Genomic DNA, 57,671 nt, shown 5'->3' with positions numbered 1-57,671 from the left:
ACTAAATAGTAAATTTTTATAATTTAATATTTAAGGCATTTCTTTTGGGGATGCCGTGTAAGAAATAAAGACATAGTTGTTGGTCTGGTTTTGTAGTTAATGCTATGAGGTCAGACCAATTTCTTTTAAGCAATACTTTATTTAGTAAAGCTTTTATAAAAAATTGCAAGGGGTGTATATTATTATGAACTTTAACAAAAAAACTATCGAAGATATCGATGTAAAAAGTAAAAGAGTTTTAGTAAGATGTGATTTTAACGTGCCATTAAAAGAAGGCGTTATAACTGACGTAAATAGATTAAATGGTGCATTACCTACTATTAAGTATTTAGTTAAAAATGGAGCGAAGGTTATCCTTTGTTCACATTTAGGAAAAGATGCTTCAAAATCATTAGCACCAGTTGCTACAAAATTAAGCGAACTTTTAGGTCAAACAGTAGTTTTCGCTAGAGATGAAGAAGTTGTTGGAGCAAATGCTAAAAAAGCAGTTGCAGAAATGAACGACGGAGATATCGTATTATTAGAAAACACTAGATGTAGAAAAGAAGAAACTAAAAATGATCCAGCATTCTCAAAAGAATTAGCATCACTTGCTGACGTATTTGTTAATGATGCATTTGGAACTGCTCATAGAGCTCATTGCTCTACAGTTGGAGTTACAGAATTCTTAGATACAGCTGTTTGTGGATACTTAATCCAAAAAGAATTAAAGTTCTTAGGAGAAGCAGTAAATGCGCCAGTTAGACCTTTTGTTGCTATATTAGGTGGAGCTAAGGTTTCAGATAAAATAGCAGTTATAAATAATTTATTAGATAAAGTTGATACATTAATAATTGGTGGAGGAATGGCTTATACATTCCTAAAAGCACAAGGATACGAAATCGGGACTTCATTAGTTGAAGCTGATAGAGTTGACTATGCAATGGAAATGATTGAAAAAGCTAAAGCTAAGGGTGTTAAATTCTTATTACCTGTAGACCATAGAGTTGCAGCAGGATTTAAAGATGTTGAAGCAATAGTTACAGCAGATCAAAACATACCAGAAGGACATATGGGATTAGACATCGGACCTAAAACAGATGCTATATATGCAGATGCTATTAAAGATGCTAAGACTGTTATCTGGAATGGACCTATGGGAGTATTCGAATTCGATAACTTCAATAAGGGTACAATTGCAGTTGCTAAAGCTATGGCTGATGCAGATGCTACAACAGTTATTGGTGGAGGAGACTCAGCTGCAGCTGTTAATATCTTAGGATTTGGAGACAAAATGACTCACATATCAACAGGTGGTGGAGCATCACTTGAATTCTTAGAAGGTAAGTTATTACCTGGAATAGAAGCTTTAAATAACTAATTAAGAGTTGCCATAAATAAATAATTAATCAGAGTTATAAAAATTACTGAAAAGTTATTTATTTTAGGTTACCTAATCAATATTAAAATAAATTGAAAAAATAAAATTAAGAGGTGAATATAATGAGAAAAGCAATAATAGCTGGAAATTGGAAAATGAATTACACACCTGCACAAGCAGTTACTGTTATAGAAGAATTAAAATCATTAGTTAAGGATGCTACTTGTGACATAGTTATATGTCCAACTTTTGTTTGTTTAGACGCTGCTTTAAAAGCTGCTGCTGGTTCAAACATTAAAATAGCAGCACAAAACATGCACTTTGCAGAAAATGGTGCTTTCACAGGAGAAGTAGCTCCAGGAATGCTTGAAGCTATGGGAGTTTCTTATGTTGTTATAGGACACAGTGAAAGAAGAGAATACTTCAATGAAACAGATGAAGCTTGTAACAAAAAAGTTAAAGCGGCTTACGCTCATAACTTAGTTCCAATTCTTTGTTGTGGAGAATCATTAGAAGATAGAGAAAATGGAACAACTAATAATGTTATCGAAGCTCAAATCAAAGTTGATATAGCTGGATTAACAAATGATCAAGCTAAAAACTTAGTAATAGCTTACGAACCAATTTGGGCTATTGGAACAGGTAAAACTGCTACTTCAGAACAAGCAAACGAAACTATAGCTGCTATAAGAGGAATGGTTGCAGAAATGTACTCAAAAGAAATTGCAGCTGCAGTAAGAATCCAATACGGTGGATCAGTTAAGCCAAACACAATAAGCGAACAAATGGGTATGTCAGATATCGATGGAGCTTTAGTTGGCGGAGCTAGCTTACTTGCTACAGATTTTGCAGGAATAGTTAATTTCAAATAAGAATTTTTTTTATAAGACCCTATAATTCATTTATTATGAATTATAGGGTCTTATTTTTGTTTTAATATTAGACATAAAATATTATGGTTCTTATGTTATGATTAGTATATAAATAAACTATAATTTAGTAAATACTTGTATAGAATTGTATATTAGTTCTTAAAAAACTAATATATAAATAGTAATTTGTAAGCATAATGGAATAATGACAAATCAGAAATTTATTTATCCATTTAACTAAATAATAAAAAGATACCCGACATCTGAACAGATGTTGGGTATACTTAATTTCTATACACTTGTTACTACAATTGTATAATCTGGATTTGAAATTGTCTTTGCATAAACTGCAGCGGTTCCAAAATATTTAGAACCTGAAAATTTTCCAATTCTTGTTCGCTCGATGCTGTCATTAGCGTCTGGAAATCCTTTGGAAATAGGTGTGTAGCCATAAGCCCTCATGACGAAGCGTACCATCCAGCCAATATTGCGGCGGTTGGGCGCATTTGCGTCTGCAGCGTCATGATTAAGAGGAAATTCTTCGCAATCTCCAAACAGGTCCTCTAGTTCCTTGACTACACCTGTAAGTGCAGGTAATCCAACTTTTGACATAGCAATCATCTGATTAACTGATTCTGGTTGTGTTAAGAATTCAATTACCCTTTCTGTGTCTGGATTCTTTGGAATCGAACTACTACCGAAAAAATCTTTCATTATCTGATTCATCTTTTTTACCTCCTTGGAACTATAGATCAATTTGATCTATAGATATATGATAAACTAATATTTTGTTTATGTCAACTTTAAAGCATTATGATGCATAGATTTTTATTTATGTAAAAATCCTTTATGCAAAAATGACAGAATTGCCTTGCAGAGTGATTGTAAAAAAAAATTAATAAATATTCAAATTCCAATTTATCTAACAGATTAGATAGAATTGTATAATATTATATTTTATAATAATTAGAGAAAAGTTTATAGGCTTGTCGTAAATATACAAGCCTATTTTATGATTAAGTGGAGCTTTGCAACATTTATCATATCCTACAATTACTAACACTCCAACTGAAGCTAAGAATCACTTTATATTGTTTAAAAGATACTAATTGGATATAATAAAGATATAGTAAGTGATTCATATATGAGAATGTAGAGAAGAGATATATTTAGGTTGCAGAATTGAATTAGTAATATAGTGTATTAGGCATCATAAAATAAATAATAGACCAGTATCTTTGATTTTTGGTCTATTATTTATTTTACAATGCCTTAAATATATGAAATAAGAAGGGTGTGGAGTGTTTGCAAAATGTGATATTTGAAAAACTAAATAGTGATAATTTAAAAAATTACTTTATTAAATTAGGATTAAGTACTGCTTTAGTTTTTGGAAGCGTCCTAACAGACGAATTTAATGAAGAGTCTGATGTAGATATTGCAATATTAAGTAGTAGCAAGTTAAATATTAAGGCAATATTAAATTTAGAATTATATTTAGAGGATTTATTAGATAGACCAATTGATGTTGTTGATTTGAATAGTGAAAAATTAGATGTTTTTATAAAAATAGAGATATTAAATAATAATAAGTTGATATACAGTCAAGATAACAGTGTATCATTAAATAAACTTATAGATAATACTGAATGGTATTATAGAGAAAATGAGCATTACTTTGAATGTAGAAAGAGGGATTTATTATGCTAAATGAAGGAAGATTACTTAAAATAATTGAGGATATGACTGAGGTTTTAGAAAATCTTAAAGAATGTAAAAGTGTTTTAGAGGAAACTCCAGAAGAAAAAAATATATTATATATTGAATTTGGATTAAAACAAATTTTTGTAGACTTTTTTATAACAGTTGAACATTTAATTTCTATGCTATTAAAAGAAAATAAGAAATTTAAAATAGGCATTGATATGAAGCAGTCCTTATTTATTTTAAATAAGGACAATGTAATTTATGAAGAGATATATTTATTTTTAAATGAAGCGAGACTACTTAGAAATAGAATATCACATAGATATAAAGAACCTTCAACAGCTGAATTAATTGAATTTATAAATAGTAATATTGATAAATTTGATAAAGTAGTAGATATAGCAAAAAAATACTTATAAATTATAATCCTTAATAAAAAACAAACAAAATAATCCATTAGCAATAATATTGGCTAATGGATTATTTTTTAGCCTTATTTGAGAAGTTATAACTAAGGAAACTGAAAAAATAACAAGTCAATTTACGAATATAGTACAAAATGAATTTTATTACAGATTAGAATAGTAAAAATACATATAAACTTCAGTTAGAATTCTTATGAAATGAAGAGACCTTCTATAGTATCAGAGGTGAAAGAAATAAGGAGGGATTAATTATATGGATTTTATTTTAAGAGGATTATTAAGCTTAAAGAAGAGAAAGAGTAAGGGAATAATATTACTTGCTATAATGTTAATTGTATGTCTTGTAATTTTATCAGGATTTGGAATACAATCAGCAACAAAGGCAGCGGCTGTTTTAGCAAGGCAAAAGCTTGGGGCAGAGGTTACCTTAATGCAGGATATGCAAAAAACTATGGAAAAAATGAGAGCGCAACAAGATCCAGCGGCTGAACCTACTAGAGGAAAAGGAATTACAAGAGCGTCAGTACCAATAGAGTATTTAGATCAATTAAAAGGTTTAGAAAATATCGAAGGATATTCATTAGAAAATAGTACAGGAGCAAATTTAGGAGATGGAGTTATAGCAGTAGCATCAGAAACAACGGAGAGTACAACTGCTGCTAAGGTAGGTGGTGGTCAAGATGGAAAGATGAAGGCGCCAGTTAGTAAAGGCGATATTACCTTAATGGGTATTAATGATTTCTCTTTGGCATCAGAAATTAATAATGGTGGTGGGGAAGTAGTAAGTGGTAGTGCAATAACTGAGAATGATTTAGAAAAAAATGTTGTAATGTTAGAAGAAGTATTTGCAGAGGATAATAAATTAGCGGTTGGAGGTACTATTAAACTAAAAAATCCAGAAACAAGTGTAGAATTTGAGGCAAGTATAATTGGAATTTACAAAACAAATTCAACAGTGGATGATACAGCTTTTAGAAATACAGCAATGATGCCATATAATAAAATATATGCACCATATACATTTGTTAATACTATTAAAGGTAGTGATTACACAGGAAAGGTAGATAGTATTAAATTCTTCTTAGATGATCCTGTTAACGTAGATAAGTTTATTGAAGAGGGAAAAAAGACAAATATAGATTTTGAGACATTTGTATTAGATGGTGGAACAAGAGAGTATGATCAAATGATGTCACCTATAGAAAATGTAGCATCTTTCTCAAAAATAACATTAGTTGTAGTTACTGTTTTTGGAGCAGGGATTTTAGGATTAATAATTATGTTATCTATAAAAGAGAGAATAAATGAAATTGGAATATTAATGTCTTTAGGAGAAAAAAGAATAAGGATAATAGGACAGTTTTTAGTAGAGGTACTTGTAATTTTAGTGATTGCATTAAGTGTTGCAGCATTTACTGGTAGCAGTATTAGTAAAGTAGCGACAGATAAATTATTAGCTAATGAATTACAAACTGAATCACAACAACAATCCCAAGGAATGGGAGGCCAAATGCCTCAAAATATAGGAAGACAAGGTAATGGTGGTGGCTTTAGTAAAACTAAAGTAGAAAAGATAGAAGAATTAAATGTAAAAATAACAGCAACAGAATTTTTCCAAATGGCATTACTTGCAATGCTAGTAGTTATTGTTGCAACAATAATACCATCTTTAATGATAATGAGTGTTAACCCGAAAGAAATATTAAGCAAAAATAGTTAGGCATCATAAACTAAATAATTAGTCAAAGTTAATAATAGTGACTAGTTATTTAGCTAAAGATCACATAGGAGGAGTTTTTATGGAAGCAGTATTAAAAAACAAAGAAGAAATAGTTTTAAAAATAGAAAATTTATCATTTGCATATGAAGAAGGTAAAAATATACTAGATAAAATAGATGTTGAGTTTAAAAAGGGAAGGTTTTATGCAATAGTAGGAACTTCAGGATCAGGAAAAACAACATTTTTATCATTAATTTCAGGTTTAGAGGCTCCTACTGAAGGAAGTCTATTATTGAAAAATAAATCTGTAAAGGAAATTGGATTAGAGAATTATAGAAATAAATATGTATCAATAGTTTTTCAGGGATATAACTTAATAAATTATATGACAGCTGTGCAAAATGTAACATCGGCTATGAGTATAAAAGGGGTTAAGAAAGAGGATAATAAGATTTTCGCTATGGAAATGTTACAAAAAGTTGGGTTAACAGAAGAACAAGCTCATCAAGATGTCTTAACATTAAGTGGTGGACAACAACAAAGAGTTGCAATAGCTAGGGCATTAAGCTGTGAAAATGATATAATTATAGCAGATGAGCCCACTGGAAATTTAGATGAGGAAACTTCAAAAGAAATAGTAGCACTCTTTCGTGATATAGTATATAAATATGGAAAAACAGTAATTATGGTAACTCATGATAAGGATTTATCTAAAAATGCGGATGAGATATATGTTATGGGTAATAAAAAATTAATTAAACAATAGTAAGGAGGGTTTTTTATGGCAAAAAGAATTTTAGTGGTAGAGGATGATGTGCAAATACAAGAAATTATAGTTGAGTTTTTATCATCACAACACTATGAGGTCCATTGTGCTAATGATGGGCTTGGAGGCTATGAAAAATTTAGAGAGACTAATTTTGATTTAGTTATTTTAGATATAATGATGCCAAATTTAGATGGTTATGCTTTATGCAAAATGATAAGAAATAAAGATAAAAACATAGGAATTATATTTCTAACAGCTCTTGGTAGTGAAGATGATGAGGTAAAGGGATTTGATTTAGATGTTGATGATTATATTAGAAAGCCTTTTTCCTTTAATGTATTAATAAAAAGAGTTGAGGCGGTTTTAAGGCGTAGAGGAGAAGAAGAAGAGGGAAAGAATGAGTTAACTTATGGTAATGTTACATTAGAAGTAAGCTCTTACAAAGCTTACTTGAATAATGAAGAGGTTGAAATGACATTAAAGGAGTTTAATATACTAAAATTACTTATTCAAAGTAGCCCTATGATAGTTTCTAGGGATATTTTAATAGAAAAAGTGTGGGGCTATGAATATTATGGTGATACTAGAGTTATTGATGCTCATATTAAAAATATTAGAAAGAAAATTGGTGGTGAGTACATTAAAACAGTAAAGGGGATAGGCTATGGACTTAAAAAGTAAGTGGAATAATCTTGGGATAAAAAAGAAAACATTTTTATTCTCATCTATAGTAATAGTTATAGCTTTTTCAGTATTGTATTTAAGTATGTCAATTTTCCTACCAAGGCTTTATTATAATTATAAGGTTGACCTATTAAATAAAAATATTAGTGAATTTATAAATAAATTAGAGAATAATACTGTTGATGATATAAATACAGTTGTAGATGAATTTAGTTTTCAAAATAACTTAATGATAAATATAATGACAGCAGATGATGAATGGGTTTATTCAACTTTCAAAACTGATATGAATAAAAAGATAATAAGAGTGTTAGATAATAAAGTGCCAAGTGAAAAAAGATTGCCAAATAGTTTTTATGAAAAAAGAGGTGGCACTCCTATAGAAAATTTAACATTAGAAAATAAATTTTATTTTAAACAAATAGATAAAGAATGTATTATATTAACTCATGCACCTATTAAAGCTATTAATGAGGCAGAGATAATTGTGAAATTATTTTTCCCTTTTGCATTTTTAACAATTGTAGTAGTTGCAGTAACAATATCAATGTTTTATTCTAAAAGAATTAGTGATCCTTTAATAAAAATAAAGGAAGCTGCGGAAGAGATGGCTGCTTTAGATTTTACAAAGAAGTTACCTTTAATGGGGAAAGATGAAATTGGAGAGCTTGCAAATAGTTTAAATGTTATGAATAGAAAACTTGATAAAACCTTTAATGAACTTGATATGGTAAATAGAAAATTGAAAATAGAGATTGAAAAGGAAAGAGAAATAGAAAAGGAAAGAAGAGAATTTATTGCAACTATTTCTCATGAATTAAAATCTCCTATAACAATAATAAGTGGTCAAATAGAAGGTATGAGTTATAATATAGGAAAGTACAAGGATAGAGATAAATATCTAAAGGAAAGCTATGCAGTAGTTGAAAAAATGAGGGCTTTAGTAAATGAACTTTTAGATATTTCAAAAAGAGATAAAGATGATTTTAAATTAAATATAGAAAAAATTAATATTTCAAAGTTACTAAAAGAGATATTACGAGAAAACTATTTCTTTATTGAAAGAAAAAATTTAAAGTTACAAGAAGAAATTACAGAAGAAATATGGATAGATGGAGATAGATTATTATTAAAAAAAGTTATAGGAAATGTAATAAAAAATGCTATTTCACATTCGCCTTCAAAGGAAAATATTTTTGTAGAGTTAAGTAATTCAAAATTAGTGGTAAAAAATACAGGGGTAGAAATAGAAGAAGTAGATAAGGGAGAAATTTTCAAAGCTTTCTATAGAGCAGATAAGTCGAGAAATAGAAAAGATGGCAATACAGGGCTTGGTTTATATATAGTGAAAACAATATTAGATAAACATGAAAATATAAATTATAGCATTGAATCAAATAAAAATCAGGTTTCATTTATTATAAATTTTTAATAAGGAACTTAAAAAAGTAATAGATCAAGTCGCAAAATAGACTAGCGAATTGGTCTATTATTTTTTTGGAAGATACTTAAGAATCTGTTAGATAATATTTTGAAAGTAGTAGAACATAACTCTTTACAAGGGTAGTTAAAAAATGTAGTATAGGTATATAATAAAATTTTGGGGGTTTTAAAATGAGTGAAAAATTTGAATTGCTATACGGAAATACTAATAAGGTATTAAAAATTAAGGCAGAGACAGGTGAAAGATATATTGTAGAAGCTGGAGCAATGGTTTCAATGAGTGATGTTTTTGAAATGAAGGCTAAAACTGGTGGGCTTGGAAAAACTCTTGGAAGAATGTTTTCTGGTGAATCAATGTTTATTCAAGAATTCAAAGCAAAAGGAAATGGAGAATTATTGTTAGCACCTCAATTTTTAGGAGATATAGAAAAGGTTGAGATGGATGGAAGTAAAAAATATAGATTAGGCAAATCAAGTTTTTTAGCTTCAACTTCAGGAATAGATGTAAATACTAAATCAGGTGGAGTTAGTGGGATGTTTTCAGGAGAAGGATTAATACAAATGGAGGCCTCAGGAAAAGGCGAATTATTTATAAGTTCTTATGGAGCAATTCATAAAAAAGAAATTGAGCCTTTGGAAGTTTACATAGTAGATTCAAACCACTTAGTTTTATGGGATAGTAATATGAAATATAGTGTAGAATTAGCATCAGGACTTTTTGGCTCAATAGTTGGTGGTGAAGGTTTTATTTGTAAATTTTCTGGTCCAGGAACAGTTTGGATACAAACAAGAAATCCTGCTAATATGACAAATAAGGCAAAATAAAAAGCGCCCTTAGTTGTTTAAGAAGTATAATTATAGTATAATAAAATCAGAATTAATAAAAAAAATACTATAGATTATTAAGAATAAAATATAGATGACTTGGAGGAAAATTATGGCGAAGAAACCTGTAATGTTAATGATACTAGATGGATTTGGAATAGCTCCAAAATCAGAAGGAAATGCTGTTGAAACAGCAAATAAACCAAATTTTGATAAATTAATGGCAAAATATCCACATACACAATTAAGAGCAAGTGGGCTTGAAGTTGGATTACCAGAAGGTCAAATGGGTAATTCAGAAGTAGGTCACTTAAATATAGGTGCAGGAAGAGTTATATATCAAGAGTTAACAAGAATCACAAAGGAAATAAAAGATGGTGGATTCTTCACAAATGAATCATTGAACTTAGCTGTAGACAGTGCTAAGAAAAATAATTCAGCTCTTCACTTAATGGGTTTATTATCAGATGGTGGAGTTCACTCACATATAGATCACTTAAAAGGTCTATTAAAATTAGCTAAAGATGCTGGTCTAAGCAAGGTATTTGTACATTGCTTTATGGATGGTAGAGATGTAGCTCCAGGATCTGGTAAAGATTTTATAGCGAGTTTAGAATCTTATATGCAAGAAATTGGTGTAGGTAAAATTGCTACTATTAACGGTAGATACTATGCTATGGATAGAGATAACAGATGGGAAAGAGTTGAACTTGCTTACAATGCAATGGTACTTGGAACTGGTGAAACAGCTAACAATGCTATTGAATGTATGGAAAAATCATATCACGATAATAAAAGTGATGAATTTATCTTACCATGTGTTATAGAAGAAGATGGAAGACCAGTTGCAACAATAAAGACTGGAGATTCAGTAATATTCTTTAACTTTAGACCAGACAGAGCAAGAGAAATAACTAGAGCTATAAATGATAGTACATTTGAAGGCTTCAAGAGAGAAAAATTAAACCTTACATTTGTAACAATGACTCAATATGATAGCACATTAAAAGGTGTTACAGTTGCTTATACACCAAATAGCTTCGAAAACACTTTAGGACAATATGTTGCAAGTAAGGGATTAAATCAATTAAGAATAGCAGAAACTGAAAAATATGCTCATGTTACTTTCTTCTTTAACGGTGGAGTTGAAGCGCCAAATAAGGGTGAAGATAGAGCGTTAATTGCATCACCTAAGGTTGCAACTTATGACCTTAAGCCAGAAATGAGTGCTTTTGAAGTAACTGATGAATTAATAAATAGATTAGATTCTGATAAGTACGATATGATTATATTAAACTTTGCTAACCCAGATATGGTAGGTCATACAGGTGTTATAGAAGCTGCTGTTAAAGCAATAGAAACTGTTGACACATGTCTTGGAAAAGTTGTAGCTAAAGTATTAGAAAAAGATGGATCAGTATTTATAACTGCTGATCATGGAAATGCTGAAATGATGATAGATTTCTCAACAGGAAAGCCATTTACAGCACATACTACAGAGCCAGTACCATTTGTATGGGTTTCAAACCACACAGAAGGTAAAACATTGCAAACCGGAAAACTTGCTGATATTGCTCCAACAATGTTAGTAGAAATGGGACTTGAAGTTCCAAAAGAAATGACAGGAACAAGCTTAGTAGTAAATAAATAATTAATAGGACGCCTTATAATATTATAAGGCGTCTTTTCTAGTTTATAGTAAAATATTAAGGCATCGTAAAAGAAATAACAAACAAGAATACTTGGCTGTTATTTCTTTTACGATGCCTAAGAGAGATTAGAGCATTAAATACGTTTATATAGATGAAAGTACTTTCAAAGAGAAGGGGAGAGAGGACATGGTTAATAAGGATAACTTTATTATAAGGCTTAGGAAAAAGGACTTGATAGCCTTAGATTATTTAGTGGATAATTATTCACAACTTGTATTAAAGGTAAGTTACAGTGTATTAAATAATTTAGATCTTAGTGAAGAATGTACAAATGATGTAATGTTAAGAGCTTGGGATAATATTAAATCATTTAAAGGAGATATAAATATGTTTCCTAAATGGCTTGTAGTTATTACAAAAAGGCATGCAATAGATATAATTCGGAAAGAAAAAAAGCATAGTAAAAATGTGTGTTTAGATGATGAAATTAGCATTAATATTAGAGATGTAGCTGATGAGGTAGAAGACATCATAGCTATGGATGTAATTCATTCAGAAATAAATAATTTAGATAATAAAAGTAAAGACGTAATTGTTAGAAGAATATTTAAAAATCAAAAGGTAAATGAAATAAGCAAAGAACTAGGAATAAGTGAAACAGCAGTTAGTAATAGGTTAAGCCGGGGAAAGAAAAAATTAATATGCGCATTAGAAAGGAGAGGATAGTATGAGTAAAGAGTTTGAAAATATAAATTTAGATGATTATAAAAATATTGAAGTAGAAATGAATGATATAAAGAAAGCTAAAATGAAGAAAACATTAAGAGTAGAAATAATAAGAAGAAAGAGAAAAAAACGAAAAACTTTGGCTATAGCAGCATCATTAACATTTATAATGACATTAGGGATTATTTCACAACCAGCAGTTGCACAAAATATACCTATAATAAATTCTATGTATCAAAAAATGGGGTTTAGTGAAAAGTATTTGCCAGTGACAAAATATGTTGGTGAGTCAGTTGAGGAAAATGGTATTAAAGTCACAGTAGATAATATTGCAGCATCAGAGCGAGTTATAAGGATTAGTGTTAAAGTAGAATCTGAAAATGAAATTTTCAAAAATCCTTCAAGTCTTATTCATATGATTGGATCAGTAAATGGTATTAGTGTAGGATCAGGTGGAAGTGCTTATAACATAGATAAAAAAAAATATGTTGAAGTTATAGAATTGAGTTCAATTGAAGGATTTCCATCTGCTGGAACAGTGAAATTAAATATGTTTAGTGAAACTTATAAAATCAATCAATCAATAGAACTAAATGTAGATTTTACTGATTCTTATAAAAATAATATTAAAAAAGAAGTAACTATGGAATCAAATAATGGAGAATATAAAGTAGTTGAACTAGAAGGTACTAGTTTAGGTACATTCCTAAAGGTTGAGAACTGTAAAATTGAAGGGGGTGACGGTAGTAAAGGTATTTTATTAAAGATAGATGATAAAATTTATAGAAATGGTTCATTTTCGAGTGATGGAGAGATAGCATATCTTAGTTGTCCAGATGTAGTATATGATGATATTAAAAATGCAAAAAATATCTCAGCTATTGAATATAAAAATGAAGATGGAGCTGTAGTATTCGGTGGGGGAGTTAAAAGTACTTTAGTTAATAGTGAATGGGTATCAGTTCCAACTATGACAGAAGAAGAAACAGAAGTTAAAAACAAACTTTTTGTAGAGCATATGGAAAAAGAAAGGATAGCAAAAGAATCATCGCCTAAAAAAATAAAAGATAATGTTGAATATATTAGTGAGTTAATATCTCAAGATGGAAATAAAGTAAATATAACAAATGTAGAAAGAAAAGATGGAAAAATAAAAATATATATAGATGGTGATGAAAGGAACGATATTTTAAGAGTAGCAAATGATACATTTATTTGTGATGACAATAATAAAAATTATCAATTTCCAGAGTTAATAAGAGAAAATAGGGAAGGATATATTATTGAATTTGAGGATAGTATTGAGGGTAAAGTAAAGGTAGATATGAAAGATATGTTGATTAATAAACATGGTTTGAGATTTGAAGAAGAAGAAAAATTAATACTTAAATAAAAGATATAAATCCACTGAAATTAAAATAATTTCAGTGGATTTTCTTTATTTATAAATAAAAAAATAACAAGATAATATGCTTTGAATATACATTTTATTCAAAAAAATGATATAATTACTGAGAAAGTATAACTAAAATTTAATACTTTCTTAAAAAGTGGAGGGTTCTATGAGAGCTAACGATACTAAAAATAAAAGTTGTAAAAATGATTTTATAATCTTGCTGGCTTTATTACCAGTTAATATAATAAATTTAATGCGTGTATTTGAGGACTATGATAATAGACTTAATTTAAAAACTATTATAATAGTGGCATCTGCTTTACTTTATATATTGGCATGTATTTATACTTATGTGAAATGGAAAAAACAAAAAAATAGATAAGTTGGTGAATAAATATGGATAATAATATTTTAGTGGTAGAAGATGATTCAGATATTAATGGATTGCTATGCAACATTTTAAAAAAAGAAGGACATGCCGTTAGAAGTGCATACTCTGGTACTGAGGCGAAAATGTGCATAGAACAATATGATTATGATCTTATAATATTAGATTTAATGTTGCCAGGTGTTACAGGGGAAGAACTTATAGAAGAAATAAGAAAAATAAAAGTTATGCCTATAATAGTTATATCAGCAAAGACTGGGCAAGAGGATAAAATAAATGTGCTAAAACTTGGTGCAGATGATTTTATAAATAAGCCTTTTGACATTAAAGAGGTAATAGCTAGAGTAGAGGCTCAATTAAGAAGATATAAAGAATTTTCACAAAGTAAAAGTAAAGATAATAAATTGAAGTATAAAAATATAATATTAGATTCAGAATCAAGAAGAGTATTTATAAATAAAGAAGAAATAGCTTTAACTGTAAGGGAGTTTTCAATTTTACAATTGTTAATAAGCAACCCTAATAAGGTATTTACAAGAGAAAATCTATTTGAGACTGTGTGGGAAAATGAATTTTTAGGTGATGATAATACAGTTAATGTACATATTAGTAACTTAAGATCAAAGCTAAGCAAAGCAGATAGAGGGTCTTACTATATTAAGACAGTTTGGGGAATAGGATTTAAACTTAAAGAGTAGAAATAAGACATATTCAAAAAAATATCAGACTAAGGCACTTGAAAAAATAATTAATCAAGGTACTTAAGATGATGTTCTTTTTAATATGCCTAAATTGATAGGTTTGAACTCAGGCATTATAAAATAAATAATAGACTAGTATCATTGAGATATTATTTATTTTATAGTGCCTTAATACTTTCTTAATGTTTTCTTTAAGGTATCTTATACTTAAGTTTATATAATAAGAGCATAAGGTAATGGGGAGGAAATAATAATGAATGAAATAATTTTAAAAACTAATAAAATAACTAAAAAATATGGCACTCAAGCGGCTGTAGATTCTATAAATATAACAATAAAAAAAGGTGATATATATGGATTCATAGGACAAAATGGTGCAGGGAAAACTACATTAATGCGTATGATAACAGGGTTAATACACAAAACAAGTGGAGATATAGAACTACTGGGAGGAAGTACTGAATCTGAGTTAAATAATGCTAGAACAATGGTTGGTAGTTTAATAGAAACACCATGTTTTTATGGTGGCATGACTGCAAGAGAGAATCTTGAAGTTTCAAGGCTTGTTAGAAATATTGCAGGAAAAGAATGTATAGAAGAAGTTTTAAAGTTAGTTGGATTAACTGATGTGAATATAAAAAAGAAAAAAGTTAAGAACTTTTCACTTGGAATGAGACAACGGTTAGGAATAGCGAATGCGCTACTTGGAAATCCAAGATTGCTTATTTTAGATGAACCTATAAATGGATTAGACCCTATGGGAATTATCGAAGTAAGAGAACTTCTAAAAAAAGTGAATAAAGAAAAAGATGTAACAATATTAATATCAAGTCATATACTTGGAGAACTTTCAGAACTTGCTACATGTTACGGTATAATAAGTCATGGTAAGTTAATTGAAGAAATATCTTCAGAAAAATTAAATGAAAAATGTAGGCAATATATAGAACTAGAAATTGATGATGCACCAAGAGCAGTAACATTAATGGAGGAAAAACTAAATATAACAGCGTATGAAGTTTTAGATAAGAATAAAGTGAAAATATATAGTGACCTAGATAATGTTGGTAAAATAAATACGCTTCTTTCTAAAAATGGAGTAATTGTAGACCGAATTGGGCTAAAAGGAGAAAATTTAGAAGAGTACTTTATGGATATTGTTGGAGGTGGAAAAAATGTATAGATTAATAAAAGCAGAGTTATTTAAATTATTTAAAAATAAAACTTTTAAGGTATTATGTATTGTAGCTATAATATTATCAATAATAGTAATAGCAATGACATCAATAATAACAGAAGACTTCTTGCTTAAGGCATTAGGAGATATACCACAAGAACAAAAAATGATACAGTTAGAACAAATTAGGGGCGCAAGTAGTGAAGCAAGTTTCACTCCAGGTCAACTAGGATTCCACGTAAGTGGAGCTAAAGATATGTTTAATATTACTACTATAGAATTGTTCCATACAGCATTTGGAGTAGGGGCTATAGAAATTTTAATTGGTGTTTTAGTAGCAGCTTTCCTTGCAAAGGAATATTCAGAGGGAACAATAAAAAACATATTGGCATATGGGAAAAAAAGATCGCATTATTATATTTCAAAGTGGATAGCAATTACAGTAGGAACAACTATAATAATGGCTATAACAGTAGGACTTGCAACTATTATTAATATAATTATTAATGGTTGGGGGGAACCTTTTGAAATTATTCAATTAATGGGTATGTTAAAAACATTTGGTGCAGCAGTAATAGTTAATTCAGCGGTTGTTGCAATTATAATGTTGATTGCAACACTAGTAAAGAGTAATGGAGCAACTATAGGAATAAGTGTAGCAATATTTGTAGGTATTCCACTATTCACATCGTTTTTATATGGAAAAATTGATTGGTTTGATAATCTTTATGAATTAACTTTATTATATAATGTGGCAATTGTAACAGCTATTAGCGCAAATAGTGCAGATGTTATAAAAGCGATAATGATATCTTTAGTTACGTTAGTAGCAGCTTTAGGTTGTGGAATAGCAGTATTTAATAAACAAGATATTAAGTAAATAAGGCATTGAAAAATAAATAACAAGACAAAATAATGACTTGTTATTTATTTGGAGATGATTAATATTAATAAAAAATAGAGAGGTATTGGAGGTGGAGCAATGATATTTTTAATAATAATGTTAGTAGTAGCAGTTATTATTCTTTTTATGTATATTATTAATTTAAAGAAAGAGATAAAAGCTGTTTCAAGCGAGATAAAAAAGAATCATAGTGAATATAGAAATATTAGAATTAAAACAACAGATAGACATATAGAGCAACTAGTAGTAAATATAAATAAATTATATGATGAAAATCAAAAAGTAAATGTTAAGAAAAAGGAAGTTGAACTTGAACTAAAACAAAGTATTGAAAATATGGCTCACGATTTGAGAACTCCATTAACTTCTATTATGGGATATATTCAACTTATTAAAGATGAAGAGGTAACTGAAGAAGAGAAGAGTAAGTATATAGATATAGTTGAAAAAAGAACCAATGTATTACAAACATTAATAACAAGTTTTTATGATTTATCTAGGATTGAAGGTAATGAATATAATTTTAACCTTAGTAAAATTAATTTAGCTAATGTTTTATGTGAAAATATAGCCTTGTTTTATAATGAATTTGCAGAAAAATTTATGGAACCAATTATAGAAATACAAGAAAATACATCCTATATAATATCGGATAAAAATGCAATAAACCGTGTGTTTTCTAATTTAATAAGTAATATTTTAAAGTATGGAGATAAATATACAAAAATAACATTAAAAGAAGAGGATGAATTTATAATAACTGAGTTTATAAATTATGCTCCTAATTTAGTACAGGAAGATATAAATAAAATGTTTGAAAGATTTTTCACAGCAAATAAATCTAGAAGTGATAAAAATACAGGCCTTGGGTTATCGATAACAAAAGCCTTTGTTGAAAATCTGGGTAATAATATAGAAGCAAAATTATTAAATGAAAATTTAGTAATAAGTATAAGCTGGAGAAAATAAGTTATAAATTTAAAAAAACATTAATATAATATACAAACAATTAAAATAGGGTGGGACAAATGGTTAGGACTTATGCTTATTCAGCAGATTTTGATAAAGAAACAGAAAAGTTATTTAGAAAAGCAGTATTTTTAGGGGAAGGACATAATGGGATAGTATATGAACTACCTGAAAATAAGGCTATAAAAATATTTCAAGAAGCTAAAGTATGTAGAGAAGAAGCAGAAATTTTAAAACAGGTAAGTAAATCTACATATTTTCCTCATGTGTATAATATTGGACAGTTGTATATGGTAAGAGAAAAAATAGGCGGAGAAAGGCTAGATGACTTTATTAAAAAAAATGGTATGAGCCGTGAACTAGCTAAAAACTTATATAAACTTATAAATGAATTCAAAAAATTGAAATTCACTAAGTTAGATATGAGATGTAGGGATATTTATGTTAAAGAAAGCTTAAGTATAAAAGTAATTGATCCAAAAGAGTGTTATAAAAGGAAGGTTACTTATCCAAGACATTTAATGAAAGGCTTAAAAAAATTAGATTGTCTAGATAGTTTTTTAGATTATATAAAAGATATAGATAAAAGAAGCTGGGAAGATTGGGAAAAGAAAATGAAACAATATTTATATGAATTAGAGTAAATTATTTTCAAAAAAACAAGCATTGTAATTAATGCTTGTTTTTTTAGTCTTAATAAGAATAATGAGACGGTAATATTTACTCGTTATCTTCGTAAATAAGTGCATTTTCATTCCCCACCCAAAATAGATCGTTTAAAGTTTTGTTTAATGCTCTGCAAATCGAAATACATAAATTTAAAGTTGGATTATAATTTCCTGATTCGATCATACTGATTGTTTGCCTTGTAACACCAACCTGTTCTGCTAGTTGTGCCTGAGATACATCGCACTCTATTCTCGAAATCTTCATTTTTTTGTTTTTCATTATATCACCCTTTCTATAATTAAATTGTATGTTATAACTTAATATATGTCAAATATAGTATATAATTAGCAAAAAATAATTTTCAAAAAAAGTGCATAATAGATATTTATAATATTCAGTTCTATAGTAAAATATTCAGTTTTATAGTAATATATTAGTATGATACATTAGTAAAACTTATATAATGTTTATTAAAGAAGAGGGGATGATATTATGAAAATAGGCGATATTGTAAAATTACAAAATAACACGGTTAAAGTAAACGATACCATAGATGAAGTTTTACAAGTAATGAACAATCTCAATATTAATGGTATTCCTGTAGTTGATGATTATAATAATTTAGTAGGTATGGTTGTTAAAGCTGATATATATAGATTTAGGATAACTCCTGGTCATTATGATAGTTGCCCTGTTGAATGGGTTATGTCAAAGTCTGTAGTACTTGCACAAGCTGATGAAGATGTTTTAACAGGGGCTAAACGTTTAAGAGAAAATGGTATTATTTCTATGCCTATAGTTGAAAATGAGAAAATTATGGGTGTTGTTAGTATTGAGGATTTATTAGACTACTTTCTTGATAAAGAGAAAAATATTTTTTTCACTACCATTAACAATAATTAAGGCTTGGGTAATAAGATTTGAAAATGAATATTTATTAAGTCAGAAAATATTTGAAGCATTTCCAATGGAATTAATTGAAGTTACAGATTCAGGGAAGGGAATTTAACAATATATTACTATACAATTTTTAATTTGTAAATTAGAGCAAATTAATCGATCTTATTATAAGATTGATTAATTTGCTTTTTTATTTAGTGAAATTAAATAATATTATTATTAATATATCTACGAGAGTATTTTTAGTAAAGATGGCTCAATTTTGAGTAATTTCAGGAGTCTAATAATAGTACTTTAAATAAAGTCTATCGAAATAATAGAAAATGGAAGTGGAATTGCAAAAAAATGTTGTAATATAATACAAACGAGTGTAAAGTTGAGGTAAAGGTCAAAAAATGTATAATATAAGTGAATATATGTAAAAAAAATAGTTGTTTATAGAAAATACAGTATATGATCATGACTATATTATCTATAAATACAATTAAAATCCATGGAAACTTTATTAGTTTATAAATTATTATAATGGAAAAAGAAAAGGAGAGTTAAAATGAAATTATTTTTAAATTTAAGTGTAAAGAAAAAACTTATATCAGTATTTTCAGTAGTTTGTATTTTTATGGTTGTAATAGGAGGTGAGGGTATATTAAGCTCATCAAAGATAAATGCAGGTTCTGAGTATATATATACCAGTAATGTAGCGTCCATTAGTGCTTTGAAGGAAATGAAAATAAATATAAATGAAATTAGTAATAATATGCTTAGAATTGTTTTTGAAAGAGATAAATCAAAATTAGATGAGCAAATAAAGGCTATAGATGAACTAACCAATAAAAATAAAAAATTGCAAGATGAATATGAAAGTATACCAGATGAATCAAATGCTGATATAGCAAAAGAAGAAACAGAAACCTATGAAACTTTTAAGAATGACTTAGCAAAATATAGAGAAACAAGAAATAATGTCATTGAACTGGTGAGCGGTAATAAATATGAGGAAGCAGTTAAGGGGTATTATTTAGAGGTAACGCCAATGAGAGTTACTGCTTTTGAGAAAATAGATAAATTAATTGATATAAATATAAAATTAGCGCAGCAAGGAAATTCAAATAACATAGCTGAATTTAGCCATGCTAGGAATACAATTATAATATATACAACTATAGGATTTTTAATTATAATTTTTATGGCTTATATATTAAGTAGAAATATAATAATTCCATTAAATAAAATAAAAGATTTAGCTAATAGTTTAGCTGTGTATGATTTTTCAACTCCAATTACTATTACAATAAAAGATGAATTTGGACAAACTGGGAATGCGTTAAATATTGCACAGGAGAATATTAAAGAGTTAGTAAAAGAAATACTAAGCAATTCTTCTGATATGAGTGCATCTGCTGAAGAACTTTCAGCTACAGTTCAGGAGATAACATCTAAAATAGAAATTATAGATAATTCAACAGTTGAAATAAATAAATCTGCTCAAGATGCTAGTGCTACATCCGAAGAAATAACTGCATCTGTTGAGGAAGTTAACTCTAGTATGGAAGAACTATCTTCAAAGGCTATGGAGGGTAGCGAAAATGCTGGTAAAATTAAGGAAAAAGCTAAAGAAGTTCAAATAGCGGCGCAAAATGCATTGGAAAAAAGTAATAGTATTTATAAAGAAAAGGAAAAAAATATATTAAGAGCTATAGAAGATGGAAAAGTTGTAGATGAAATAAAAGTTATGGCTGATGCAATTTCAGCAATTTCATCACAAACTAATTTACTTGCGTTAAATGCAGCCATTGAAGCTGCTAGAGCTGGAGAACAAGGAAGAGGATTTGCAGTAGTTGCAGATGAAGTAAGAAGACTTGCAGAACAATCCTCAGAAACTGTAAATACAATTCAAAGTACAATAGTAAAAGTTCAATATGCATTCAAGAATTTATCGGAAAATAGCAATGACGTACTTAAATTCATTATAGAAAATATTGAACCTGTTTTGGAACAATATTCACAATCAGGAAAACAATATGGTGAAGATGGGGAATTTGTAAGCGCCATGTCAGAAGAAATTGCGGCTATGTCAGAAGAGGTAGAAGCAACAGTAGGTCAAGTTAGTGAGGCAGTTCAAATTCTTGCAGAAAATTCACAGCTTTCTGCAGAGCGTACAGGAGAGATTCAAATTAGTATTGATGAAACATCAAAAGCTATGGAGCAAGTAGCACAAACATCACAAATTCAAGCAGAACTTGCACAAAAGCTTGATGAATTGGTACAAAAATTTAAGATTTAAGGAAAAAAGCATACTTTTTTATTAAAAGTATGCTTTTTATAATATCTCAATAATAAAGTCAAAATTTTATTTATATGCTAATGTAAATAACTCTTCAACTGTAGTATTTAAGTATTTTGACAACTGCATAGCTAATACTAAGCTTGGATTATACTTATCATTTTCTATAGCTATGATTGTTTGGCGAGTAACACCTAAATTATTAGCTAACTGAGCCTGTGTTAATTTATATTGAAAAATATAGAAGTAGTCAGAATAGTTGCGAGTCTCTGTAAAATGAACTATAATAGTGTAACATATAATGATAGGAAATAGAGTCACAAGGTATGATACAAGAGATGTATAAAGGAGCGATAAAGATGGCAGATTTTAAATTTGATATTAAAAATAATTTAGGTACTATATCACAAAGTGCAAAAGGTTGGAATAGAGAAATTAATGTAATGACTTGGAACAATAAAAAGCCGAAAATAGATATTCGTGAATGGGATGAAAATCATGAGCAGATGGGAAAAGGAATAACATTAAATAAAGAAGAGTTAAAACAATTAAAAGAAATTTTAAATCAAGTTGATATTGATGAATTAGAAATAGATTAAATAACTATGTGAAATATAAGGCGTATAAAAGGACTCTATAGTCATTTTATACGCCTTATATTTATATTAAAGCAAAAATATAAAGTGGTTAAAAATATTAATTGATTATATATTGCAAAAGAGAATAATAATCACTATAATAGAATTAAGGAAGTTGAAGGAAAATAAATTAGAATCTGACTAGTTATTAAAAAAAATATCTAATTATTATAATAATAATAAATTATTTAGAAGATAATAAAGAAGTATCGTTTTTCATCAAATTATATAAGGCACTTTCAAAAAAGAGTATATGAATAGATGAAAATGTTATTTTGAAATATAACTAAAATCAAAATATTTAGGAGGAAAAGAAAATGAAAAATTATGTTGAAATTGTAGATGTAGTGGCAAGACAAATTATGGACTCAAGATGTTTCCCAACAATAGAAGTTGAGGTGTATCTTGATGATGGTACTATGGGAAGAGCAGCAGTTCCATCAGGAGCATCAACTGGTAAGTTTGAAGCAGTTGAACTTAGAGATGGAGACCAATCTAAATTCATGGGAAAAGGTGTTTTAAAAGCAATAAAAAATGTAAATGATACTATTGCAGAAGAATTAATAGGATGTAATGTATTTGATCAAACATATATAGATAAAATGCTTATTGAACTAGATGGAACACCTAATAAAGGTAAACTTGGAGCAAATGCAATTCTTGGAGTGTCACTTGCGGTTGCAAATGCAGCAGCTACTTCACTTGGAATGCCATTATACCAATATGTAGGTGGAGTAAACGCAAAAGTTTTACCAGTACCTATGATGAATATTATAAACGGAGGATCACATGCTGATAACTCAGTAGATTTACAAGAATTTATGGTTATGCCAGCAGGAGCTTCAAGTTTTAGTGAAGCGCTTCAAATGTGTGCAGAAGTTTATCATACATTAAAGAAAATATTAAATGATAAAGGATATTCAACTGGAATTGGTGATGAAGGTGGATTTGCTCCAAACTTAAAATCAAATGCAGAAGCAATTGATGTTATTATAGAAGCAATTACAAAAGCTGGATACAAACCAGGAGAAGATATGTTTATAGCTATTGATGCGGCTGCATCAGAATATTATAAGGATGGAAAATATGTTTTAGCTAATGAAGGAAAAAGTTTAACTTCAGAAGAAATGGTAGCATTCTTTGAAGAGTGGGTTAATAAATATCCAATTATATCAATAGAAGATGGTATGGATGAAGAAGATTGGGACGGTTGGAAGTTACTAACAGAAAAGCTTGGAAAGAAAATTCAATTAGTTGGTGATGATTTATTTGTTACTAACACTGAAAGACTAGAGAGAGGAATTGAAATGGGAGTTGCAAACTCAATCCTTATAAAGCTTAACCAAATTGGTACATTAACAGAAACTTTAAATGCAATAGAAATGGCTAACAGAGCTGGATACACAGCAGTTATCTCACATAGATCAGGAGAAACAGAAGATACTACTATTGCAGATTTAGTTGTAGCAGTTAATGCAGGACAAATTAAAACAGGTGCACCAGCAAGATCAGAAAGAGTTGCTAAGTATAATCAATTAATTAGAATAGAAGAAGAACTTGAGGAAGTAGCAGAATATAGAGGAAAGAAAGCATTCTTTAACATTAAAAAATAGGTTAATATAATTAAAATTTATATTTTCAATAGGATTTATTATAAAAAGTGGTGAAAGCCACTTTTTATTTTTTCTAGTATATAGATTATGAATAACTATATTTTAAAGGTAAATAGGTTAACTACTATAGAAATTAGTAGTTAAAAAAATCTATGCTACCTTAAATGGAGAAAAATGTAACTAAATACTTGTTTTTTAATATGTAGTATGATATTATAGGCTTATATAAAAATGTAAATCGGAAGAGACAGTGGGAGGTATAAGTATGAAAAATTTTCTGCTAGTATTAGAAATGATTTTAGGTTTAATAGTTGTAGTAACAATATTAATGCAACCAAGTAAGGCAGATGCCCTAAGTGGATTAATTCAAGGTGGAACAACTGAAACATTTTTCTCGAAAAACAAAACTAAAACTAAAGAAGTTATGCTTGCAAGAGCAACAGTAGTATCAATGTCGATGTTTGCAATAGTTACAGTGGCATTAAATTTAATATAGTATGATGAAAAGCTACTATCATTATGATAGTAGCTTTTATTTTAAGGTTATTTTAAAAGAATAATTTATAATATAAGTACATAATGGATATACTTTAAGTAAGTAATAAAAAATGGAGGAATGCAATATATGGGAATGAAAAAAACGCTTTTAAACTTTATGAGGGAAGAAGCTTACAGACCAATGGATATACAAGAACTAGTAACAGTATTTGATATATCACAAGAGGAATATAAGCCTTTTAAAAAGACTTTAAAAACAATGGAAAAAGAAGGTACAATAATAAGAACTAAAAAAGATAAATTCGGGATTCCAGAAAGAATGGGACTAGTAAGAGGTAAACTTCAAGCTCACCAAAAAGGTTTTGGGTTCTTAATACCAGAAACTGAAGGTGAAAGAGATGTATTTATCCCAAGTTCATTTATGAATGGAGCTATGAACGGAGATAAAATATTAGTTCAAGTAACAAAAGAAGATAAAAATGGAACTAAAAAAAGAGAAGGTGAAGTTGTTGATATCCTTGAGAGAGGAAACAGCAAAATTATCGGTATATATGAAGGTAATAAGAACTTCGGTTTTGTAGTTCCAGAAGATACAAGATTAAATCAAGATATTTTCGTATCTAAAAAAGATAAAAATGGAGCAGAAGATGGAGATGTAGTTGTTGTTGAAATAACTAGATGGCCAGATCAAAGAAGAAGCCCAGAAGGTGTAGTTGAACAAGTACTTGGTAAAAAAGGAGATAAGGGCCTTGACATATTAACTATAATTAAAAAATATGGTCTGCCTGAAGAGTTCTCTGAAAAAATATTAAGCTATGCAGAGGGTGTATCAGAAACAATTGAAGATAAAGAATATAGAAGAAGAAAAGATTTAAGAAATATGAAAATGGTAACAATAGATGGAGAAGATGCTAAGGATTTAGATGATGCGGTATCAATAGAAAAATTAGAAAATGGAACATTTAAATTAGGAGTTCATATTGCAGATGTAACTCATTATGTTAGAGAACAAAGTCCTCTAGATAAAGAAGCATTTGACAGAGCAACTTCTGTTTATTTACTAGATAGAGTTATACCAATGCTACCAAGAAAGCTTTCAAATGGTATTTGTTCATTAAACCCAAGTGTTGATAGATTAACATTAAGCTGCTTTATGACAATAGATCAATCAGGAAAAATTATAGATCATGAAATAGCTGAAACTATAATTAATACAACAGCAAGAATGACTTATACAGATGTTACTAAAATTTTAAAAGATAAAGACGCAGAACTTATAAAGAAATATGAAAATCTACATCAAGATTTCTTAGATATGGAAGAGCTTTGTGCAATTCTTCGTAATAAAAGAATGAGAAGAGGAGCTATAGATTTTGATTTCCCAGAATCTAAAATAATATTAAATGAACTTGGAAAACCAGTTGATATTAAGCCTTACGAAAGAGGAATAGCTAATAAAATAATAGAAGAATTTATGTTAGCAGCAAATGAAACAGTTGCAGAATATATGCATTGGGCACATATGCCATTTGTTTATAGAATTCATGAAGAACCAGATGAAGAAAAATTAACTAAGTTTAAAGAGTTTGTTTATAATTTAGGATATGGAATTAGATGGACACAAGATGTTCAACCTAAACTGCTGCAAGAAGTACTTGAAAAGGTAAAAGGAAAACCAGAAGAACCAGTAGTAAGTAAATTATTATTACGTTCAATGATGCAAGCTAAATATTCACCAGAATGTGTAGGTCACTTTGGTCTTGCAGCTAAATATTACTGTCACTTTACATCACCAATAAGAAGATATCCAGATCTTCAAATACACAGAATTATAAAAGAGCATTTAAATGCTAAAATAGATGAAAAAAGAGCAGAAAAATTAGCTGTAATAGTTGATCAAACTTCAAAACAATCATCAGAAAGAGAAAGAGTTGCAGAACAAGCAGAAAGAGAAGTTGATGATTTAAAGAAAGCTGAATACATGCAAAATAGAATAGGTGAAGAATTTGAAGGAATGATATCATCAGTAACTTCATTTGGTATATTTGTACAACTACCAAACACTATAGAAGGTTTAGTCCATATTACTGAATTAGATGATGATTATTATATATATGATGAAGCTCATTTATGTTTAATAGGTGAAAGAACTAAAAAAGTATATAGACTTGGAGCAGTAGTTAAAGTTAAATGTACAAAAGTAGATATAGATAATAGAGAAGTCTACTTTAATTTAACAGAAGAAGAGGAAGCACCAAAAACAGAAATTAAGGCAAATAAAAAACTAGTTGATGAATTACTAGAAGTTAAAGAAGAGATGAAAACAAACTACGTAGACGAAGAGTAGAATGTTTATTTAATAGAAACAAATTTAAGGAAACTTCAAAAGCACTAATCTTTTAAGGTTAGTGCTTTTTCTTTACTTTCAACTTATAAATTATAATAATAAATTTTATGCGAAATTATATTGTTTATTTTACAATGCCTAAATGATAAATTTAGAACTTATAAATTTACAATTTGAAATTATATTGATATACTATAATTAATAAATAATAGAAATTTTAATGATTCAAGATACTTTCTAATCTTGGATACATTAAAATTTATTAGTGGGTGAAAAAAATGGTAAGAAAAAAAAATAGTAATACATTAGCTGAAAATAGAAAAGCAAGACATGATTACTTTGTTGAAGAAACAATAGAAGCAGGAATATCTTTAGTAGGAACTGAAGTTAAATCTATAAGAATAGGTAAGTGTAATCTTAAAGAAAGCTATGCAGATATATATAACGGAGAAATGTTTATTAAAGGAATGCACATAAGTCACTATGCGCAAGGAAACATTACAAACGTAGATCCGATAAGAGAAAGAAAGCTTTTACTTCATAAAGAACAAATAAAAAGATTTGATTTATTAGTAACTAGAGAAGGATTTACACTAATACCATTAGCTTTATATTTAAAAAATGGAAAAGTGAAAGCAGCTATTGGTTTATGTAGAGGTAAGAAAAATTACGATAAAAGAGATTCAATGCTAGAAAAAGCACATAACAGAGATATAGAAAGACAAATGAAAGAAAGTAATAGATAATAATTTTATTTAAGATAAAAGGCTCCTCATTTTGAGGAGTCTTTTTGTGCGTAAAAATATTAGGTTGTGCAAAATAGATCAGAATCTAACTAGTTATTTTTTAAGATCCCTAATGGATGTGAAAATAAATAACAAGCTAATATGAAATTAAATAGAAAATATTTACTGGATAGTATTGACAATAAACTTAGTTAGTTATATAGTTAATTACAATAGTAACTAACCAAGGAGTTATGCATAGTATATAACATAGAGAATTAGGCATTTAAAAAAATAATAAACTAGCAAATTGATATATTATTTTTTTGAAAGTCACTTATATAAGGAGTGATAATATGATTTTAGAATTAACAAATGACACGCCAATATATGCGCAAATAGCTCAAGCTATTGAAGATAATATTTTAAAAGGGATTTTTAAAGAAGAGGGAGTAATACCATCAACTACAGAAATATCTGTTAAGTTTAAAATTAATCCTGCAACAGTGGCAAAAGGGTTTAATTTATTAGTAGATGAAGGAGTTATATATAAAAAGAGGGGTGTGGGAATGTTTGTTTCAACAGGTAGTAAAAATTTGTTAATGGAAAAGAGAAAAGATAGTTTTTATAAAAAATATATAGTTTCTTTAATTGAAGAAGCTAAAAGATTAGATATTTCAACTGTAGATATTATAAATATGATTAAGAAGGAGGATTAATTTATGAGTACAATAAAGATTTCTAACATTACAAAAAACTTTGGGGATGTTTGCGCATTAAATGATGTATCTTTAACATTAGAGGAAAATAAAATTTATGGTTTACTTGGAAGAAATGGAGAGGGAAAAACTACACTTCTAAATCTTATGACAAATAGGATTTTCCCAACCCGTGGAACAATAACTATTGATGGTGAAAATGTTATAGAAAATGATAATGCTTTAGAAAAAATATATTTAATGGTTGAGAAAGATTTATATCCAGAGAGTATGAAAATAAAAGATATTTTAAAATGGACAGCAGAGTTTTATAAAAACTTTAACATGGATTATGCATTAGAGCTTTCAAAGAAATTTGGAATTAATATAAATAAAAAGTTTAAAGAACTTTCAACAGGATACACATCAATATGTAAAATAATAATTACATTAGCATCAAACGCAGAAATATTATTATTTGATGAACCAATACTTGGGTTAGACGCAGGTCATAGAGATTTGTTTTATAAGGAACTAATGGCAAATTATATAGAAAAGCCAAAAACAATTATACTTTCAACTCATATAATTGAAGAAGTAGCTGATATTTTAGAAAATGTAATTATAATGAAGGATAATAAAATTATTAAAAATGTAGAAGTAGAAGAGCTTTTAAAAGATTCATATACAATTTCAGGTTTAGACAAAAATGTTGATGATTATATAAAAGGAAAAAACTGTGTAAATGTAGAAACTATGGCTTCATTTAAAGCAGCAACTATAATTGGAGAAGTTACAAATAAAGAAAAAGAAGAGCAAATTAAATTAGATCTTAAAGTTTCAAAGGTAGAACTTCAAAAATTATTTATATATTTAACAAGTGAAGGAGGAGAAAAATAATGAAATGTTATAGTGTTGCAAAATATAATTTGGCTAGTGTTAAAAAATCAATGATAATATATTATTCTATATTTATTTCAGTTTTGATAGTTATGTCATATCTTCAAAAACATTATAGAGATGGGAATATAGTTTCATCTGGGATTGAGATATCTACTGTTATATTTTTATTTGTTATAGGGTTAAACTTCTTTAAGGAAAATTTCTATTTTTCTCAAAGTAATAATATATCAAGGAAGACATACTTTAAAGGAACAATATTATCAATATTGACCATAGCAGCAATAGCATCATTATTGGATGTAATAATAAATAGAGTATATAATCTATTTACTAAATCTCCAACTGGTTATGATATGATTTTTACAAGTTTTAGAGATTTGGAAACTGCGGGTACAACGAGTATATGGATTCAAAATAATGATGTAGTAACATTGTTAAACACTTTTTTATTACAATTTTCAGTGTATATTATGATTTTTACATTAGGATTAACAATAGTATTAATATACTATAAGTGTAATAAATTAATGAAAACAATAATTTCAATAGGACCAATAATAATTGCAGGTACTTTCGAAAAATTATTTAGCGAAATAGGGATATTTATTCAAAATATATTAGGGTGGAATACAATGAATCCTTATGGAGCAATAGGAACATTTATAGTTGTATTTATTATTTTAATAGGATTTATATATTTGTTAGTTAAAAAAGCAATAATTAAAGAAAGATAAGGGTAAATTAAAAAACAATAAGAGTGACTGGCATTTTAGTGTCAGTCGCTTTTTATGTTCTAAAATATTTCAAAAAACAGAGCAGTATTTTAGACTTTTTGAGCCTTTTTGTTATTTTTTTCATAGGTCTTATACAAGTTGTTTAAAATATGGTAATTGGATATAATAAAGGTATATTTATTTGGATATGCTTTAGGCATCATAAAATAGCGGAGATGTAATAAGTAGCTGATTAAAAGTAGAAGACTTAATTTCACTTTTAAATATATGATTTTAGAAGGGGTATATGAGGTAGGGGCAGTTTAACAAAAGGGGAGAAATTTATGTTAGATAATAAATTATTAGTTAAGGAGTCACATAAAAGAAGTAAGGGGTATGGAGTACTAAAAGAATCTATATATTCTAAAAAAATATTAGAGAATGAAGAATTATTAAGAATTTTAAGTAATAATAGTGAGCTTATTGAAATTTCAAGGCCTTATATAGATATGATGTTTTCATCTGTTCATGATAATGATTTTATTATAGTTTTAACAGATAAGGAAGGATGTATATTAAATATAAAAGGTGCTGAGTGGATAGTAAATAAATTTGATAAATTGAATTTAAAAATTGGTGCTTATATGGATGAGCAAAATATAGGAACTAATGCAATGGGGACAGCAATAAAAGAAGATAAGTGTGTTCAAATTACAGCAAATGAACATTATATAGAAAGCTTTAGGAGTTTAACTTGCTCTGCAGCACCAATTCATAATATATATGGCAAGATAATAGGAACGTTAAACTTAACAGGGAAAAGCAATATGAAGCACCCTCATACTTTAGGGTTAGTTGCCTTTGGAGTTAAAGCAATAGAGAATAATTTGGATAAATGCAAAAATGATACAAAGGGAGCTTTTTGTGATTTTAATGATATTATAGGGAAAAGTGCAGCTATAACTAATGTTATAACAAATTGCAAAATAATAGCTAATAGCCCATCTACAGTTTTAATTCAAGGCGAAAGTGGGACAGGCAAAGAGGTATTAGCTCAAGCTATACATAACTATAGCTATAGAAGAAAAAATAAGTTTGTAGCAATAAATTGTGGAGCAATACCTGCAAACTTAATTGAAAGTGAACTATTTGGATATGAAGAGGGGACTTTTACTGGTGGAAAAAAAGGCGGTAAGATTGGGAAAGTTGAAATAGCAAATGGAGGAACTTTATTTTTAGATGAAATAGGAGAAATGCCTTTAGAGATGCAAGTTAATCTTTTAAGAGTACTTCAAGAAGGTGTTATAACTAGACTTGGAGGAAGTGAAGAAATTCCAGTAGATATTAGAGTTATTGCGGCTACTAATAAAAACCTTAAAAAGCAAATAGAAAAAAGGGAATTTAGAGAAGATCTTTATTATAGGCTTTGTGTTATTCCGATAAAAATACCGCCATTGAGGGAAAGAAATGGTGATATAGAGGAGCTAATAGAATATTTTTTAAGAAAGAAATCATTTAAATTAAATAAGGTAGTACCAGAGATAAATAATGAATTATATAAAGATCTAGTTAATTATAATTGGCCAGGAAACATAAGGCAACTAGAAAATTATATTGAGAATATAGTTAATTTAGGTGGAAAATTATCTTTTGATTTAAGTGAAGATAATGAGAGTAGTAAGGAAATATATAGTTGCATAGGAATAATTAGAGATGAAATAGAAAAGTCGAGAGTAGATATTAATATACTAGAAAAAGATTTGAATTTAGAAATTATAGAAGCTAGAACAATAGATACCGCAATGAAAGTTAATAATTATAATATCACTAAAGTTGCAATTGTCTTAGGTATAAGCAGAAATACTTTATATAATAAGATAAAGAAATATAATATAAAAAGCAAATAAAAAATACATTAATAGATATTAACTGGCTATTCAAAGGAATATAGTGTAATAAAAACTAACAGTGTATTAAAAGCTAACAGTATTATAAAAATATAATGTTAACTTTTAGGACATTGTTATTTAATAGTAAATATTTTATATTTGAATAAATTGCTATGATAAGGCTATTACAAGAAAGTATGATAAAAAAATAACAATTGGCACGGTAGTTGCTATAAATATATATAAGGGATTTTTTTAATAATTAATATCCTTAAGTTAATAAATTAGTAATATAAACTGATATAAAGAAATATAAATATAAAAGTATAACCTTTTAGAAAATTTTTAGTATGAAAATTTATTGATTATAATTTATTTAAAGTTAAAAAGGTATAAAAGAAATAGGGATTTAGGAGGAATTATTATGGCACGTTTTACATTACCAAGAGATATTTATCATGGCGTTGGGTCACTTGAAGTTCTTAAAACTTTAAAGGGTAAGAAGGCAATGGTAGTAGTTGGTGGAGGATCAATGAAAAGATTTGGTTTTCTGCAAAAAGTTGAAGACTATTTAAAGGAAGCTGGAATTGAAGTTGAACTATTTGAAGGTGTTGAACCAGATCCATCCGTTGAAACTGTTATGAAGGGTGCAGAAGCAATGAGAAGATTTAAGCCCGATTGGATAGTTGGAATGGGTGGCGGATCACCAATAGATGCAGCTAAAGCAATGTGGATATTTTATGAATACCCAGATTTTACTTTTGAACAAGCTGTAATTCCATTTGGATTACCTGAATTAAGACAAAAAGCTAAGTTTATAGCAATTCCATCAACTAGTGGAACAGCAACAGAAGTTACTGCTTTTTCAGTAATAACAGATTATAAAGCTAAAATAAAATATCCTTTAGCTGATTTTAACATAACTCCAGATATTGCTATAGTAGATCCATCATTAGCTCAAACTATGCCAGCGAAATTAGTTGCGCATACAGGAATGGATGCATTAACACATGCAATTGAAGCTTATACAGCAGGTTTAAGATCAAACTTCTCAGATCCTTTAGCAATGAAGGCTATAGAAATGGTTAAAGCTAATTTAATGCAATCTTTTGAAGGTGATGTAGAAGCTAGAAACTTGATGCATGAAGCTCAATGTTTAGCAGGAATGGCATTTTCAAATGCACTGCTTGGAATAGTTCATTCAATGGCTCATAAAGTAGGAGCAGTATTCCACATTCCTCATGGTTGTGCAAATGCGATATTCTTACCATTTGTTATGCAATATAACAGAGTAGAGTGTGAAGGTAGATATGCAGATATTGCTAGAATGTTGAAGTTAGATGGAAAAACAGATGTAGAGTTAACAGATTCATTAATAGAAATGATAAATGAATTAAATACAAAATTAAGTATTCCTCATACAATGAAGGAATATGGAATAACTGAACAAGACTTTAAAGATAATGTGAAGTTTATAGCACATAATGCAGTATTAGATGCTTGTACAGGATCAAACCCAAGAACAATAGATGATGAAACTATGGAAAAAGTACTAGAATGTACTTACTATGGTACAAAAGTAACGTTCTAATAAAAAATAAAAAAATTATCAGATGCCCTCTTTTTATAGGGGGCATTTTTAAAGTTATATTATTTCAGAAAAAGTTTCTTTTAAGAGTGCTGAAAATAGACTAGAATCTAAATAGTTAATTTTTGAAGTTCTCTAAATACATAAAATAATAGTAAAATAGTGATAAATTAGAATTGAAAATAAATTAATAATTTAAAATGCAGAATATTTTAATTATTATGTAAAAATAATATTGTTTATAAATTCAAATATGATAAAATGTAAACATTGTGTATAGAAAAAAGGGGGAGAAAAATATGTATAAAATAGTTAGTAAAAGGGAGCTTACAGATAACATATTCTTAATGGATATTGAAGCTCCAAGAGTAGCTAAATCTGCAAACCCAGGTCAATTTATAATTATAAAAAACGATGAAAAAGGTGAAAGAATACCTTTGACAATTGCAGATTATGATAAAGAGGCTGGAACTGTAGCTATAGTATTTCAAACAGTAGGGGGCGGAACAAAGCAATTAGCAAGCTTTGAAGTTGGAGATTATGTTTCAGATTTTGTTGGACCACTTGGACAACCAAGCGAATTTATAACAGAAGATTTAGAAGAATTGAAAAAGAAAAACATAATATTTATAGCTGGAGGCGTAGGGGCAGCCCCTGTATATCCACAAGTTAAGTGGATGCATGAGCAAGGTATAAAATGTGATGTTATAGTAGGTAGTAGAAATAAGGAATTATTAATTTTAGAAGATGAGATGAGAGCAGTAGCTGGAAATCTTTATATAGCAACTGATGATGGATCTTATGGATTTAATGGTAGGGTTACAGATTGTCTTAAAGAACTAGTGGAAGTTAAAGGTCAAAAATATGACCATGCAGTTGTAATTGGACCAATGATAATGATGAAATTTATGGCGATGCTTACAAAGGAATTAAATATAAAAACAACAGTAAGTTTAAATCCAATAATGGTAGATGGGACAGGCATGTGTGGTGCTTGCAGAGTTACAGTTGGAGGGAAAGTTAAATTTGCATGTGTAGATGGACCAGAATTTGATGGGCATTTAGTTGATTTTGATGAATCTATGAGACGACAAACTCTTTATAAAAAAGAAGAGGGACGAGCTCAGCTTAAAGTAGAAGAAGGAAATACTCATAAAAATGGTAGCTGTGGCTGTGGAGGTGACAAGTAATGAATATGGTAGATAGAATGAAAAGAACACCGGTAACAGAGCAAGCACCAGAAATTAGAGCAACTAATTTTAAAGAAGTATGTCTTGGATATAATGAAGAAGAAGCTATAAAAGAGGCAAATAGATGCTTAACTTGTAAAAATCCTAAATGTGTTGAAGGATGCCCTGTAGCTATAGATATTCCAGGATTTATTGATTTTGCAAAGAAAGGAAACTTTGAAAGTGCAGCAAAGGAAATAGCAAAGTATAGTTCATTACCAGCAGTTTGTGGAAGAGTGTGTCCACAAGAAAGCCAATGTGAAGGTAAATGTGTACTTGGAATAAAGGGAGAACCAGTTGCAATTGGTAAGCTAGAAAAATTTACAGCAGATTGGTCAAGAAGAAACAATGTGGATTTATCACAAACAGAAGCAAAAAATGGTAAGAAAGTAGCAGTTGTAGGAAGTGGCCCTGCTGGTTTAACTTGTGCAGGTGATTTAGCTAAAAAAGGATATGAAGTTACTATATTTGAAGCACTGCATGAAACTGGAGGAGTTTTAGTTTATGGTATTCCAGAATTTAGACTTCCAAAAGATGAAGTAGTTAAAGCTGAAATTGAAAATATAAAAAAATTAGGTGTAAAAATAGAAACTAATGTTGTTATAGGAAGAACTATAAAGATTGATGAGCTTATAAAAGAAGAAGATTTCAAGGCAGTATTTATAGGATCTGGAGCAGGTCTTCCAAAATTCATGGGAATTCCAGGAGAAAATGCTAACGGAGTGTTTGCAGCTAATGAATTCTTAACAAGAGTAAACTTAATGAAAGCATATAAAGAAGATTATGTAACACCAGTAAATATTGGTAAAAAAGTAGCGATTGTTGGTGGGGGAAATGTAGCTATGGATGCTGCAAGAACTGCATTAAGATTAGGTTCTGAAGCACATATAGTTTATAGAAGAAGTGCAGAAGAGCTTCCAGCAAGAGCAGAAGAAGTACATCATGCAAGAGAAGAAGGAATAATATTTGATATATTAACTAATCCAACTGAAATACTTGTTGATGAAAATGGATGGGTTAAGGGTATGAGTTGCATGAGAATGGAACTTGGAGAACCAGATGCATCAGGAAGAAGAAGTCCAAAAGTTGTAGAGGGTTCAGAATTTGTAATGGATGTTGACACTGTAATAATGTCGCTTGGAACATCACCAAATCCATTAATATCTTCAACAACAGAAGGTTTAGATATTAATAAATGGCAATGTATAATTGCAGATGAAAATGGCTTAACATCAAAAATAGGTGTTTATGCTGGTGGAGATGCAGTTACAGGAGCCGCTACAGTTATACTTGCAATGGGAGCTGGAAAAAAAGCAGCTGCTGCAATAGATGAATATTTAAGATAATAAATGAAAACTTGCCGCTGAGGTTAATCCATAGAAGGGACTAACTTCAGGGGCAAAAACTTTTTTTTTGTATTTTATTAGTAATGTATTTTATTTTTAACAGTTATGTATTAAAATGTAGTGAAGAGTATTTTCAACTTTATACATTAAAACAACAGGGGGATATATTATGATATCAGTAAAGAGAAAAGAAGATAAATTTTTTGACATGTTTGTTGATTTTTCAAAAAAGGTTCATAAATCTGCATTAATGATGAGGGATTTCATGAACGATACTAGTAATACTGAAGTAAAGTATCAAGAAATTAAAGACTTAGAAAAACAATGTGATGAAATGCTCCATTCAATTTATACAGAATTAGATAATAGTTTTATTACTCCAATAGATAGAGAAGATATACATGCAATCGGAAATGCCCTTGATGATATTATCGATTATATTGAAACTACTTCCAGTAGAATATTAATATTTGATATAAAGGAAACAAGAGGATACATAAATGAATTCTGTGATTTAATTGTTGAGGCAACTTCTGAAGTAATTAATTTAATGGTAGAATTTAAAATAATGAAAAAAAGTAAAATTTTACAGGAAAAAATTTGGTTAATTAATAAGCTTGAAGATGCCGGTGATAAACTATATAGAGATTCATTAAAACAATTATTTAAAGAAACAGATGCAATAGAAATAATTAAATGGAAAGAAATACTTGAACGCATGGAAAAGGCAATAGATTCTTGTGAAGATGTAGCTAATATGGTTAAAGGGGTTGTAATGAAGAATGCCTAGTTCCACAATTATAATAACAATAGTTATTGTTATATTAGCTTTAGGTTTTGATTTTATAAATGGATTTCATGATACAGCTAATGCAATTGCTACATCAGTAGCAACTAGAGTTCTGACACCTAGACAAGCTATAATAATGTCTGCTTCTCTTAATTTAGTAGGCGCATTAATTAGTGTAAAAGTTGCTACAACTGTAGGAGCAAATATTATAAAACCAGAATTTATGCCTCAAATTGCTGTAATTACAATGCTTATTAGCTCAATATGTTGGAATTTAATAACTTGGTATTATGGAATTCCAAGTAGTTCTTCTCACGCCCTAATAGGTTCATTACTTGGTGCGGGGATAACTTATAATGCTAGTTTTTCAATAGTTCAATGGGGTAATTTTATGTCAAAAATAGTATTGTGGCTTTTTTTATCTCCAATTATAGGGTTTTGTGTTGGGTTTGTATTTATGAAAATATTAAATGTAATACTTAGTCCATTTAAACCTAAATCTATATCTAAATTTTTCTGTAAAGCTCAAATTGCTTCAGCAGCTGCAATGGCATTTAACCATGGGTCAAATGATGCTCAAAAATCAATGGGTATTATAACTATGGCTTTAGTTAGTGGAGGATTAATAAGTGATTTCCATGTATATACTTGGGTTAAAGTTTGTTGTGCTATTTCTATGGCTTTAGGAACCTCTATTGGTGGATGGAGAATTATTAAGACTATGGGAGTTAGCATGGGTAAATTAACTCCAGTTAATGGATTTGCTGCGGAAACTAGTGCAGCGGCAATTATTTTTACTGCAACTATGCTTGACGCACCAGTTTCAACAACACAGATAATTTCAACTTCAATAATGGGAGTTGGTGCATCTAAAAGACTTTCATCTATAAGATGGGCTGTGGCAAAAAATATTGTATGGGCATGGGTTGTAACAATCCCAGTGTGCGCAATATTTGCAAGTTTACTAACACTTTTAATAAAGATGTTATAATATTTATAGGGATGTACATAATTAGTAAGGCTATGAAATTCTATAATTTCATAGCCTTACTGTTTTGAGAGAGAAGAATATTTATAAATATAAGGTGATTCCCAAAAAACAGACTAATTTGATAGTCTATTTTGAGCCATATATCCCTTAATAATTAAATTTTTTAGATTCTAAGAATATAAGAAAAAGTGTAAATTAAATAAACATATAACTAAAATTATTTAAAAAAATTTGTTTAGGGTGTATAATGATAATATAAAAAAGTGACATAATTAATTATTAAGGCATTTAAAGAATGACATGTAGTATGTAATTGTTATTTATATATACCTTAAGGAAAGAGAGGCATTTTATGTATTTATCAAAGTTTACAGATTATTCATTTAGATCATTAATATATTTAGCAGTAAATAGAGAAAAACTTTGTACAGTTGAAGAACTTGCAAATAATTTAGATATTTCAGAGCATCACTTAAAAAAAATTATACATAAGTTAGCTAAAACAGAGTATATTATTTCTATAAAAGGAAGATCAGGTGGGATAAAACTTGGACTTGACCCAAAAGAAATAAACTTAGGGGAAGTTTTAAAAGTAACTGAGGATAATTTAAACATAGCAGAATGTTTTAATAAAGAGAATACGTGTCCATTTATAAGCGGTGGATGTAAATTAAAAGGTATTATGAATGATTCATTAAAATTATTTATAAAAGAGTTTTCTCAATATACCTTAGCTGATGTTATTTAAGAGAAATGTAGAAAAACAAAAGTGACGTATTAATGTTCTATTAACAAATAGAAATATAAAATTAGAACAGGAAGCAGCCTTCAATTATAAAATTGAAGGCTGCTTTTTTAGTTTATTATAATAGTTTTTTATTTTATATAATTTACTTTAGACACATGAACACCATTGTTTTCAAAATCACTTGAATCTTTTAATGATATATCTGAATCGGTAATAAGATGGGAAATATCATTTATATCTCCACTACAGAAATTATGATGTTTACCGATTTTAGAATTATCAGCTAATATATATACCGGACCATTACAATGATTTATCATTTCTTTATTTATTAATGTTTCTTGAAGTACAGAAGTACTTATTCCTGAATCGGCAGCTATGCCACTTACCCCTAAAAAACATTTTGATGCTGTTATTTTTGATAGTATGTGTGTCGCAAAATCACCTACCATTGATTGTTTTCTACCATAAACTTGACCGCCAGTTAAAACTAAATCAACATTAGGGCCAATAATTGAATTAAGCGATTTACCGTTATTAGTAACAACAACAACTCTTTTATCGCCTAGATATTCAAGTATTAGAAGAGAGGTAGTAGCAGAGTTTATAAAAATTGTATCCCCATCTTCTATTAAGCTTGCTGCATATTTAGCAATAGCTTTTTTTTGTTTCTCATGCTTCATTGAAATATCAAGTTGATTAACATTAGAATCATCAAAACTATTAACTAGAACTGCGCCACCATAGTGCCTTTTAACAAAACCACTTTCTTCTAAAGCCTGAAGATCTCTTCTAATAGTAAGAGGAGAGGTTCGTAGTAGTTCAGCTAATTCTTCATTTTTTATTTCATTATTAGATTTTAAAATATCTAATATTTCATCTCTTCGTTTAGAAACTATACTTTGAGTTTTTTTCATAATAATATCCTCCTTAAAAACTAACATATCTAAATCTTACCTTAAATTAAATGTAAAATTAAGGTTTATCTAACTTATATACATTATAAAACAAATGTTCACAAAGTTCAAATAAAACATTCATAAAATAAAAAAAATAAAACATTCAAAAAAACCTTGAATATTTTGAATGTTTGATGTATTATAAAGTTACAAACAGACAAAGAGTTCTAAAAAATAAAAAACATAGTTCAAAACAATCATTAATAAAAAACTAAATAAACAAACTAAATCAATAAAATAGACAAACAAACTAAATAAGTGAACTAATTAAATTTAATAAATTAAATAAATTTTTAGGAGGAGATCAAAATGTCACAAATACAAAATATAACAAGAGAATCATGGGTTTTAAATACATTCCCAGAATGGGGAACTTGGTTAAATGAGGAAATAGAAGAAGAAGTAGTTAAACCAGAAACATTTTCAATGTGGTGGTTAGGGTGTACAGGCATTTGGGTTAAAAGTGAAGGTAGTACTAACTTATGTATAGATTTTTGGTGTGGAAGTGGTAAAAGAACAAGAAAGAATCCATATATAGATCCAGAACATCAAATGGCAAGAATGTGTGGCGGTAAGAAGCTTCAACCAAATTTAAGAGTAGCACCTTTTGTATTAGATCCATTTGGTATTAAGAAAGTAGATGCAATATTATCAACACATGATCATAATGATCACATCGATGTAAACGTTGCGGCTGCAGTAATGCAAAATTGTGGTTCATCAATACCATTTATTGGACCAAAAGCATGTGTAGATAAATGGATTGGATGGGGAGTTCCATCTGAAAGATGTATAGTTGTTAAACCAGGAGATACAGTGAAGGTTGGAGACATAGAAATAGTTGCATTAGAAGCATTTGATAGAACTGCTTTAATAACAGCACCTCCAAAGGGAGACCTAAGAGGTACAATGCCAATTGATATGGATATTAAAGCTGTTAATTACTTAATAAAAACTCCAGGAGGAAACCTTTATCATAGTGGAGATTCACATTACTCAAACTATTATGCAAAACATGGAAGAGATCATAAAATTGATGTTGCTTTAGGATCATATGGAGAAAATCCAAGAGGAATTACAGATAAGATGACATCAGTAGATATTTTAAGAATGGCTGAATCATTAAATACAAAGGTTGTTATTCCATTCCATCATGATATCTGGTCAAATTTCCAAGCTGATACAAACGAGATATTAGCATTGTATGATATGAAGAAAGATAGGTTACAATATAAATTTAATCCGTTTATATGGCAAGTAGGTGGGAAATTTACATTCCCAGTAGATAAAGATAATAGAGAATATCACTATCCAAGAGGATTTGATGATTGTTTTGAAACTGAAATAAATCTTCCATATACATCATTCCTATAAAATAAAATTAGAGGGTTAGGTTTAACCCTCTAATTAAAAAAAGGAGGACAGGTCATGTTAAAGGAATTAATTAGCAAGAAAAGATATTCGTTTCATGAGGGATTTGAAAATTGGGAGGAAGCAATAGAGGCTTCGTGTAAACCTTTAATTGATGAAGGTGTGATAGAAAATTCCTATGTGAACGCTATAATAGAAAATGTTAAAAAGTTTGGACCTTATATAGTAATCGCACCTAAGATATGCATACCCCATGCTCAAGAAGGCGTTGTAGGTGTAAATGATACGGCAATGTGCTTTATGAAAACCGAAAAACCAGTACACTTTAGTGATGACCCAGAGCAGGATGCAAATTTATTTTTTGTCTTAGCTTCAACAGATAGTGATTTACATATGAAAAATTTAATGGAAATGGTTACTCTTATAGAAGATGAGTCAGTGGTTGAAAAGTTAATGGCCACTAGGTCAGTAGAAGATTTGAAAAAGTTACTTTAGCCTTTTAGGAATTGATAAATATCAAAATGTTAAGGGGGATTAATTAAAATGAACATTGTTTTAAAAATATGGGAATTTTTCCAAATAAATATATTAACTAATCCGGCATTCTTCATGGGATTTATTGTATTATTCGGATACTTATTATTAAAAAGACCTCTACATGAAGCATTTGCAGGCTTCATAAAAGCAACTGTTGGGTACTTAATTCTTAATGTAGCAGCTTCAGGACTTGTAGGTAACTTTAGACCTATATTAGCGGGGTTGAAAGATCGGTTTAATTTAACCGCAGCAGTAATTGATCCATATTTTGGACAAACAGCAGCACAAACAGCAATTGAAAATGCAGGAAAATCATTCTCAATGATGATGATAGTTTTACTAGTTGCATTTATGTTCAATATAGGTTTGGTTTTATTTAGAAAGTTTACTAAGATTAGAACAGTATTTATTACAGGCCATGTAATGGTTCAACAATCAGCAACAGCTTTATGGTTAGTATTCTTCGCATTCCCAAATCTTCAAGATACTAAAGTAGTAGTTATGCTTGGGTTGTTATTAGGAACTTATTGGGCAGTAGCTTCTAACCTTACAGTTGAAGCTTGCCAAGAGTTAACTGAGGGTGGTGGATTCGCAATTGGACATCAACAAATGTTTGGTGTTTGGTTAACAGATAAAATTGCAGGAAAAATAGGAAATAAAGAAAAAACAATAGAAGATCTTAAGTTGCCAGGTTTCTTATCAATATTTAGTGATAACGTTGTAGCAACAGGTATATTGATGATGTTCTTCTTTGGAATAATAATGACAATATTAGGACCTGATTTATTACATGAAATAGATAAGGGCTTTAGTCCAAATAGAAACTTTGGGTTCTATATAGTTGAAAAATCATTAAACTTTGCAGTTTATTTAAGCATATTACAACTTGGAGTTAGAATGTTCGTTGCAGAACTTACAGAATCTTTCCAAGGTATTTCAAACAAAATATTACCAGGTTCAATGCCAGCAGTTGACTGTGCAGCAGTTTATGGATTTGGTCCTTCAAATGCAGTAACAATAGGATTCTTATTCGGAGCAATAGGTCAATTCGTAGCAATTTTAGGATTAATAGTATTTAAAAGTCCAGTACTAATAATATCAGGATTCGTACCATTATTCTTTGATAATGCAACATTTGCAGTATTTGCTAATAAAAAAGGTGGATTAAGAGCAGCAATGATTATACCAATTGCAGCTGGGGTTATTCAAGTATTAGGCGGAGCTTTTGCAGCACATTACTTCCAATTAGCACAATATGGTGGATGGCATGGAAACTTCGATTTCGCCACAATATGGCCAATAATTGGAGTGTTAATGAATAAACTACAATATGTAGGTGTAGGAATTGCAATTGTAGCATTACTACTTATACCACAATTACAATATAGAAAAAATAAAAAGGGTTATTTCAAGATAGCAGAAAACTATGACGAGTATATTAGCGAAGGTTTAGGAAATAAATAATAATATGGAAACATAAATATAATAATATTTTAAATATTAAAAATTAAGGGGGAAATACAAATGTTAAAAGTAATAGCAGCTTGTGGAAATGGGATGGGATCAAGTCAAATAATAAAAATGAAGATAGCAAAAATTTTCAAGAAACTTGAAATAGAGGTATCAATTCACCATACAAGTATTGGAGAAGCAAAAAGCCAAGCCTCAGGTTATGATGTAGTATTTTGTTCAGAAGCCTTAAAATCAAACTTTAAGAGAGCAGAAGATGGTGGAACAATTGTTATAGGGTTAAAAAATCTTTTATCAGAACAGGAAATAGAACAAAAAATTGTAGAACATATAGTAAATAAAAAATAGGTAGAGACATTCAAATAAATAGACTGGCATACTGACTTTCTATTTATTTGAATATCCTTTAACATATTGGAGGAAATAAATTATGAAATTTGAAAAGAAAGTTTTAACAAATTTACATAGATGTTATGCAACTAGTAGCACTATGGTAAATGGAGAAAGAAATATATTATTAGCAACAGAAGGTGAAGGTGCTTGTTATAGCTATACTGGAGAAGATTTTAAGCAAAGTACTGTATGGGATGGCCCTGGTGGAACAATGTCAATGGTATCTGTACCAGGAAAAAATGGAGATTTTTTAGCAGTACAAAACTTCTTTCCAACTTTCCAATCAGAAAATGCAACAATAGTATGGGCAAAACCAGTGGAGGGTGGAACTTGGGATGTAAAAACATTATTTAAGTTACCATATGTTCATAGATTTGACATATTACAAGCTAATGGTAAAAACTATTTCTTAGGTGCAACTCTTTGTACAACAAAGGAGTTTAAAGAAGATTGGTCAAACCCAGGTAAAATATATGTAGGTGAAATACCAGAGGATTTAAATGAACCAATTAAACTAGAAATCATAAAAGAAGGCTTAACTAAGAATCACGGATATTGTAGAGCAACTTGGAATAATGTAATGGCTGGATTAGTAACTTGTGAAGAAGGTGTATTTGTTGTAACTCCTCCACAAACATGCAAAGAAGAGTGGAAGATAGAACAAATAATGAATAAGCCAGTTAGTGACATTGCAGTTGTGGATATAGACGGAGATGGTGTGGATGAATTAGTAACAATAGAAGAATTCCATGGTGGAAACTTCTTAATAAATAAAAAAATTGATGGAGAATATAAAGTTGTGTACAAGTACCCTAAAGAAATGGATTTTGGACATGTAGTCTGGGGTGGTAAATTAAGAGGGATACCAAGCATAATTGGTGGATATAGAAGAAATGAAAAAGAATTATTTGTTATTCAATGCGATGACAAAGAAAAACTTACATTTAAAACAGAAGTTATAGAAGCGGGTATTGGGCCAAGCAATGTAGCAGTTATAAATGAAGAAGACAGAGATATTATAATATCAGCAAACAGAGAACTAGGAGAAGCGGCACTATATATAGTTAAGTAAGCCTCCAAATTTTACATTTGGCAAGGCGAACTTACTCATTCGAATGAACATGAGAAGGAGTTTCAGATATTGCCTCCAAATTTTATATTTGGCAAGGCGAACTTACTCATTCGAATGAATATGAGAAGGAGTTTTAGTTGAAAAATAAATATAATGAGTATGGGGAATTAAATAAAAACTCCATACTCCACTTTTTATCTAAAAATCAAATAGATGGAGGGATAGGTATGTTAGAAGAATTAAAAAAAGAAGTTTACGAGGCAAATATGTTGCTTCCAAAATATAATTTAGTAACTTTTACTTGGGGAAATGTATCCGGAATAAATAGGGAACTTGGGTTAGTAGTAATTAAACCATCTGGTGTAGATTATGAAGTTATGGGACCTGAGGATATGGTAGTAGTAGATCTTGAAGGTAATGTAGTAGAAGGAAAGTACAAACCATCATCAGATACACAAACACATGTGAAACTATATAAAGAATTTAGTGAAATTGGTGGGATTGTTCATACTCACTCAAGGTGGGCAACGATTTTCTCTCAGGCTGGAAGAAGCATTGTACCTTATGGAACAACTCAAGCAGATTATTTTTATAATGAAATCCCTTGTACAAGAGATATGACAAAGTCGGAAATAGAGGAAAACTATGAGTATAATACTGGTGGAGTTATAGTTGATACATTTAAAAATTTAAATCCATCACAGGTACCAGCTGTTTTAGTTAAAAACCATGGTCCATTTTCATGGGGGAAAGATCCTCTAGAGGCGGTTCATAATGCAGTTGTTTTAGAAGAAGTTGCAATGATGGCGTGGAATACAGAAATTTTATCAAGACAAACAATAGAAGCAATGCCAGAAGAATTAATGAATAAGCACTTTATGAGAAAGCATGGTCCAAACGCTTATTATGGACAATAGTGTTATAAGGGAGATAGATTATGAAGAATTATACATTAGGATTATATGAAAAATCTATGCCAAATACATTAAATTGGAGTGAAAAACTTACTTGTGCAAAAGAATGTGGATTTGATTTTGTAGAGGTTAGCATAGATGAAACTGATGAAAAATTAGCTAGGCTAGACATGACTAAAGAAGAAAGAAAAGCACTTGTAGATATTATGTTTACAGTAGGAGTTCCAATAAGAACAATGTGTTTAAGTGGACATAGAAAATATCCATTAGGTAGTTTAGATGAAGCCACTAGAAATAGAGGCATAGAAATAATGGAAAAGGCAATAGAGTTAGCTTGGGATTTAGGAATTAGAATAATTCAAATTGCTGGATATGATGTTTATTATGAAGAAGGTAACGAACAAACAAGAAAGTATTTTGAAGAAAACTTAAAAAGATCAGTAGAAATGGCAGCTAAAAAAGGTGTAATTCTTGCTTTTGAAACTATGGAAACAGAGTTTATGAATACTGTTGAAAAAGCTATGAAATATGTTAACTTAGTTAACTCTCCATACTTGCAGGTTTACCCAGATTGCGGAAATGTAATGAATGCAACATTAAGTTATGGAACATCAGCAGTTGATGATTTTAAAACAGGAAAAGGACACCTTTCTGCTGTTCATTTAAAAGAAACTGTACCTGGAAAGTTTAGAGAAATTCCATTTGGAACAGGTCATGTTAATTTTGAAGAAATAATAAGAACATCTTGGGATCTTGGAGTAAGAAAATTTACAGCAGAGTTTTGGTATGTTGGAAATGAAAACTGGAAAGATATTATTAAGGATACAAGAAAATTCATGGATGAAAAATTTACTGTAATAGAACAATAATATAATGAAAAAATATTTGATTGGTTGGTGAATAGAATGAATAAGGAACATTTAATATCTGTATCAAAAGATGTTAAGAAAAATATTATAGAAATGATTTATGAAGCAAAATCAGGACATCCAGGTGGATCATTATCTTGCTCAGATATAATTACTTATTTATATTATGAAAAAATGAATATTGATGTAAATAATCCTAAATATAATGAAAGAGATAGATTTGTTTTAAGTAAAGGGCATGCAGCTCCAGCACTATATTCAGTATTAGCAGAAAAGGGATTCTTCGAAAAATCAGAGCTTAAGAACTTAAGAAAAATAGGAGCTTTGTTGCAAGGACATCCTGATTCTAAAAATATTCCAGGGGTTGATGTTTCAACAGGATCTTTAGGTCAAGGAATATCAAATGCTGTTGGAATGGCTTTAGGGCTTAGATATCAAAAAAATCCAGCAAAGATATATACAATTTTAGGAGATGGAGAGTTACAAGAAGGGCTAGTTTGGGAAGCATCAATGGCAGCAGCTCACTATAAACTAGATAACTTAGTTGCAATTATAGATTATAATGGACTTCAAATTGACGGAAATAATGAAGAAGTAATGGGAATAAGTCCAATAGATAAGAAATTTGAAAGCTTTGGATGGAATGTAGTTACTTGTGATGGACATGACTACGAAAAACTTCATGAAGCATTTAATAAAATATCAGAAGTTAAAGGAAAGCCAAGTGTAATAATTGCAAAAACTGTAAAAGGTAAAGGCGTTAGCTTTATGGAAAATCAAGCAGGATGGCACGGACAAGCACCTACCTTAGAACAAAAAGAAAAAGCATTAATGGAAATTGCTAACTAGGAGGTATTAATAATGGGTAAGGCAACAAGAGAATCATATGGAATGGCATTAGTTGAACTTGGATTAGAAAATGAAAAAGTTGTAGTTCTAGATGCTGATCTTTCTAAATCAACAAAGACAAATGATTTCAAAAATCAATTTAAAGATAGATTTTTTAATGCAGGTATAGCAGAACAAAACTTAATGGGAATGGCAGCAGGTTTTGCAAATGTAGGAAACATACCATTTGCAAGTACCTTTGCAGTGTTTGCAACAGGAAGAGCTTTTGAAATAATAAGAAATTCAATTTGTTATCCTAAAATGAATGTAAAAATAGCAGCAACTCACGCTGGTATAACAGTGGGAGAAGATGGGGGATCACATCAATCAATTGAAGATATAGCCCTTATGACTTCACTTCCTAATATGACAGTAATAGTTCCGGCAGATCACAGAGAAGCTATGCAAGCAACTAAAGCGGCAGCAAAATTTGATGGGCCAGTTTATTTAAGATTTGGTAGATGTAACACTGAAGATATTTTTGATGAAAATTATAAATTTGAAATTGGAAAAGGTGTAGAGATTAGAAAAGGAAATGACATAACTGTTATAGCAACAGGAATGATGGTTCAAAAAGCAATAGAAGCTTCACGTATATTAGAAGCTGAAGGAGTTTACGTAAGAGTTATAAATATATCAACAATAAAGCCGATTGATAGAAAAATAATTATAAAGGCTGCAAGAGAAACTAAGGCAATAATAACAGCAGAAGAACATTCAATAATAGGTGGACTTGGAGCTATGGTAGCGCAAGTTGTATGCGATGAGATTCCAACAAAAGTAAAAATGATAGGAATAAATGATGTGTTTGGACAATCAGGTACACCAGATGAATTAATGGAAAAATATAATTTAACAACTGAAGCTATAATAACTAAGGTTAAGGAATTATTAGGTTAATTATATATAGAAGGTAGTTAAGATAGTAGAAAACATTAGAGAATCAAAAGAAAATATTATTAATTATTTTTTGGAGATATCTTAAGATGAAAGAGGAGTGAATAGTATGAAAATATTTATTGATACAGCAAATATAGATGAAATAAGAAAAGCAAACGAGCTAGGTGTAGTATGTGGAGTTACAACTAATCCATCACTAATAGCTAGAGAAGGAAGAGATTTAAAGGAAGTTATAAATGAAATTTGTTCAATTGTAGATGGTCCAATTAGTGCAGAAGTTATGAGTCTAGATTCAACAGAAATGGTTGAAGAGGGAATCAAATTAGCAGCTATGCATAAAAATATAGTTATTAAGATTCCAATGTGTGAGGAAGGATTAAAGGCTGTAAAGCAATTAACAGAAAAAGGAATAAAGACAAATGTTACATTAATATTCTCACCTCTACAAGGGTTATTAGCATCAAGAGCAGGAGCTAGTTATGTTAGTCCGTTTTTAGGAAGATTAGATGACATAGGAAACCCAGGAACAGATTTAGTTAGACAAATATCAGAAATATTTGAAGTTCATGGAATTGAAACAGAAATTATAACTGCAAGTGTAAGAAATCCAATGCATGTATTAGATGCTGCACTAGCGGGATCACATATTTCTACAATTCCATATGGAGTTATTACTCAAATGGTTAAGCATCCATTAACAGATGGAGGAATAAAAAAATTCGTAGAAGATTATGAAAAGGCATTTGGAGAAAAATAAATAAGTTTAAAAAGGATATTGCAAAATTATTTTGCAATATCCTTTTTTCAATTAATACTAATTAATTGAAATGTTATATCATCATCACTAAAACCTAAATCAAAGGGGACATGAAATCTATTAACAGTATTGGAATTAACTAAAGGGTAACCATTAGAATCAAAAGTTGTAATAATAGATGAATATACTGGGATATCCCCCTTGCTGTAGAATATTAAATCACCTGCTTGTAAGTTTAAAAATGGAGAGGCGGTATCAGTTACTTCAGATAATAAGTTTTGAATATCACTACTTTTAACTAGGGAACCTTTATTAGTATAAATAAGATAATCTTTAAGTTCTGTAGGGTTTATCCAAGCATCACTTATTTTAGGTGCTTTACTATCTTTTGAATTGTAAAACCAAGTTTTATCCTGTTTTAGAGAACCACCCATTTCATTATCACTTAGACATTGGGATACAAAATTAGTGGAATTACCCCCATAACTAAGGGCGGAGGCATTAAAATAATAGGGGTTATATTGGATAGAATCCTTATTAGTTAATATTCCAGAATATTTATCAGCATATTTAACAGCAGCAGATCTATTGTAGGTTTTATTTTCTTTAAAGTTTAAAGCTCTTCTATTAAAGTTAATATTGTATGTTTTATAAGATGTTAATGGAAGTTCCTTTTCAGTTAGATTAAAGTTATATTTTTTTAAAGCATTTTCAAAAGAATCAAAATAGTAATCTTTTTGTATAGTAAAGCCACTACCTATTGATTGCAATTCTTCAGTGTGAATTAATGTAATAGAAAATTTGTTTTTGACAGTAGGGTTTTCTGGGTAAATATAAGTAACAGTAAAAGTTTCATCTACCTCTAATTTAATTATAGTATTATTAATTTGTATATTTTTAATATAAGGGGTTGAAGTAATATCTTCAAAAATTATACCTCTTTCATTTGCAAAATCACGAAGATAGGCTATTCTTTTAAACTCGTGATGCAGTGAATATTTGCTATATGAATGAGATAAATCATAAAATTTATAAAGGTTCTCTACATTTCCAGTTAAAAAACTTTGATTTCTTGTAGAGAAAAAGTCATTTAAATAAGATGAAAGCTTTGTGTTTCTATCTTCATTAGAATCAGTAATAAAAGTACCAACATTAGCAGTTTCTTCGTAATTATAACTTTCCTTAGGGAATGAATACGGAACTAGAAAGTTATTAGTTGTTTTAGATAGAAAAGAGAAGAAACTAATAAACAATATGCTTACTAATAAAAAATATAAGGATAATGAGAAAATATTTTTATTTGTTTTTATAAATTTAATAAGATCATTTAAATAAAATTTCATAATAAAAACCTCCTTATATGTTTAAATATAGTGTGCTCAAAAGTTATAATAAATATTAGGAAAAAGGAAGTTTTTATAATAAAAAATGGCATAAAATTAAATATAAATTTCTTTCTAGTTATTTTTAAAAAGCTCCCTTATAATAAGGCTAAGAAAAAATTAATTTGTGAATATAAAAAAATAGGATAGAATAGGGATTAGTTTTTAAAAATAAACATTGAGAGGATGAAGTTAGATGATTAACATTAGAGTTGGAGTAGTTGGTACAAATAATATTACAGATTGGTTTTTAAGTGGAGCAAAAGATGTTGAAGGTTTTAAACTTGCAGCAGTGTATTCAAGAAGTGAAAGTAAAGCTAGAGAATATGCAAATAAATATGGAGTAAAAGATATTTTTACAAACCTTGAGGAAATGGCTAAAAGTGATTTAATTGATGCTGTGTATATTGCTACCCCAAATTCATTACATTCAGAGCAAAGTATATTATTTTTAGAAAATAAGAAACATGTGTTATGTGAAAAAGCCTTTGGATCAAATTTAAAAGAAGTTGAAGCTATGATTAAATCAGCTAAGGAAAATAAAGTTCTTTTAATGGAAGCTATGAAAACAACAATGCTTCCAAATTTCCAAGTTGTAAAAGAAAATCTACATAGAATTGGTAAGGTAAGAAAATGTTCTGCAAGCTTCTGTCAATACTCATCAAGATATGATAAATATAAAAATGGAGAGGTTTTAAATGCTTTTAAACCAGAATTATCAAATGGAGCATTAATGGATATAGGGGTTTATTGTATTGAACCTATTATAAATCTTTTCGGAAAACCAAAATCAATAAAAGCAAACGGGCTTATGCTTGAATCAGGAGTAGATGGTAGCGGAAGTATAATTCTTGATTATGAAGACATGGATGGAGTTGTGATGTTCTCTAAAATTTCAAATTCATATTTACCATCAGAAATTCAAGGTGAAGATGGAAGCATTATAATAGAAAAAATAAACACATTCTCAAAAGTAAAATTAATATTAAAAAATGGAGAAGAAATAGATTTATCAAAACAGCAAGTTGATGATGATATGTATTATGAAGCAAAAGAATTTATTAGTTTAATACAAAATAAAGAATTAGAGTCAAAAGTAAACACATTTGAAACATCAATTAATACTATTGCAGTAATGGATGAAGCTAGAAGACAAATAGGTTTAGTTTATCCAGCTGATAAAAAATAAGGGATTCTAAAATAAAAAGACAACAATACTGATTTGCTATTTATTTTGAAGATGACTAAATGGTAAAATTTCTTAGAGTAGGTATAGATAATATAGAAAATCCACTTGTGGATAAGTTGACAGAGAAAATACTATACTATATAATGATGTTAAGTCAAAAATCTGAATAGCAAATTGCGTTTAAGACATAGACTATTTAAGAGTAAATATATTAATGAAAGTTAATATATTTTGCAAATAACTATGCAACCTGGGGGCGCTTTGGCTTCGACGGGGGCATGATTGGTCTAGTAAGCGAGTAGAGGCACGCATGTCACCTCTTAAATAAAGTATGCAAAAATGTAAACGCAGAAAACAATTTTGCAATAGCAGCTTAATTTAGCCGCTCATCCGCCCAGGCTCCCCATGGCTTGGATCACGGGTGTCATGAAGTGGGAAACGAAGTTTAGCAAAGCTTTGAGCTAAAGGGGTATTTATGAAGCTACTGAAGGGAAGAGCCCGTCTATAGGCGCTCCTGGAGGAAAATTTAAAATGTAGAATACACTCGTAGAAAGCTAGGTTGGTCGGCTTTCGGACATGGGTTCGAAACCCATCGCCTCCACCATGAAACCCACGACAATACTAATATAGTGTTGTCGTGGGTTATTTTAGTTTAAAGATATTTTGAGAAAGGCTTGATATTTATAACACTATGAAAAAGGGTGCATTAAAAAGCAGAAACAGAAAAATATTTTTAGGATTAGCAAAGGCGAACCTTACAATAAAATAAAAATACTTCATGATATTAATAACTAGTAATTAAATAACTAGTTATTAATATGGATTGTTTAAATAATGTTAACAAAATCTGAAATGGAAAGTTTTATATTAGTTTTTATTAGAATAAAATACTTAAAATAGCTAAAGATATATATATAAATGAAATTTATTAAAATACATTTAGTGAATAATTTAGTATAATGATTTCTAAAAGGAGTGGAATTAATAATGCCAAGAAAAGTAAATCGTTTAATAATATTCGTGATACTTATAACACTAACTATGACTAATATAACATATGCACAAGTAATAACAAATCGACAAGCACCCTATGGACCCAAAGTAGAGGACTTAAAAAACAAAGAAGACATTGTTCAAAATTTAGAAGAAATAAAAAGGATAAGAGCAAATTTAACTGTTGTAAATATAACTGAGAACTCAACACTTGAAGAATTAAAATCCATCGATAAAGATTTAGAGAATTATATACAACAATTTAATGCTATTAAAAGAAATTTAGAGAATCATAAACTTTCATATAAAGATTCTTTTTCAGATGTATTCTTCTCAGACCAAATTTTATTTGTAGCTGATAGTTTTATTATAAGCGTAAGGCAACAGCAAAACTTGGTAAGAACATTAGAAAACAATAAAGAAGACGCAAAAAAACTATTTTATTCAAGCTATCTAATACCGATATATTATTATCTTACTTTAGGAGATCAAATGATATCTTATATTGAAAACTATTTCGTATTATCATAATCAAATACCTCAAGGGTATAGTTTTTGTGATGGAAAAATAATTTTAGAAACTCAACTGTAATAGATATAAAAGTCTAAAGTATATATAGTATTTTAAAGGACCTCACGAAACGTGAGGTCCTTTTGAAATTAAGTAAATATAAAGTTTAAAATATTATCATCTTGGATAAAAGTATAGAAAAATAAGAAATAATAATTTTAAGTGCTTTAATAGCCATGTATAATAATCTAAGAGATGTTTATTTGCGTGGAATTTCTTTAGGTGGGAAAAAAGAAAATATTTATGAAGAAACCAATAGTTATGAAATAAGTTATGCGTTTAAAAGGGCTGGGAGAGTATTAAATGATGAAATATTGTAAGCTATATATGATATAGGAAACTGTTTTAGAAAATAATGGATTTTTAAAAACTATATAAGTATAATAAGTATATATGTTCAATTTTACATAATTAAGAAATATTTTTAAGGAGAGGAATTTATGGATATGTTAACTTGTAGTAAAGATAGAATGGAAGATAAGATCAGAATTTTTAGTAAATTTGGAGATACAGGAAAAGGTGGAATCACAAGATTGTCTTTATCAACTGCTGATTTAGATGCAAGGGAAGAGTTTTGCAAAAGGTGTATAGCTCTTGGAATGGATATAAAAACTGATGATATGGCAAATATTTATGCTACGGTTCCAGGAGAGGAAAGTTTACCTGCTATTATTATGGGATCTCATATTGATTCTGTTAAACAAGGTGGAAATTATGATGGTATTTTAGGTGTTCTTACTGCTTTAGAAGCAGCAGAAACTATTGTTATAGAAAAAGTAGCTCATAAACATCCAATTACAGTTGTTGTATGGACAAATGAAGAAGGTGCACGTTTTGATCCAGCTATGATGTCATCTGGGGTTATCACAGGAAAATTTAATAAAGATATTATGTTAGCGTCTAAAGATAGAGAAGGATTTACTTTTAAGGAAGCATTGGAAGCTAGCGGATATATGGGCGAAGTCGAAAATAGAATGACTGCAGAAAAATATAGGGCATTCGTAGAAGTACATGTAGAACAAGGACCTATACTAGAAAATGAGGAAAAAGACATAGGTATACTAGAGGGTGTTTGTGGAATGGTTAATTATGAATTTTCCTTTATTGGACAAGCGGATCATGCAGGAACAACACCTATGAAATATAGAAAAGATGCACTATATGCAGCTGTAAAGGTAATTCAATATATTCATGATGAACTTGATAAATTAGATAGTAAGCTTGTATATACAACTGGTAGAATGATTGTTTCTCCTAATATCCATACGGTTATTCCTGATAACGTTAAATTTACTCTTGATGCAAGGCATCAAGATCCAAATGTTATGAAAGAAGTAGTAGAGATTATTAAAAAAGTTCCAAGTGAAATTGAAAAATGTGAAACTAGTTATGAAGAATTATGGTCACGTAAAACAGTACAATTCTATCCTAAATTTGTAGATTATGTAGAAGAAAATGCAAAGCAATATGGTTATTCTGCAATGAAAATGTATAGTGGACCAGGACATGATGCCCAGTTCATTACAGATATTATTCCAACTACAATGATTTTTGTTCCAAGTGAAAATGGGCATAGTCATTGTGAAAAGGAATTTACACCCCTTGATAACTGCTTAAAAGGTGCAAATGTATTATTACAGACAATTTTAGATATTGATAAAAATTAAGGTGATAGCATCTCTAAGGTTCAGGGAATTATGCTGCGCCGCTACTAGAAAGTCCACTATAATACCTAATTGTTATTATAGTGGATTTTTTGTTTAAGAAAATAGTTATTTCTATCAAAATATTGATATTTATAAAGTATGTATATAGAGGTATAATAAATTTAAGAAACTTTAGAAATAGTAATTAGGAAGGTTGGAATTAATATGATAAAACCAGTTATGAAGGATATAGTATTCTTAGGACAGAAGTCAGAACCTGCAACTAAGGAGGACATATCAGTTATTGATGATTTAGTAGATACATTAAGGTCAAATCTAGAGCATTGTGTTGGTATGGCTGCTAATATGATAGGTGTTAAAAAACGTATAATAGTATTTTGTGTAGGGGATATGATAGTTCCTATGGTTAATCCAGTTATACTAAAGAAAGAAAAAAGCTATGATACAGAAGAAAGCTGCTTATCTTTAATAGGTTTTAGAAAAACAATGAGATATGAAACAATAGAGGTAGAATATTTTGATAGAAATTTTAAGAAGAATAAAGAGACATTTACTGGATTTACGGCACAAATTATTCAACATGAAGTTGATCATTGTAATGGTATAATAATATAAAAATATATTTTGACTGTAATGATTTTATTCAACTATGGCAATATATTTAAAGTCTAATAAATAATTGCAGAATTATGAAGAATTGTATAGAAGTAAATACTTTGTAGATAAATCTTTAATTATAGAAAGATTAAAAGAAGTTATAGATCTCTGTAAATAAATAATGATGTCAAGTTTAATGAATTAGAAAAATGGTACAATGGATATCTAACAGCAAAGGGAAGAAGAATATATAATCCGCGTTCGGTAGTTAAATCTCTTCAAAATAGATATTGTGGAAGCTATTGGACTAATACGGGCGCTATGTCAGAAGTGAAAGATTATTTTAAATATTACTTATAGAATAGAGAGAGAAGAAAAGACCGGAAAAGGATATGCAGACTTTACTTTTCAGCCAAGAAGAAAAGCAGATACAGCATTTGTTGTTGAACTTAAAAAGGATGAAGTTGTTGATGTTGCAATGAAGCAGATTAAAGATAAGGAATATGTACAGAAGTTTAGGGCGGAATATAAAAACATTCTAGGAGTAGCAATATGTTATGATTCAAAAACAAAGGAGCATAGTTGTAAAATAGAGAAAATTTAAAACCCAGTAGGAGCAATAATTGCTTCTACTGGGTTTATTATGTATTGTTGCTAATATTTTTTGAAAATAAATTAATTTAAAATTTTTAACTATTTACCACTGGCACCATAGTTTGATAATACTCTGGCACTAGGATCGGTTACGTCACAGCCTTCCCACTCTTTGTTTGGCATCCAAAAGTCTACTACCATTTCTGATTGTCCTGGATAGTATTTTTCAAAAGTTTCTCTGTATAACAATGATTCTTTTGTGAATGGTTTAGCATGAGATGCATACTTTTCACATAGTTTTTCAAATTCTTCATCAGAATAGCATGCTTCAGCATATTCTTTTAAATAGTCTACCATAGAATGTCCTACAGCATCGCTAAATGCAGCTTTTTCACGATATAAAATATTGTTTGGTAGATAATCACCTTCAAATGCATGTCTTAAAAGGTATTTACCCATGTTATATTTGTTTAATTTCTTTTCAGGATCTATGGACATAACATATTTTACAAAATCTAAATCACCAAATGGTACTCTAGCTTCTAAAGAATTTGAGCTGATACAACGGTCTGCACGAAGTACATCGTACATATGAAGTTCTTGCATTCTCTTTTGGGATTCTTTTTGGAATTCTTCTGCATTTGGAGCAAAATCAGTATATTTATAACCAAATAATTCATCAGAAATTTCACCAGTTAGAAGCACTTTGACATCAGAAATTTCATGCATTTTCTTGCAAATTAGATACATTGCCATACTTGCTCTTATTGTGGTAATATCGTATGTTCCAAGAAGTTTAATAACCTCATCAAGTGATCCTATCACGTCTTCTTTTGTCATATAAATAACAGTATGATCACTATGAATGTAATCTGCAACTTCCTTTGCATATTTTAAGTCAATTGCATCTTCAGTCATACCTATGCAAAATGTTTTAATTGGTTTTTGAGGATGTAATTTTTGAGCAACTGCACATACTAATGAGCTGTCTAAACCACCACTTAATAAGAAACCTACAGGAGCATCAGCATCCATACGTTTTTCTATAGCAGCTACCAATTTATCATGAATTTTAGTGCAAATAACATCTAAGTCATCTTGGCAATATTCACCCTCTGTTGCTGCGATATCACAATAGCATGTAAATTTCCCGTCAGCATAATAATGGCCTGGTGGAAATGCTATAATTTTGTTTGTAAGACCAACTAAATTTTTTGCCTCACTTGCAAATATGATTTTACCAGATTCAGAGTAGCCGTAGAATAATGGACGGATACCAATTGGATCTCTTGCTGCAATGAAACTGTCCTTTTTTCCATCGTAGATAACAGTTGCGTATTCTGCATCTAATTTTGAAAACATATCTAGTCCATATTCATGATACATTGGAAGTAACACTTCACAATCACTATCAGAAATAAACTTATGTCCCTTTTTTGTTAGTTCTTTTTTGATTTCACGGAAGCCGTAAATTTCACCGTTACAGATGGATGCATCTGTATTTCTTGTGAATGGCTGCATTCCGCTGAAACTTAAATCCATAATAGAAAGTCTTTGGAATCCCAAAATACCAGATGGTAAAGTTAGAATCTCTGTCATATCTGGTCCTCTCGACTCGGTTCTTTGTAATGCCTCAGCAAATTTTTCGTGTTTCATGTCTGTTCCTGTATAACTCATAATTGTACACATGTTTATAGTCCCCCTTAGTTTATAAAATTGGTAAAAAAAAAAGCCCTTCATCCTATGAAAATAGGACGAAAGACTTATACTTCCGCGGTACCACCTAAATTAGCTTAAAAAGCTCTCTCTAATCAGTACGGAATTAATATAAATGAATTCTATACTGTCCAAGCTATAACGGGCTGGCTCCGTCCAAGACTACTCTTAATAAATTTCGTTTGGAAGCTCCGGGAAGTTTTTCATTATTTGTTTCGTATCAGTCTCTCACCATCACTGATTCGCTTTGACTACCTCTAAATAATTACTCGTCCCTTCAATGCTTTTGATTTGTTTTATTTTACTTCGTTTTTTATTATTCGTCAATAGGTTTATGAAAAAAATTAAAAATAAAATTCAGTTTAAGAAAAAAGATCTAGGAGTAAATAAAACTGAACTGCCCCCTGTCAAGTAGACAGGGTAAATAATAAAAATTACGCTGTTAAAGTATGACTTCGATATTCTATTGGAGTCATACTTTTTAACTTTTTCTGTAATCTTTGTGTGTTATAAAAATCTATATATTCGTCAATGGCTTGTTCAAG

The 57,671-nt window shown here is 29.3% G+C and carries 59 protein-coding genes, 1 other RNA gene, 1 pseudogene and 1 other annotated feature (1 of these 62 running past the window's edge); of the genes and pseudogenes, 54 read left to right on the top strand and 7 right to left on the bottom strand.

All coding sequences use genetic code 11. The annotated features are described in order from the left end of the window. From gap to tpiA, 3 genes are all read left to right on the top strand, one after another. On the top strand, positions 1-9 hold the 3' end of the coding sequence (gene gap / locus BLS77_RS15690; RefSeq protein ID WP_089971964.1) for a type I glyceraldehyde-3-phosphate dehydrogenase. It extends 990 nt beyond the left edge of the window; 9 of the gene's 999 nt are visible here — the last part of the coding sequence; its start codon lies beyond the left edge, outside the window; the stop codon is at positions 7-9. 175 nt (positions 10-184) lie between these two features. Further along, a complete protein-coding gene (locus tag BLS77_RS15685; protein WP_089971962.1) occupies positions 185-1,360 on the top strand; it encodes a phosphoglycerate kinase in 1,176 nt (391 codons plus the stop codon). A gap of 122 nt (positions 1,361-1,482) precedes the next feature. Beyond that, positions 1,483-2,232: a triose-phosphate isomerase gene (gene tpiA, locus BLS77_RS15680; protein WP_089971960.1), complete on the top strand. Its 750-nt coding sequence runs from the start codon at positions 1,483-1,485 to the stop codon at positions 2,230-2,232. 291 nt (positions 2,233-2,523) lie between these two features. On the opposite strand, the gene BLS77_RS15675 is transcribed toward tpiA, so the two are convergent. Next, positions 2,524-2,958 carry a hypothetical protein gene (locus tag BLS77_RS15675; RefSeq protein WP_089971957.1) on the bottom strand — a complete coding sequence of 145 codons (435 nt, stop codon included), beginning with the start codon at positions 2,956-2,958 and terminating at the stop codon, positions 2,524-2,526. Positions 2,959-3,546: 588 nt separating this feature from the next. Here BLS77_RS15675 and mntA point away from each other — a divergent pair. The 16 genes from mntA to BLS77_RS15595 all read left to right on the top strand — a co-directional run bounded on the left by mntA (position 3,547) and on the right by BLS77_RS15595 (position 18,362). Next, positions 3,547-3,942: a type VII toxin-antitoxin system MntA family adenylyltransferase antitoxin gene (gene mntA / locus BLS77_RS15670; RefSeq protein WP_207648699.1), complete on the top strand. Its 396-nt coding sequence runs from the start codon at positions 3,547-3,549 to the stop codon at positions 3,940-3,942. Continuing rightward, positions 3,936-4,358: a HepT-like ribonuclease domain-containing protein gene (locus BLS77_RS15665; protein ID WP_089971953.1), complete on the top strand. Its 423-nt coding sequence runs from the start codon at positions 3,936-3,938 to the stop codon at positions 4,356-4,358. The genes mntA and BLS77_RS15665 overlap by 7 nt, the downstream gene beginning before the upstream one ends. A 259-nt stretch (positions 4,359-4,617) precedes the next feature. Beyond that, positions 4,618-6,084 carry an ABC transporter permease gene (locus BLS77_RS15660; protein ID WP_089971950.1) on the top strand — a complete coding sequence of 489 codons (1,467 nt, stop codon included), beginning with the start codon at positions 4,618-4,620 and terminating at the stop codon, positions 6,082-6,084. A 79-nt stretch (positions 6,085-6,163) separates the two neighbouring features. After that, positions 6,164-6,850 carry an ABC transporter ATP-binding protein gene (locus BLS77_RS15655; protein WP_089971949.1) on the top strand — a complete coding sequence of 229 codons (687 nt, stop codon included), beginning with the start codon at positions 6,164-6,166 and terminating at the stop codon, positions 6,848-6,850. A 15-nt stretch (positions 6,851-6,865) separates the two neighbouring features. Further along, positions 6,866-7,534, top strand: coding sequence for a response regulator transcription factor (locus BLS77_RS15650; RefSeq protein WP_089971946.1), 669 nt, complete (start codon positions 6,866-6,868; stop codon positions 7,532-7,534). After that, positions 7,518-8,969 carry a HAMP domain-containing sensor histidine kinase gene (locus BLS77_RS15645; protein WP_089971943.1) on the top strand — a complete coding sequence of 484 codons (1,452 nt, stop codon included), beginning with the start codon at positions 7,518-7,520 and terminating at the stop codon, positions 8,967-8,969. Before BLS77_RS15650 ends, BLS77_RS15645 begins: the two co-directional genes overlap by 17 nt. Positions 8,970-9,151: 182 nt before the next feature. Beyond that, positions 9,152-9,805, top strand: coding sequence for a TIGR00266 family protein (locus BLS77_RS15640; RefSeq protein ID WP_089971941.1), 654 nt, complete (start codon positions 9,152-9,154; stop codon positions 9,803-9,805). A gap of 112 nt (positions 9,806-9,917) precedes the next feature. Beyond that, complete coding sequence (gene gpmI / locus BLS77_RS15635; protein ID WP_089971938.1) at positions 9,918-11,456, top strand: 2,3-bisphosphoglycerate-independent phosphoglycerate mutase; 1,539 nt, start codon at positions 9,918-9,920, stop codon at positions 11,454-11,456. Positions 11,457-11,643: 187 nt separating this feature from the next. Then, positions 11,644-12,183, top strand: a complete 540-nt coding sequence (locus BLS77_RS15630) for a sigma-70 family RNA polymerase sigma factor (protein WP_089971936.1) — start codon at positions 11,644-11,646, stop codon at positions 12,181-12,183. A gap of 1 nt (position 12,184) precedes the next feature. Further along, complete coding sequence (locus BLS77_RS15625) at positions 12,185-13,576, top strand: DUF4179 domain-containing protein (protein ID WP_089971934.1); 1,392 nt, start codon at positions 12,185-12,187, stop codon at positions 13,574-13,576. Positions 13,577-13,745: 169 nt separating this feature from the next. Beyond that, a complete protein-coding gene (locus BLS77_RS15620; protein ID WP_089971932.1) occupies positions 13,746-13,961 on the top strand; it encodes a hypothetical protein in 216 nt (71 codons plus the stop codon). 14 nt (positions 13,962-13,975) lie between these two features. Then, positions 13,976-14,665: a response regulator transcription factor gene (locus BLS77_RS15615; RefSeq protein WP_089971929.1), complete on the top strand. Its 690-nt coding sequence runs from the start codon at positions 13,976-13,978 to the stop codon at positions 14,663-14,665. A gap of 256 nt (positions 14,666-14,921) precedes the next feature. Then, a complete protein-coding gene (locus BLS77_RS15610) occupies positions 14,922-15,851 on the top strand; it encodes an ATP-binding cassette domain-containing protein (RefSeq protein WP_089971928.1) in 930 nt (309 codons plus the stop codon). Further along, positions 15,844-16,725, top strand: a complete 882-nt coding sequence (locus tag BLS77_RS15605; RefSeq protein WP_089971925.1) for an ABC transporter permease — start codon at positions 15,844-15,846, stop codon at positions 16,723-16,725. The genes BLS77_RS15610 and BLS77_RS15605 overlap by 8 nt, the downstream gene beginning before the upstream one ends. Positions 16,726-16,827: 102 nt before the next feature. Beyond that, positions 16,828-17,718, top strand: coding sequence for a sensor histidine kinase (locus BLS77_RS15600; protein WP_089971923.1), 891 nt, complete (start codon positions 16,828-16,830; stop codon positions 17,716-17,718). A 59-nt stretch (positions 17,719-17,777) separates the two neighbouring features. Then, positions 17,778-18,362, top strand: coding sequence for a protein kinase (locus tag BLS77_RS15595; RefSeq protein WP_089971920.1), 585 nt, complete (start codon positions 17,778-17,780; stop codon positions 18,360-18,362). A 76-nt stretch (positions 18,363-18,438) separates the two neighbouring features. On the opposite strand, the gene BLS77_RS15590 is transcribed toward BLS77_RS15595, so the two are convergent. After that, the gene (locus BLS77_RS15590; RefSeq protein ID WP_089971919.1) at positions 18,439-18,666 is read right to left on the bottom strand and encodes a helix-turn-helix transcriptional regulator; all 228 of its coding nucleotides are present in this window, start codon (positions 18,664-18,666) and stop codon (positions 18,439-18,441) included. 213 nt (positions 18,667-18,879) lie between these two features. Between BLS77_RS15590 and BLS77_RS15585 the strand changes: the two genes are divergently transcribed. From BLS77_RS15585 to BLS77_RS15580, 3 genes are all read left to right on the top strand, one after another. Then, the gene (locus tag BLS77_RS15585; RefSeq protein WP_089971916.1) at positions 18,880-19,290 is read left to right on the top strand and encodes a CBS domain-containing protein; all 411 of its coding nucleotides are present in this window, start codon (positions 18,880-18,882) and stop codon (positions 19,288-19,290) included. After that, positions 19,244-19,396: a DUF1722 domain-containing protein gene (locus BLS77_RS20795; RefSeq protein WP_139164855.1), complete on the top strand. Its 153-nt coding sequence runs from the start codon at positions 19,244-19,246 to the stop codon at positions 19,394-19,396. The genes BLS77_RS15585 and BLS77_RS20795 overlap by 47 nt, the downstream gene beginning before the upstream one ends. A gap of 441 nt (positions 19,397-19,837) precedes the next feature. Further along, the gene (locus BLS77_RS15580; protein WP_089971915.1) at positions 19,838-21,571 is read left to right on the top strand and encodes a methyl-accepting chemotaxis protein; all 1,734 of its coding nucleotides are present in this window, start codon (positions 19,838-19,840) and stop codon (positions 21,569-21,571) included. Between the two features lie 66 nt (positions 21,572-21,637). Here BLS77_RS15580 and BLS77_RS15575 read toward each other — a convergent pair whose 3' ends face one another. Beyond that, complete coding sequence (locus BLS77_RS15575) at positions 21,638-21,811, bottom strand: helix-turn-helix transcriptional regulator (protein ID WP_089972021.1); 174 nt, start codon at positions 21,809-21,811, stop codon at positions 21,638-21,640. Positions 21,812-21,930: 119 nt separating this feature from the next. Between BLS77_RS15575 and BLS77_RS15570 the strand changes: the two genes are divergently transcribed. From BLS77_RS15570 to BLS77_RS15500, 15 genes are all read left to right on the top strand, one after another. After that, positions 21,931-22,170 carry a YdbC family protein gene (locus BLS77_RS15570; RefSeq protein WP_089971912.1) on the top strand — a complete coding sequence of 80 codons (240 nt, stop codon included), beginning with the start codon at positions 21,931-21,933 and terminating at the stop codon, positions 22,168-22,170. A gap of 356 nt (positions 22,171-22,526) precedes the next feature. Beyond that, a complete protein-coding gene (gene eno / locus BLS77_RS15565) occupies positions 22,527-23,822 on the top strand; it encodes a phosphopyruvate hydratase (RefSeq protein ID WP_089971911.1) in 1,296 nt (431 codons plus the stop codon). Between the two features lie 265 nt (positions 23,823-24,087). Then, entirely contained in the window at positions 24,088-24,318 is a 231-nt protein-coding gene (gene secG / locus BLS77_RS15560; RefSeq protein WP_089971910.1) for a preprotein translocase subunit SecG, read from the top strand. Between the two features lie 129 nt (positions 24,319-24,447). Beyond that, positions 24,448-26,667 carry a ribonuclease R gene (gene rnr, locus BLS77_RS15555; RefSeq protein WP_089971909.1) on the top strand — a complete coding sequence of 740 codons (2,220 nt, stop codon included), beginning with the start codon at positions 24,448-24,450 and terminating at the stop codon, positions 26,665-26,667. Between the two features lie 278 nt (positions 26,668-26,945). After that, the gene (gene smpB, locus BLS77_RS15550; protein WP_089971907.1) at positions 26,946-27,413 is read left to right on the top strand and encodes an SsrA-binding protein SmpB; all 468 of its coding nucleotides are present in this window, start codon (positions 26,946-26,948) and stop codon (positions 27,411-27,413) included. 335 nt (positions 27,414-27,748) lie between these two features. Further along, positions 27,749-28,111, top strand: coding sequence for a GntR family transcriptional regulator (locus BLS77_RS15545; protein WP_089971905.1), 363 nt, complete (start codon positions 27,749-27,751; stop codon positions 28,109-28,111). Positions 28,112-28,114: 3 nt separating this feature from the next. Further along, positions 28,115-28,990: an ABC transporter ATP-binding protein gene (locus tag BLS77_RS15540; RefSeq protein WP_089971903.1), complete on the top strand. Its 876-nt coding sequence runs from the start codon at positions 28,115-28,117 to the stop codon at positions 28,988-28,990. Next, the gene (locus tag BLS77_RS15535; RefSeq protein WP_089971901.1) at positions 28,990-29,727 is read left to right on the top strand and encodes a hypothetical protein; all 738 of its coding nucleotides are present in this window, start codon (positions 28,990-28,992) and stop codon (positions 29,725-29,727) included. The genes BLS77_RS15540 and BLS77_RS15535 overlap by 1 nt, the downstream gene beginning before the upstream one ends. 323 nt (positions 29,728-30,050) lie before the next feature. After that, a complete protein-coding gene (locus tag BLS77_RS15530) occupies positions 30,051-31,613 on the top strand; it encodes a sigma-54-dependent Fis family transcriptional regulator (protein WP_089971899.1) in 1,563 nt (520 codons plus the stop codon). Between the two features lie 406 nt (positions 31,614-32,019). Then, entirely contained in the window at positions 32,020-33,186 is a 1,167-nt protein-coding gene (locus tag BLS77_RS15525; RefSeq protein WP_089971897.1) for an iron-containing alcohol dehydrogenase, read from the top strand. A 296-nt stretch (positions 33,187-33,482) separates the two neighbouring features. Beyond that, complete coding sequence (locus BLS77_RS15520; RefSeq protein ID WP_089971896.1) at positions 33,483-34,373, top strand: sulfide/dihydroorotate dehydrogenase-like FAD/NAD-binding protein; 891 nt, start codon at positions 33,483-33,485, stop codon at positions 34,371-34,373. Further along, positions 34,373-35,758 (top strand): NADPH-dependent glutamate synthase, encoded by a 1,386-nt coding sequence (gene gltA / locus BLS77_RS15515; RefSeq protein ID WP_089971895.1) that lies wholly within the window; start codon positions 34,373-34,375, stop codon positions 35,756-35,758. The genes BLS77_RS15520 and gltA overlap by 1 nt, the downstream gene beginning before the upstream one ends. 169 nt (positions 35,759-35,927) lie before the next feature. Next, the gene (locus BLS77_RS15510; RefSeq protein WP_089971892.1) at positions 35,928-36,548 is read left to right on the top strand and encodes a DUF47 domain-containing protein; all 621 of its coding nucleotides are present in this window, start codon (positions 35,928-35,930) and stop codon (positions 36,546-36,548) included. Next, complete coding sequence (locus tag BLS77_RS15505; protein WP_089971889.1) at positions 36,541-37,539, top strand: inorganic phosphate transporter; 999 nt, start codon at positions 36,541-36,543, stop codon at positions 37,537-37,539. Before BLS77_RS15510 ends, BLS77_RS15505 begins: the two co-directional genes overlap by 8 nt. A 352-nt stretch (positions 37,540-37,891) precedes the next feature. Next, a complete protein-coding gene (locus BLS77_RS15500; RefSeq protein ID WP_089971887.1) occupies positions 37,892-38,287 on the top strand; it encodes an RrF2 family transcriptional regulator in 396 nt (131 codons plus the stop codon). A 128-nt stretch (positions 38,288-38,415) separates the two neighbouring features. Here BLS77_RS15500 and BLS77_RS15495 read toward each other — a convergent pair whose 3' ends face one another. Beyond that, entirely contained in the window at positions 38,416-39,204 is a 789-nt protein-coding gene (locus BLS77_RS15495; protein WP_089971885.1) for a DeoR/GlpR family DNA-binding transcription regulator, read from the bottom strand. Between the two features lie 351 nt (positions 39,205-39,555). Here BLS77_RS15495 and ulaG point away from each other — a divergent pair, with 351 nt between their 5' ends. The 10 genes from ulaG (at position 39,556) to fsa (ending at position 48,417) form a co-directional block, all read left to right on the top strand. Beyond that, positions 39,556-40,620, top strand: a complete 1,065-nt coding sequence (ulaG, locus tag BLS77_RS15490; RefSeq protein WP_089971882.1) for an L-ascorbate 6-phosphate lactonase — start codon at positions 39,556-39,558, stop codon at positions 40,618-40,620. Between the two features lie 54 nt (positions 40,621-40,674). Then, positions 40,675-41,112 carry a PTS sugar transporter subunit IIA gene (locus BLS77_RS15485; RefSeq protein WP_089971880.1) on the top strand — a complete coding sequence of 146 codons (438 nt, stop codon included), beginning with the start codon at positions 40,675-40,677 and terminating at the stop codon, positions 41,110-41,112. A gap of 48 nt (positions 41,113-41,160) precedes the next feature. Then, positions 41,161-42,618 carry a PTS ascorbate transporter subunit IIC gene (locus tag BLS77_RS15480; protein WP_089971878.1) on the top strand — a complete coding sequence of 486 codons (1,458 nt, stop codon included), beginning with the start codon at positions 41,161-41,163 and terminating at the stop codon, positions 42,616-42,618. Positions 42,619-42,678: 60 nt separating this feature from the next. Then, positions 42,679-42,972: a PTS sugar transporter subunit IIB gene (locus BLS77_RS15475; protein ID WP_089971876.1), complete on the top strand. Its 294-nt coding sequence runs from the start codon at positions 42,679-42,681 to the stop codon at positions 42,970-42,972. Positions 42,973-43,054: 82 nt separating this feature from the next. Next, positions 43,055-44,089 (top strand): hypothetical protein, encoded by a 1,035-nt coding sequence (locus BLS77_RS15470; RefSeq protein ID WP_089971873.1) that lies wholly within the window; start codon positions 43,055-43,057, stop codon positions 44,087-44,089. A gap of 227 nt (positions 44,090-44,316) precedes the next feature. Further along, a complete protein-coding gene (locus BLS77_RS15465; protein WP_089972019.1) occupies positions 44,317-45,006 on the top strand; it encodes an L-ribulose-5-phosphate 4-epimerase in 690 nt (229 codons plus the stop codon). A gap of 20 nt (positions 45,007-45,026) precedes the next feature. Beyond that, the gene (locus tag BLS77_RS15460; RefSeq protein ID WP_089971872.1) at positions 45,027-45,872 is read left to right on the top strand and encodes an L-ribulose-5-phosphate 3-epimerase; all 846 of its coding nucleotides are present in this window, start codon (positions 45,027-45,029) and stop codon (positions 45,870-45,872) included. Between the two features lie 36 nt (positions 45,873-45,908). Further along, the gene (locus BLS77_RS15455; protein WP_089971869.1) at positions 45,909-46,721 is read left to right on the top strand and encodes a transketolase; all 813 of its coding nucleotides are present in this window, start codon (positions 45,909-45,911) and stop codon (positions 46,719-46,721) included. Positions 46,722-46,733: 12 nt separating this feature from the next. Next, entirely contained in the window at positions 46,734-47,660 is a 927-nt protein-coding gene (locus BLS77_RS15450; RefSeq protein WP_089971868.1) for a transketolase family protein, read from the top strand. Between the two features lie 106 nt (positions 47,661-47,766). Then, entirely contained in the window at positions 47,767-48,417 is a 651-nt protein-coding gene (fsa, locus tag BLS77_RS15445; protein ID WP_089971865.1) for a fructose-6-phosphate aldolase, read from the top strand. 47 nt (positions 48,418-48,464) lie between these two features. Here the strand turns inward: fsa and BLS77_RS15440 are convergent, their stop codons facing one another. Then, positions 48,465-49,760: an amidase domain-containing protein gene (locus tag BLS77_RS15440; RefSeq protein ID WP_089971864.1), complete on the bottom strand. Its 1,296-nt coding sequence runs from the start codon at positions 49,758-49,760 to the stop codon at positions 48,465-48,467. A gap of 235 nt (positions 49,761-49,995) precedes the next feature. On the opposite strand from BLS77_RS15440, the gene BLS77_RS15435 reads away from it, so the two are divergent. The 7 genes and pseudogenes from BLS77_RS15435 to BLS77_RS20790 all read left to right on the top strand — a co-directional run. Beyond that, a complete protein-coding gene (locus BLS77_RS15435; RefSeq protein ID WP_089971861.1) occupies positions 49,996-50,988 on the top strand; it encodes a Gfo/Idh/MocA family protein in 993 nt (330 codons plus the stop codon). 252 nt (positions 50,989-51,240) lie between these two features. Further along, positions 51,241-51,592: a transfer-messenger RNA gene (gene ssrA / locus BLS77_RS15430) on the top strand. A gap of 383 nt (positions 51,593-51,975) precedes the next feature. Further along, positions 51,976-52,512 carry a hypothetical protein gene (locus tag BLS77_RS15425; RefSeq protein ID WP_089971860.1) on the top strand — a complete coding sequence of 179 codons (537 nt, stop codon included), beginning with the start codon at positions 51,976-51,978 and terminating at the stop codon, positions 52,510-52,512. 216 nt (positions 52,513-52,728) lie between these two features. Next, positions 52,729-52,872 (top strand): hypothetical protein, encoded by a 144-nt coding sequence (locus tag BLS77_RS20015; RefSeq protein ID WP_175490881.1) that lies wholly within the window; start codon positions 52,729-52,731, stop codon positions 52,870-52,872. 126 nt (positions 52,873-52,998) lie between these two features. Further along, positions 52,999-54,219, top strand: coding sequence for a Zn-dependent hydrolase (locus BLS77_RS15420; protein WP_089972017.1), 1,221 nt, complete (start codon positions 52,999-53,001; stop codon positions 54,217-54,219). A 204-nt stretch (positions 54,220-54,423) separates the two neighbouring features. Then, entirely contained in the window at positions 54,424-54,834 is a 411-nt protein-coding gene (locus tag BLS77_RS15415) for a peptide deformylase (protein WP_089971857.1), read from the top strand. Between the two features lie 136 nt (positions 54,835-54,970). Next, positions 54,971-55,420, top strand: a pseudogene (locus tag BLS77_RS20790) (PD-(D/E)XK nuclease domain-containing protein); the annotation flags it as partial. Positions 55,421-55,509: 89 nt separating this feature from the next. Here the strand turns inward: BLS77_RS20790 and asnB are convergent. Continuing rightward, a complete protein-coding gene (asnB, locus tag BLS77_RS15405) occupies positions 55,510-57,099 on the bottom strand; it encodes an asparagine synthase B (protein ID WP_089971855.1) in 1,590 nt (529 codons plus the stop codon). A gap of 58 nt (positions 57,100-57,157) precedes the next feature. After that, positions 57,158-57,416, bottom strand: a binding site (T-box leader). 144 nt (positions 57,417-57,560) lie between these two features. After that, positions 57,561-57,671 (bottom strand): IS3 family transposase (locus tag BLS77_RS15400; RefSeq protein WP_139164854.1); only part of this gene is annotated, 111 nt, incomplete at its 5' end.

This window comes from Clostridium gasigenes (genome assembly GCF_900104115.1).
GTDB lineage: Bacteria > Bacillota > Clostridia > Clostridiales > Clostridiaceae > Clostridium > Clostridium gasigenes.
The sequence above is the reverse complement of the archived record's forward strand: the minus strand, read 5'-3'. Positions and strand labels throughout refer to the sequence as shown.

Coding starts and splice junctions, on each gene's coding strand:
- BLS77_RS15685 (WP_089971962.1), top strand. CDS start 185: ATGAACTTTAACAAAAAAACTATCGAAGATATCGATGTAAAAAGTAAA.
- tpiA (WP_089971960.1), top strand. CDS start 1,483: ATGAGAAAAGCAATAATAGCTGGAAATTGGAAAATGAATTACACACCT.
- BLS77_RS15675 (WP_089971957.1), bottom strand. CDS start 2,958: ATGAATCAGATAATGAAAGATTTTTTCGGTAGTAGTTCGATTCCAAAG.
- BLS77_RS15665 (WP_089971953.1), top strand. CDS start 3,936: ATGCTAAATGAAGGAAGATTACTTAAAATAATTGAGGATATGACTGAG.
- BLS77_RS15660 (WP_089971950.1), top strand. CDS start 4,618: ATGGATTTTATTTTAAGAGGATTATTAAGCTTAAAGAAGAGAAAGAGT.
- BLS77_RS15655 (WP_089971949.1), top strand. CDS start 6,164: ATGGAAGCAGTATTAAAAAACAAAGAAGAAATAGTTTTAAAAATAGAA.
- BLS77_RS15650 (WP_089971946.1), top strand. CDS start 6,866: ATGGCAAAAAGAATTTTAGTGGTAGAGGATGATGTGCAAATACAAGAA.
- BLS77_RS15645 (WP_089971943.1), top strand. CDS start 7,518: ATGGACTTAAAAAGTAAGTGGAATAATCTTGGGATAAAAAAGAAAACA.
- BLS77_RS15640 (WP_089971941.1), top strand. CDS start 9,152: ATGAGTGAAAAATTTGAATTGCTATACGGAAATACTAATAAGGTATTA.
- gpmI (WP_089971938.1), top strand. CDS start 9,918: ATGGCGAAGAAACCTGTAATGTTAATGATACTAGATGGATTTGGAATA.
- BLS77_RS15630 (WP_089971936.1), top strand. CDS start 11,644: ATGGTTAATAAGGATAACTTTATTATAAGGCTTAGGAAAAAGGACTTG.
- BLS77_RS15625 (WP_089971934.1), top strand. CDS start 12,185: ATGAGTAAAGAGTTTGAAAATATAAATTTAGATGATTATAAAAATATT.
- BLS77_RS15620 (WP_089971932.1), top strand. CDS start 13,746: ATGAGAGCTAACGATACTAAAAATAAAAGTTGTAAAAATGATTTTATA.
- BLS77_RS15615 (WP_089971929.1), top strand. CDS start 13,976: ATGGATAATAATATTTTAGTGGTAGAAGATGATTCAGATATTAATGGA.
- BLS77_RS15610 (WP_089971928.1), top strand. CDS start 14,922: ATGAATGAAATAATTTTAAAAACTAATAAAATAACTAAAAAATATGGC.
- BLS77_RS15605 (WP_089971925.1), top strand. CDS start 15,844: ATGTATAGATTAATAAAAGCAGAGTTATTTAAATTATTTAAAAATAAA.
- BLS77_RS15600 (WP_089971923.1), top strand. CDS start 16,828: ATGATATTTTTAATAATAATGTTAGTAGTAGCAGTTATTATTCTTTTT.
- BLS77_RS15595 (WP_089971920.1), top strand. CDS start 17,778: ATGGTTAGGACTTATGCTTATTCAGCAGATTTTGATAAAGAAACAGAA.
- BLS77_RS15590 (WP_089971919.1), bottom strand. CDS start 18,666: ATGAAAAACAAAAAAATGAAGATTTCGAGAATAGAGTGCGATGTATCT.
- BLS77_RS15585 (WP_089971916.1), top strand. CDS start 18,880: ATGAAAATAGGCGATATTGTAAAATTACAAAATAACACGGTTAAAGTA.
- BLS77_RS15580 (WP_089971915.1), top strand. CDS start 19,838: ATGAAATTATTTTTAAATTTAAGTGTAAAGAAAAAACTTATATCAGTA.
- BLS77_RS15570 (WP_089971912.1), top strand. CDS start 21,931: ATGGCAGATTTTAAATTTGATATTAAAAATAATTTAGGTACTATATCA.
- eno (WP_089971911.1), top strand. CDS start 22,527: ATGAAAAATTATGTTGAAATTGTAGATGTAGTGGCAAGACAAATTATG.
- secG (WP_089971910.1), top strand. CDS start 24,088: ATGAAAAATTTTCTGCTAGTATTAGAAATGATTTTAGGTTTAATAGTT.
- rnr (WP_089971909.1), top strand. CDS start 24,448: ATGGGAATGAAAAAAACGCTTTTAAACTTTATGAGGGAAGAAGCTTAC.
- smpB (WP_089971907.1), top strand. CDS start 26,946: ATGGTAAGAAAAAAAAATAGTAATACATTAGCTGAAAATAGAAAAGCA.
- BLS77_RS15545 (WP_089971905.1), top strand. CDS start 27,749: ATGATTTTAGAATTAACAAATGACACGCCAATATATGCGCAAATAGCT.
- BLS77_RS15540 (WP_089971903.1), top strand. CDS start 28,115: ATGAGTACAATAAAGATTTCTAACATTACAAAAAACTTTGGGGATGTT.
- BLS77_RS15535 (WP_089971901.1), top strand. CDS start 28,990: ATGAAATGTTATAGTGTTGCAAAATATAATTTGGCTAGTGTTAAAAAA.
- BLS77_RS15530 (WP_089971899.1), top strand. CDS start 30,051: ATGTTAGATAATAAATTATTAGTTAAGGAGTCACATAAAAGAAGTAAG.
- BLS77_RS15525 (WP_089971897.1), top strand. CDS start 32,020: ATGGCACGTTTTACATTACCAAGAGATATTTATCATGGCGTTGGGTCA.
- BLS77_RS15520 (WP_089971896.1), top strand. CDS start 33,483: ATGTATAAAATAGTTAGTAAAAGGGAGCTTACAGATAACATATTCTTA.
- gltA (WP_089971895.1), top strand. CDS start 34,373: ATGAATATGGTAGATAGAATGAAAAGAACACCGGTAACAGAGCAAGCA.
- BLS77_RS15510 (WP_089971892.1), top strand. CDS start 35,928: ATGATATCAGTAAAGAGAAAAGAAGATAAATTTTTTGACATGTTTGTT.
- BLS77_RS15505 (WP_089971889.1), top strand. CDS start 36,541: ATGCCTAGTTCCACAATTATAATAACAATAGTTATTGTTATATTAGCT.
- BLS77_RS15500 (WP_089971887.1), top strand. CDS start 37,892: ATGTATTTATCAAAGTTTACAGATTATTCATTTAGATCATTAATATAT.
- BLS77_RS15495 (WP_089971885.1), bottom strand. CDS start 39,204: ATGAAAAAAACTCAAAGTATAGTTTCTAAACGAAGAGATGAAATATTA.
- ulaG (WP_089971882.1), top strand. CDS start 39,556: ATGTCACAAATACAAAATATAACAAGAGAATCATGGGTTTTAAATACA.
- BLS77_RS15485 (WP_089971880.1), top strand. CDS start 40,675: ATGTTAAAGGAATTAATTAGCAAGAAAAGATATTCGTTTCATGAGGGA.
- BLS77_RS15480 (WP_089971878.1), top strand. CDS start 41,161: ATGAACATTGTTTTAAAAATATGGGAATTTTTCCAAATAAATATATTA.
- BLS77_RS15475 (WP_089971876.1), top strand. CDS start 42,679: ATGTTAAAAGTAATAGCAGCTTGTGGAAATGGGATGGGATCAAGTCAA.
- BLS77_RS15470 (WP_089971873.1), top strand. CDS start 43,055: ATGAAATTTGAAAAGAAAGTTTTAACAAATTTACATAGATGTTATGCA.
- BLS77_RS15465 (WP_089972019.1), top strand. CDS start 44,317: ATGTTAGAAGAATTAAAAAAAGAAGTTTACGAGGCAAATATGTTGCTT.
- BLS77_RS15460 (WP_089971872.1), top strand. CDS start 45,027: ATGAAGAATTATACATTAGGATTATATGAAAAATCTATGCCAAATACA.
- BLS77_RS15455 (WP_089971869.1), top strand. CDS start 45,909: ATGAATAAGGAACATTTAATATCTGTATCAAAAGATGTTAAGAAAAAT.
- BLS77_RS15450 (WP_089971868.1), top strand. CDS start 46,734: ATGGGTAAGGCAACAAGAGAATCATATGGAATGGCATTAGTTGAACTT.
- fsa (WP_089971865.1), top strand. CDS start 47,767: ATGAAAATATTTATTGATACAGCAAATATAGATGAAATAAGAAAAGCA.
- BLS77_RS15440 (WP_089971864.1), bottom strand. CDS start 49,760: ATGAAATTTTATTTAAATGATCTTATTAAATTTATAAAAACAAATAAA.
- BLS77_RS15435 (WP_089971861.1), top strand. CDS start 49,996: ATGATTAACATTAGAGTTGGAGTAGTTGGTACAAATAATATTACAGAT.
- BLS77_RS15425 (WP_089971860.1), top strand. CDS start 51,976: ATGCCAAGAAAAGTAAATCGTTTAATAATATTCGTGATACTTATAACA.
- BLS77_RS20015 (WP_175490881.1), top strand. CDS start 52,729: ATGTATAATAATCTAAGAGATGTTTATTTGCGTGGAATTTCTTTAGGT.
- BLS77_RS15420 (WP_089972017.1), top strand. CDS start 52,999: ATGTTAACTTGTAGTAAAGATAGAATGGAAGATAAGATCAGAATTTTT.
- BLS77_RS15415 (WP_089971857.1), top strand. CDS start 54,424: ATGATAAAACCAGTTATGAAGGATATAGTATTCTTAGGACAGAAGTCA.
- asnB (WP_089971855.1), bottom strand. CDS start 57,099: ATGTGTACAATTATGAGTTATACAGGAACAGACATGAAACACGAAAAA.